The organism is Pseudomonadota bacterium (genome assembly GCA_037200975.1).
In the GTDB taxonomy this organism is placed as follows: Bacteria; Pseudomonadota; Gammaproteobacteria; order Steroidobacterales; family Steroidobacteraceae; genus CADEED01.
Genome location: JBBCGI010000001.1, coordinates 4220560 through 4278230, shown reverse-complemented (window position 1 = coordinate 4278230; position 57671 = coordinate 4220560). Strand labels below are relative to the sequence as shown.

Sequence of the window (57671 nt, the reverse complement as noted above, 5' to 3'; positions counted from 1 at the left end):
GAGATGTGCACCAGGCCATCGCGGCCCGGCAGGATGGTGACGAACGCGCCGAAGTCCATCAGGCGGGCGACCTTGCCTTCATAGATGCGGCCCACTTCGACATCGGCCGTGATCAGCTCGATACGCGCCAGCGCTTCGCGACCGGCGGCGCCCGAGACGCTCGCGATCTTGACCGTGCCGTCGTTCTCGATGTCGATCGTCGTGCCGGTCTCTTCGGTGATCTGGCGGATGACCGCGCCACCCTTGCCGATGACGTCGCGAATCTTTTCCGGATCGATCTTGATCGTGATGATCGAAGGCGCCCACTCGGACATCTTCTCGCGCGCACCGGTGATGACCTTGTTCATCTCGTCGAGGATGTGCAGGCGGCCTACTTTGGCCTGGGCCAGCGCGACCTTCATGATGTCGGCGGAGATGCCTTCGACCTTGATGTCCATCTGCAACGCGGTGACGCCGTCTTTGGAACCCGCGACCTTGAAGTCCATGTCGCCCAGGTGATCTTCGTCACCCAGGATGTCGGTGAGAACCTTGAACTTCGTGCCTTCCAGCACGAGGCCCATCGCGACGCCGGCGACCGGCGCCTTGATCGGCACGCCCGCGTCCATCAGCGACAGCGAAGCACCGCAGACAGAGGCCATCGACGACGAACCGTTCGACTCGAGAATTTCCGAGACGATGCGGATGACGTACGGGAATTTCTCCATGTCCGGCATCATCGCGGCGATACCGCGGCGCGCCAGGTTGCCGTGGCCGATTTCGCGGCGCTTCGGCGAACCCATCATGCCGGTTTCACCGACCGAGAACGGAGGGAAGTTGTAGTGGAACATGAACGGCTCGCGGCGTTCGCCTTCGAGCGCGTCGATGATCTGCGCATCGCGGCCGGTGCCGAGCGTGGTGACCACCAGCGACTGCGTTTCGCCGCGCGTGAAAAGCGCCGAACCGTGGGTACGCGGCAACACGCCGACCTTCACGGTGATCGGACGCACGGTGACCGCATCGCGGCCGTCGATGCGCGGCTCACCGTTGAGGATGCGCTGGCGGACGATGTTGCTCTCGAGCTTGAAGAGCGAGTCATCGACGTTGTCGGCGGTGAACTTGGCAGCCTCACCCTCCGACAGAGCGGCGATCGCCGCGGCCTTGATCTCCTTGACCTTGGCGGAGCGCGCCTGCTTCTCGGTGATGAGATAGGCGTCGGACAGGGCTTTGGTCGCGTTGGCAGCAACGGCGGCATCGAGCTCCGCGCTGGCGGCGTTCGGCTTCCAGTCCCACTTCGGCTTGCCGACGGCGGCAACCATTTCGTTGATCGTCTTGATGGCGATCTGCATCTGTTCGTGACCGAACACGACGGCGCCCAGCATGACTTCTTCGGACAGGCCCGAAGCTTCGGACTCGACCATCAGCACCGACTTCGCCGTGCCCGCGACGACCAGGTGCAGCTCCGATTCCTTGAGCTCCTTCTGCGTCGGGTTCAGCGTGTACTTGCCGCCCTTGAAACCGACGCGCGCGGCGCCGATGGGGCCCGCGAACGGCACGCCGGCCAGCGACAACGCGGCCGAGGCGCCGAGCAGTGCGGGGATGTCGGAGTCGATATCCGGGTCCATCGAGACGACCAGCGCGACCACCTGGACTTCATTGAAGAAGCCATCGGGGAACAGCGGGCGGATCGGGCGATCGATGAGGCGCGAGGTGAGCGTCTCTTTTTCAGTGGGGCGACCTTCACGCTTGAAGAAGCCGCCGGGAATGCGGCCCGCGGCGTAGGTCTTCTCGACGTAGTTGACGGTCAGGGGAAAGAAGTCCTTGCCGGGCACCGCTTTCTTGGCGGCCACCGCGGTGACGAGGACGACGGTGTCGCCCATCGTCACGACCACCGAGGCACTCGCCTGGCGGGCGACTTCGCCGGTTTCGATCGTTACTGAATGTTGGCCGTACTGAAATGATTTCTTGAGAACGCTCACGCTTTGATTCCTTCACGAGGCCCAAATGCCTCGAGTGCGTTATGTCGGGGAAAACGAAAAAGGCCGCGCCTGATGCGCGGCCTTGCGGTTCGGTAGTTAGCGCCGGAGGCCCAGACGCTCTACGACCTCCTGATACTTCGCGGGCTTCGTAGCCTTCAGGTAGTCGAGCAACTTGCGGCGCTGGTTCACGAGCTTGACCAGCCCGCGACGCGATGCGTGATCGCGCTTGTGCGCGCCGAAGTGATCGCCGAGTCCGTTGATGCGCTCGGAGAGCAGCGCAATTTGTACCTCGGGCGAACCAGTGTCGTTGGCAGCGCGACGGAAGTCGGCAACCACACCGGATTTCTTTTCAGTGGCGAGAGACATCGTAGATTTGGTCCTTGAAAACTCGAGTTTATTTGCCTGGATTTTGCGGGCGCGAATTCTACCGAAAAGGTTCCGGAAAGCATAGGTTTAGCGCGCGTCAGGCACCGAGCAGCCGGCGCGGCTGCAAACGACCGTCCGGAAGCACTTCGGCCATCCCCAGGAACACGCCATCAGGCCCGTAAATGCGCACTCGCCGCCCGGGCGGTGCCGTCGCGCCGGTATCGCCTGAGACCGCCTGTCCGTGCCGCAGTGCGACGACCTGCTCCGCGGTGATCCGGACCTCTGGCAGCGTCCGCAAGGCCACATCGGGCGCCAGCAGTCGCTGGTCGCCAGTCCCGGCGGCGGCGAGTGCCGCCTCGAGCGAGCACATGGGCAAGCCTTCGAACGGCTCGACCCAGGCGCGACGCAGGCGGGTCAGAAATCCGGCTGTCCCGAGGCCACGCGCCAGGTCTTCGCCGAGCACCCGCACGTAGGTGCCCTTCGTGCATTCACAGGTCAGATCGAGCGCGTCGGCCCGGAAGCCGGTCAGTTCGAGCCGTTTGATCTCGAGAGTGCGCGGAGCGCGTTCGACTTCGATGCCCTGCCGCGCGAGTTTGTACAGCGGCTGCCCGTCGCGCTTGAGCGCCGAATACATGGGCGGAATCTGCGTTTGCGCGCCGCGAAACCGCGCCAGTGCCTGTTCGATCTGCGCGGCGTCGAGTGTGGGCACGGGCAGCCGCTCGACGATGTCGCCTTCGGCATCCCCGGTATCGGTGCGCGCACCCAGCTGGACGGTGAATTCGTAACACTTCGCGCCCGATTCGATCTCGGCGATCACCTTGGTCGCCTCGTCGAGGCACAGCGGCAACATGCCGGTGGCCATCGGATCGAGCGTGCCGACGTGACCGGCGCTCTTTGCGCCAAACGCCTTGCGCACGCGCTGCAGCGCGCCGTTCGACGTGAGGCCCTTCGGCTTGTCGAGCAGGAGGATGCCGTTCGGCATGCGGGATCGGGAGGCTAGCTACTCGGGATCGTCCGACTTCGGATCGCCCGAATCGGGTTCACGATGATCGCCTTTGACGGCGCCGTTGATGAGGCGCGTGAGTTTGTCGGCGTTTTCGATCTGCTGGTCGTAGATGAACTCGAGCTTCGGCGCGTGCCGCAACTGCAGCGCCCGACCGAGCTCGCCGCGCAGGAAACCCGCGGCGCGATTGAGCCCTTCGGTCACCTCGTCCGGCGTGTGTTTGTCGCCGAACGGCACGAACCAGATGCGCGCGGTCGACATGTCGGGCGCGACGCTGACCGAGGTCAACGTGATGTTGCCCACGCGCGGATCGCGCACTTCGCGCGACACGAGCGTGGACAGAACGCGCTGCATCTCGCCTTCGATGCGGCCCAATCTCTGCGACTTGGCGCTCATTACTGGATGCTACGAGCAACCTCGACGCGCGAATAACACTCGATCTGGTCGCCCACGCGCACGTCCTGGTAGTTCTTCACGCCGATGCCGCACTCGGTACCCGCACGGACTTCCCCGGCTTCGTCCTTGAAGCGACGCAGCGATTCGAGCGCACCTTCGAAGATGACCACGCTGTCGCGCAGCACGCGGATCGGGTTGTTGCGCTTGACCACGCCTTCGGTGACCAGGCAGCCGGCCACGACGCCGAACTTGCTCGAGCGGAACACTTCGCGAACCTGGGCCGTACCGACGATCGTTTCCTTGATCTCGGGTGCCAGCAAGCCGCTCAGCAGATCCTTCACGTAGTCGATGGCCTCGTAAATGATGCTGAAGTACTGCACCTCGACTTCGTTGTCCTTGATCGAATCGCGCGCGGCGGCATCCGCCCGCACGTTGAACCCGATGATCCGGGCCTTCGAGGCCGCGGCCAGCTGCACGTCGGAGATGGTGATGCCGCCCACGCCGCTGGCGATGATCTTCACCTGCACTTCGGCGGTGGCGAGTTTGTTGAGCGCGTCGCGCAACGCCTCGGCGCTGCCCTGCACGTCGGTCTTGAGCAGGATCGGGATGACACCGATCTTCTGCTCTTCCATCTGCCCGAAGACGTCCTGCATCTTGGAGGCCTGTTTCGCGAGCTTGACGTCGCGGAACTTGCCCTGGCGATACAACGCGACTTCGCGCGCCTTGCGTTCGTTTTCCACCGCGAGGAATTCGTCGCCCGCGTTCGGCGAGCCCTGCAGGCCCAGCACCTGCACGGGAATCGACGGCGCCGCGCTATCTACCGGCTTGCCGTTCTCGTCGAACATGGCGCGGACGCGGCCGAATTCATTGCCGGCGATGATCGGGTCGCCGAGCTTCAGGGTGCCGCGTTTGACGAGCACTGTGGCCACCGCACCGCGGCCTTTCTCGACCGAGGATTCGATCACGATGCCGGTGGCAAGCCCGTCGGCCGCGGCCGTCAGCTCGAGCACTTCCGCCTGCAGCAGGATGGCATCGAGCAACGCATCGACGCCCTGGCCGGTTTTCGCGGAAACCTGCACGAACATGTTGGTGCCACCCCATTCTTCGGCGATGACTTCGTGCTTCGAAAGCTCGGTGCGCACGCGATCCGGCTCGGCATCCGGTTTGTCGATCTTGTTCACGGCCACGACTATCGGAACACCCGCAGCCTTCGCATGTTGGATTGCTTCTATTGTCTGCGGCATCACGCCGTCGTCAGCCGCGACCACCAGGACGACGACGTCCGTGGCTTTCGCACCGCGCGCACGCATGGCGGTGAACGCCGCGTGGCCCGGGGTATCGAGGAACGTGATCATGCCCTTCGGCGTTTCCACGTGGTACGCGCCGATGTGCTGGGTGATGCCACCGGCCTCGCCCGCCGCCACTTTCGTGGTGCGGATGTAGTCGAGCAGCGAGGTCTTGCCGTGATCGACGTGGCCCATGACGGTGACGACGGGCGGACGCGGCGATTCGGTCTCGGGCGCTTCTTCGCCCTGCAGATCCTCTTCGACCTGGTCGCCCTTGAGGACCTTGGCGATGTGACCCATCTCTTCGACCACGAGCGTCGCGGTGTCGCGATCGATCGGCTGGTTGATGGTGGCCATCACGCCCATGTTCATCATGGTCTTGATGACTTCGGTCGCCTTCACGGCCATCTTCTGCGCGATTTCCTGCGGCGTGATGGTCTCGCCGATGGTGACTTCGCGCTTCATCGGCGCGGTGGGCATTTCGAAGGCGTGTTTGGCCTCCATGTTCACGCCACCGCTGCTGCGTTCCTTCACGCGCTTCTTTTTCTTGTTGCGCGCGCCGGCACCGGCCGCGACGTGCAGCTCCTGGCGTCCGTAACGGGTGTCCTTGGCCGGATCCACGGCCGCAACAGCAGCAGGCGCCTTGTCGGTCTTGTGCCGCTCGGGACGCGCGGGTTGCGCGGTCGCTTCCGCGCTCGCGCGGCGCTGCGCTTCGCTTTCCTGTTTGACGCGCGCCTCTTCCTGCGCACGGCGCGCATCGTCGGCCTGCTTCTTGCGCGTGGCCTCGTCTTCGATGCGGCGGCGGTTCTCCGCCTCCATGCGCTCGCTTTCCTTGCGCGCGGCTTCCAGTTTTTCGCGCTCGGCGGCTTCCTGCGCTTCGATTTCCTTGCGCTTGCCGTCGGCCTCGTCCTGGTGCTGCTTGTTCTGCTCTTCCAGAACGTCGCGCTTGATGTAGGTTTTCTTGTGGCGAACTTCGACGTTCACCGTGCGGGCGCGGCCCTGCGTGCTGGCCTGCTTGAGCTCGCTCTGCGTCTTGCGCGCCAGCGTGATCTTGCGCGGCGCGGATACGCCGACCTGGCTCTTGCTGGTGGGCTCCGAGGCGCCATGTGAGCGGCGCAGGTGCGTCAGCAGCTCGAGCTTCGCCTCGTCGCTGATGAGCGCCTGGGGACCTTCGACCTGGATGCCGGCGGACTCCAGCTGCACGAGCAGCCGGTCGACCGGTACCTTCAGGACTTCGGCAAATTGTGCAACGGTGACATCGCTCATAAAACTCCTCAGGCGCGACCGGCTTCGAACCAGATCTCGCGTGCCTTCATGATGAGCTTGCCGGCCTCTTCGGACGTGAGCCCCTCGATGTCTAACAAGTCGTCCACGGCCTGGTCGGCCAGGTCTTCACGCGTCCGCACGCCGCGACGCGCCAGCGCCAGCGCGAGGTCCGGTTTCATGCCTTCGAGCAGCAGCAGGTCGTCGGCCGGCATGCCGGACTCGAGCGTCTCCTCGCTGGCGATGGCCTGCGTAAGTAATACGTCGCGCGCGCGGTTGCGCAGCTCCTTGACCATCTCGTCGTCGAACTCCTCGATGTTGGCGAGCTCGGACTGTGGTAGATAGGCCACTTCCTCGACGGTCGAGAAACCTTCCTGCACGAGGATGGTCGCAACGTCCTCGTCGACGTCCAGCGACTTCTTGAATGCCTCGACCAGCGCCTTCGCTTCGGTTTCGCTCTTGGCCTCGGCGTCCGTCTCGGTCATGACGTTCAGGTCCCAACCCGTGAGCTGGCTCGCGAGACGGATGTTCTGCCCGCCGCGGCCGATGGCCTGCGAGAGTTTGTCCTCGGCGACCGCGATATCCATGCTGTGGGAATCCTCGTCGACCACGATGGACAGCACTTCGGCCGGCGACATCGCATTGATGACGAACTGCGCGGGAGTGTCGTCGTGCGGAATGATATCGACGCGTTCGCCGGCGATTTCATTCGACACGGCCTGCACGCGCGAACCGCGCATGCCGACGCAGGCGCCGACCGGATCGACGCGCGGCTCGAGGCTCTTCACCGCGATCTTGGCGCGCACGCCCGGATCGCGCGCGGCGCCCAGGATCTGGATGAGGCCCTGGCCGACTTCCGGCACTTCCAGCTTGAAGAGCTCGATGAGGAATTCGCGCGCGGTGCGCGTGAGGAACAGCTGCGGGCCACGCGGCTCGGAGCGGACTTCCTTGAGGAACGCCTTGATGCGGTCCTGGCTCTTGACGATCTCGCGCGGAATCATGTCGGTGCGCGGCACGAAACCTTCGGCGTTGCCGCCGAGATCGACATAGATGCCGTTGCGGTCGACGCGTTTGACGACGCCCGAGACCAGCGTGCCGACGCGGTCTTTATAGGCATCCACGACCTGCGAGCGCTCGGCCTCGCGCACCTTCTGCACGATGACCTGCTTCGCCTGCTGCGCGGCGATACGGCCGAAGATCACCGATTCCATCGGCTCTTCGACGAAGCCGCCGATCTCGGCCTCCTTGTTCATGTCCAGGGCATCTTCCAGGCGCAGTTCGCGCTGGGGCACTTCCATTTCCCGGGAGTCGTCGGCGAAGACCTTCCAGCGGCGGAAGGTGTCGTAGTCGCCGGTCTTGCGGTTGATGGAGACGCGCACGTCCCACTCTTCGCCGTGTTTCTTGCGGGTAGCCGACGCCAGCGCCGCCTCGAGCGCGTCGAAAATGATCTCCTTGTCGACGCTTTTTTCGTTCGACACGGCATCGACGACCAGCAGAATTTCTTTGTTCATGAAAAAACTTCCTAACTAGAGCGGCGCTAACCGCGCTTTACCTATCTCCGCGAGCTTCAGGCTCACCGAGAAATTGTCCACATCCAGATCGATACCCTCTTCATCCGCGCGGCGTATGACGCCCGTGTACCGCTTGCGTCCGTCGCGCGCCACCTTCAATTCCACCTTCACTCGCTCGCCCACGAACTGCGCGAAGTGCGCGGCCGTCCGCAGCACCCGATCGAGCCCCGGCGAGGACACTTCGAGCGAATACGCACCGGGAAACGGATCGTCGGCGTCGAGCAGCTCCGACACCAGGTGGCTCACATCGCCGCAGTCGTCGACATCGATGCCTTCGGGGCTGTCGATATAGATGCGCAACGTTCCCCCACCCGCGCCAGCCACGAACTCGATTTCGATCAGTTCGTAGCCGCGCCCGGCCAGCACCGGCTCGAACTGGGCGATGAGACGGTCATGAAGTGCCGTATCCACCCGCCCTCCAACAAAAAAGGGCCCCAAAGGCCCTCCCGAACACCCCGGCTCATCGAGGTTCCCCTAAATGACGCCGGTCCAAAAAAAACAAAAGCCCCATCGGGGCTTCGAGATCGCTTGGGTCATCGTGCGAGGCTGCTCCGCCCCCACCCACCGAGGGCGCGGATTGTACGGCACGCATTCAGATGTTGACAGACCATGCCTGATGCAAGTACCTTGCGACTCCAAGGTAGCTGTCTGAACCCATGAACATCACTGAAAAACTCGCGCCGATCCGCAAGGGCCTGCTCGAATTCGTAATCCTCAAGATCGTGGCCGGCGACAAGGTCTATGTCGCCGACATGCTCAAGCTGCTGGGGCCCACCGAATTCGCGACGCAGGAAGGCACGTTGTATCCGCTGCTGTCGAAGCTGCGGCGCGAGGAGCTGGTGGACTACGAGTGGCAGGAGTCGGAAGCCGGCCCGCCGCGTAAGTACTACAAGCTCACCCAGAAGGGCCGGACGCAACTGTCGACGCTCAACGATTACTGGAAAGATCTCAACCGCACACTCGCCGATTTCGGGAATTAAAAGCCATGCAAACAGTGGTCAACATCAGTCTCAATGGAATTGCCTATCAACTCGAGGAGCCCGGCTACATCCAGCTGCGCACCTACCTGGAGCGTGCCGAGGCGCGCCTCAAGGACAGCCCGGATCGTGCCGAAGTCATGGCCGATCTCGAGCAGGCGATCGGCGAAAAATGCGCGCGCTTGTTAGGCGCCCACAAGACCGTGGTCAGCACCGCCGAGGTGGAACGCATCATCTCGGACATGGGTCCGGTCGAAGCGCCGGACGCCGCTCCAGGCACGACCGCGGAAGGTACGGCTGGCAGCCCCAGCGCCATGCCTCCGGGCGCCCTGCCCCGCAAGCGGCTGTTCCGCATCCGTGAAGGCCAGATGTGGGCCGGCGTCTGCAACGGCATCGCCGCCTACATGAACGTGGACGTGACCTGGGTACGCATCATTGTGGTGTTGCTCACGCTGTTCACGACCGGGCTGCTGATCGTTGCCTACTTCGTGCTCGCGTTCATCGTGCCGGAGGCGCAGACCGCGGAGGACCGCGCCGCCGCCTTCGGCATGCCGTTCAGCACCGAAGACCTGATCACGCGCGCAAAAAAAAACTCTGAGTTTCGCGAGAACTACCGCTGGCGCCGTGAATGGCGGCGGCAGCAGGCGCAGTGGAACCGGCAGTTTCACCAGATGAACGCACAGATCCGCATGACCGCCGCCAATGCCGCGAGCGCCATCCCGCACATGGGCCACACGGCGCGCGCATTGACGACCGTGTTCCTGCCGATCGCCGCGATCATCGGCGCCGTGCTGTTCGTCGGCTGGATTCTCGCGATGTTCTCGCTCTTGACCCAGCACAACATCTTCGGCTGGGGGCTGCCGCATGGCATGCCGATGTGGGTCGGTCTGCTGATCCTGGCAATTGCCTACTTCGTGATCACCGCTCCGCTCAAGATGATCCGCCACGGTGCCCATCGCGGCGCCGGCCATCACCCAGGCTGGGGTGCGTTGCACGGGCTCCTGTGGATTGGCTTCACGGTGCTGTTCTTCTGGATGGCCTATCACTGGTTTCCCGGCGTACGCGAACTGGTTGACAGCCTGATGTGGGCCGCGAATCTCACCGTCGAAACCATTTCGGAGACGATTGCTTGAACGCAGTAAAGACGCTCGAAACCGTCACCGTCGAAACCGGCCCCAACCCCACCGCCGCCATCATCTGGATGCACGGTCTCGGGGCCGATGGCCACGACTTCGAGCCGCTGGTGCCGGAGTTGTTAGACCAGGGACTGCCGGCGCTGCGTTTCATATTTCCACACGCGCCGGTGCGTCCCGTGACCATCAACAACGGTTATCAGATGCGTGCCTGGTACGACATCATCGGCATCGACCGGCGGTCGGCCGAGGACTTCAGCGGCATCCAGGCTTCCGCGGACGCCATCACCGCGCTGATCCGCGCGGAGAATGCGCGCGGCATTCCGAGCTCCCGCATCCTGCTGGCGGGGTTTTCGCAGGGCGGCGCCATGGCGCTGCACCTGGCCACGCGGTTCCCGAAAAAACTCGCCGGCGTGATTGCCCTCTCCTGCTATCTGCCGCTCGCGAAGGAATTTGCCAGCGAACGCTCGGCGGCCAATCTCGCGACCCCGATTTTCATGGCGCACGGGTCGCAAGACCCCGTGGTGCCATTTTCACTGGGCGATGAATCCCGCCGCGTGCTGGAAGGAACCGGCTACCGCGTGGAATGGCACGTGTACCCGATGCCGCACGCGCTCTGCGCGGAAGAAGTCGCGGATCTCAAGGGGTGGCTCGGCAAACGGGTCGTTCCGGTGGAGTAAACGCGCGGCGTGTTGCTCGTGACGAATATCTCGCCGATGCGAGCATGAGCCGGATGTTAGGATCGCCGCGTGAAATTCCCAGCAACTGGTTTCGCGGCTTTCAGCCGGATGCTGCCCGGCAGCCATCGATGAGCGCCCCGGGCGACATCGAATTTCGCGCACGCTGGCGCGAAGAGCTCGAGGCGATCACCCCCGAAGGCAAGCTCGTGTTCGAGCTCAGCATGGGCTCTGGAAAGCAGGTTTTTTTTCCGAACGAGCAGCGCTGGCGCGCCAAGGCCCCGGCATGGGCGCGCGAGCAGTGGCAGCGATACGCGGATGCCTGCCGCGCCTGGTGCAAGCAGAACAGCATCCGCTTCTCGCTGGAACACGACGCTTTCATCGAAGAAGAGCGTGTCTAACCCGCGGGTTGAACCGGCCGGTTGAGTTCGTACAGGCAGATGTTCACCGTCGCCGCGACGTTCAGCGATTCGATGACTCCCGTTCCCGCGATCGTGAACGGCTGAGCATTTACTTGCGCGGACGCGCCTTTCGGCAAACCGCGTGCTTCATTGCCGAATAGATAGCAGTCGAAGTTGCGGAATGGCGCGGACGCGACTGGTGCGCCCGCAAGATCGAGGGCTGCGATGCGTTTGAAGCGCGCCGGCAGCGAGTCCAGCGCCACGTCGAACTCCACTGGCACGTGAAAGATGGCGCCCATGCTCGCGCGCACCACCTTGCCGTTATGGATGTCCACGCTGTCCGGGCTCAGCAGGCAGCGGAAGTTTCCGAACCAGGCCAGCGTGCGCAGGATGGTGCCGAGATTGCCGGGGTCCTGGATCTCGTGCAGGTAGATCGCACGCTCGTTCGCACGCGGCACGGACGAACTGAACAATGGCACCACCGCAGCGATGCCCTGCGGTGAGCGCGTCTCGCTGATTTGAGCCATCTGTTTCGACTGGACCACGTGCATCGGTAGCGGGCTCGACCAATGCGCGAAGTCGCGCGTGAGATAGATTTCGCTGCCCTTCAGGCGCGCATCGTGCACTGCTGCCTTTTGCAGCTCCTGCACCAGGTGCTCGCCTTCCACCAGGAAGAATCCCAGCTCCTCGCGGAATTTCTTCTGGTGAAGTTTTTTTATGTCTTCGAATTTCACGCCAGCCCCCGCGCCACGGCTTCGGCCACTTTAATGCCATCCACGCCGGCCGAGAGGATTCCGCCCGCATAACCCGCACCCTCGCCGCAGGGGTACAGACCGCGCACGTTGAGACTTTGCAGCGAATCGGCGTCGCGTGTGATGCGCACGGGCGACGAGGTTCGGCTTTCGACACCCGTGAGCACGGCGTCGTCGCGGTCGAATCCCGGGATTTGCCTGCCGAACACCGGCAACGCCTCGCGGATCGCGTCGATGGCATACGCGGGCAGCGCCGTCGCGAGATCGCCCAGCCGCACACCCGGTGTGTACGACGGCGTAATCGTGCCCAGCTCCTTCGACGTGACGCCCTTCAGGAAATCTCCCACCAATTGCGCGGGCGCGCTGTAGTCGCCGCCGCCCAGCTCGAAAGCTTTCGATTCGAGCGCCTCCTGCAACGCCACACCCGCCAGCGGCCCGCCCGGGTAGTCAGGCTCGGGGTTGATCGCCACGACGATGCCCGCGTTCGCATTGCGTTCGTTGCGCGAGTACTGGCTCATGCCGTTGGTCACCACGCGGCCGGCCTCCGAAGTCGCCGCCACCACTGTGCCGCCCGGACACATGCAGAAGCTGTAAACCGAGCGGCCGTTGCTCGCGTGATGGACCAGTTTGTAATCGGCCGCGCCGAGCTCGGGGTGGCCGGCGAATTTTCCAAAGCGCGCGGTGTCGATCAGCGACTGCGGATGTTCGATACGGAATCCCAACGCGAACGGTTTGGCCTCCAGGAATACCTTGCGCTGCTCGAGCATACGCAAGGTGTCGCGCGAGCTGTGACCCAGCGCGAGCACTACGTGCCGGCTGCGCAGCGTTTCACCATTGGCGAGAGTCACGCCTTCGATCTGGCCGTTCTCTATCAATACGTCGGTGACCTTGCTCTCGAAGCGTACTTCGCCGCCGAGCGCGATGATCTCGGCACGCATCTTCTCGACCACGCCGGTGAGACGGAACGTACCGATGTGCGGCTTGCTTACGAACAGAATTTCTTCCGGCGCGCCCGCGCGCACGAACTCGTGCATCACCTTGCGGCCGTAGAACTTCGGGTCCTTGATCTGGCTGTAGAGCTTGCCGTCGGAGAAGAGGCCCGCCCCACCCTCACCGAACTGCACGTTGGATTCCGGCGTGAGGATGTGCTTGCGCCACAGTGCCCAGGTGTCCTGCGTGCGCTGGCGGACGTCGCGGCCGCGCTCGAGGACGATGGGTTTGAAGCCCATCTGGGCAAGCAGCAGCGCGGCGAACAAACCACCGGGGCCGAAACCCACGACCAGCGGGTGGTCCTCGAGAGTTGCCGGCGCCTGCGCCACGGGATGATACGAGGTGTCCGGCGCGGGCTTTACCTGCGCGTCGCGCGCGAAGCGCCTGAGCACCGCCGCCTCGTCATTCACGGCGACATCGACGATGCAGACGAACTTGATGTCGTGTTTCTTGCGCGCGTCGTAGCTGCGTTTGAAGAGGTTGACCGCGAGCAGGTCTGCTTCGCGCAGCTGCAGTCGTTTCAACAACGCCTTGCGCAGCGCGTCCGGCGGGTAGTCGAGCGGCAGTGCCAGCTCGGTGATGCGTATCACGGCAGACTTCCTGGCCGGTGTACCCGGCAGAGGTAAGGGTAGAATGCGCGCATTCTAGCGTGAGCCTTTCGCAAATGGCCCGAACCAAGAGCAGCAATGAATGGCTGCGCCGGCATGTCAACGATCCCTACGTCAAACAGGCGCAGATCGACGGTTATCGCTCGCGGTCTGCGTACAAGCTGATCGAACTCAATGAGAAGGACCGGCTGATCAAGCCGGGCATGCGGATCATGGACCTGGGCTCGGCGCCGGGTGGCTGGTCGCAGGTGGCTGGCAAGCTGGTTGGCAAGAAGGGCCGCGTTCTGGCGACGGACATCCTGCCGATGGACCCCGTGATCAACACGGATTTTATCCAGGGCGATTTCAACGACGAGAAAATCGTCGAGCAGCTGATCGCCTGGTTAGGCGGCGAGAAGTTCGATCTCATCGTGTCGGACATTGCGCCCAACATCACGGGCATCGATTCGGCCGACCAGGCAGGCTCGATGTATTTTCTCGAGCTGGCGCTCGACACGGTGCGCAAGACGCTGAAGCCCGGCGCCAATTTCGTGGCGAAGATGTTCCAGGGCTCGGGGTCGGATGACTACGTGAAGGACTTGCGCAAGTCGTTCGAGAAGGTCGTGATCCGCAAGCCTGGCGCGTCGCGCGCGCAGTCGCGCGAGGTTTATATCGTGGCGAAAGGTTTCAGGGGCTGATTGAAACCGATTCTTTCGTTGCGGCTACCCGCACGACGAACTCGCTGAACGACGGTGCCAGCAGGCGGTTCCCATATCCACTCACGTGATCGCCGTCGAAGAACAAGGGACGACCATCCCGATATGCACTGCAAGTCTGCTCCGGACACAGGATCGGAAAGGGGTCCCAGACGCTGACATCCGGTAAGGCGACGGCCACGGCCTTGAAGGCGTCAAGCACCGGTTTGCGCAACTGCTCCAGTTCTTCGCGACTCATGGCGCTGCCGTCCGCGCAAATCGGATTGCTGATGTTGTACGAAACGGCGCAGCGGAAGGTCGGCGAACGGAAGATCGGCTTTGGCGCTTCGAAAACTATGTGGACACCTTTTTCATGGATCGGCCGTAAGACTTCCAGCGCAATGCGCTGGGCCTCGGCACGCGCCTCCATCGCCTCCGGCGAAAACATGGCAGCGAGCACCGCCTCATCGGAATACCGCACCCACTGGTCCGAGTAGCGTGGCAGCCTTAACGAAGGCAGAAACAAGACATCCCCTGTCCGCAGCCGGCGAAGCACGTCGAGTGTAGCGACGCGCGATTTTTCGCGGCAATCGTCGCTCTCGTGGCTCAAGCCGAGAAACGGACAACCGCTGTTTCTGATGACCATGACGTTCGCCCCGGTGAGCATGACGTACTCGCGAAACAGGCCGTTGTATGCCATCGCGTGTGAGTCGCCGATCGCGATCACGTCAGGTCCATAGACCCGCTGCAAACAACCTTCGCGGCGGTACTCATGGACATTGCCCGTCTCAACGGTCCGGACGCTGCAGCCAGTTGCAATAGGCTTTGGATCGAAGCCCTCCGGATACCAGTCGTCCACGTAGCGAGCTACCGGGCTCAGAGACAAGGTTTGGTGCCGCCATGCGATCGCATTGGCCACACGCGCGGACAAGAACACCACAACCAGACCGACCGCGACGATTGCCAACCGTGGCAACCGTTTTAACAGCTGCGCCGTGCGGACCGGCCGTTCGATCAGATAGTAAGACGCGATGGCCAGCGCGAACGAGAGCCCGAATATCGACAGTCGATGCAACAGGCCTGTATCACCGACCGTCCACCGGAACAGCACGATGACCGGCCAGTGCCACAGGTACAAGGAGTAAGAAATGCGGCCGACAAACAGGGTCGGCCTGCTGGTGAGCCCACGGACCAGGAGATTCTCACGGCCGACACCGTGCAATAAGCCTAGCAAGCCCAGCGATCCGAGCACGACCGGGATCGAACCTGGAAATGGAAAAGTCTCCGGACGCGCAAACACCAGTCCGAACACCATCAGCGCTAGCGAGACATATCCGACGCCCACAGCCCACTGGGGCTGCGGCTGTGCCGCTGCGTCGAAACGGCGGCCTGACAACGTCATACACTGGTACAGCAACACGCCGGCCGCAAGCTGCCAGAAGCGGCTGGTGATCATGTAGAAAGCCGTCGTCGCGTCGGATTTGGCGATCGAGGCCGAGTAGGCGAAAGATGCCAGCAGCGCGATAACGAACAGGCTCACCGTCAAGCGCCTCGATTCGCGGAAAGTCCACGCGAAAAACAGGAACGGGAAGATGAAATAGAACTGCTCCTCGACACCGAGCGACCAGGTGTGCGTGAAAGGATTGAACTCTGCGGTCGGCGAGAAGTAGTCGTTGCTTGTTCTCGCCAGGATGAAGTTGCTGAGCCCGAAGAACGCGTACAGACCGGTTTGCTGGTGGGCATTACTCAACCAGGCCGGCGGGATGAACACCGTGGAGGCGATGGTCGTCGCGAGAAGACACGCGATCAATGCCGGCGCGATGCGCTGCAGCCGGCGCGCGTAGAAATATGGAATGAACTTCCACAAGGGCGTGCGTTCGAGCCCGCCAACCGATGCGCTGACGATGAACCCGGAGATTACGAAGAAGATGTCGACACCCGCAAAACCGCCTGGCATCCAGGCGGGATTCACGTGATAGATGAGCACCGCGAGAACGGCGATCGCGCGCAGTCCGTCGACGTGAGGAAGATAGATCGTCCTGCTCATCGCTCGTTATTTTTGTTGTTCGCTTCGGGGAACGGCGAAGTTAGCGCAATTCGCGGCGCGATTGGATGAATTGAGGCGGAGCTATGGGATTACTGTGAGCCAGCGCGCAGACGAATCGTTACGGTCATCGCGGACCGGTACGTCAGAGTCGGGGGTTTTCCATGCAACCGCCGAACCTCCGTGCATCTATCTATATAGGCGCGTCGCCGGGCGGTATGACCGGATTGAATGAGAGAGCGTGAGCCCTGCTCACAGGGCTTTCGAGAAACACTTCGGTCGCGCAGCGAACCGGCGCGCGGGCCGCGCGATTCATGGCCTATCGAAGTCGAAATGGTAGCGGGGGTAGGATTTGAACCTACGACCTTCGGGTTATGAGCCCGACGAGCTGCCAGACTGCTCCACCCCGCACCCGATCCGAACCCCTCTGGCGAGGGGGCGCGCATTCTTATCCAAGAACCGCGTCTTTGCAAACCCTATCGGCCTGATCCGGCGAATGCCTCAGCCGAGCACCCGTGCGCAGATTTGAATCAATGCGTTGGGCGCGATTCCGAGCGCCAGCACCGCGAATCCGTTGAGCGCGAGCACGGCTCGCACCGCCACCCCGCCCGACGCGCCGCTGGGCAGATCGCCGGGCGCGTCGAAGAACATCAGCTTCACGATGCGCAGGTAATAGAACACGCCGATCACCGACACCGCGGCGCCGATCAGGATGAGCCACATGTGCCCGCTCAACCACAGCGCCTGGAAGATCGCGAACTTCGCCCAGAACCCGACGAACGGCGGAACGCCGGCGGTCGAAAACATCAGCGCCATCATCACGTAGGCCAGCAACGGATCGCGTTTGTAGAGGCCCTTGAACTGATCGAGGTCCTCGGCTTCGAACCCGGCGCGGCTCGCGAGCACCAGCACGCCGAAGCTGCCCAGCGTCATGATCACGTAGACGACGGTGTAATACAGCGCAGCTTCGTAGCCCGCTTCGGTGCCGGTGACGAAACCGAGCAGGATGAAGCCGACGTTGCCGATGGCCGAATACGCCAGCATGCGTTTGAGATTCGTCTGCGCGATGGCGACGACGTTGCCGAACACCATCGACAGCACGGCCAGCGGCGCGAGCATGCTCTGCCACGCCTCGCCCACGCTGCCCATGCCATGAGCCAACAATCTGAACGCCAGAGAGAAATACGCGACGTGCGGCAGCGTCGAAAGAAACAGCGTCACGCCGGTCGGCGCGCCGGTGTACACGTCCGGCAGCCACATATGGAACGGCACGGCGCCGAATTTGAACGCGACGGCGACGACGAGGAACACGAGGCCGAGGATCATGCCGAGGCTCGGCGCGCCCATCGCCTTGTCGGCTAGATCGTCGAGACGCAATGTTCCGTTGAGGCCGTAGATGATCGACATGCCGTACAGCATCATTCCCGACGCGATGGCGCCGAGCACGAAGTACTTCATCGCCGATTCGGCCGCGATGCCGGATTCGCGATCGAATGCGACCATCGCGTACAGCGACAGCGACAGCAACTCGACGCCGATGTACACGGTCAGCAGGCTGTTGGCGGACGCCAGCACGAACACACCGAGCAGTGTCGTCAGCGCCAGCACGTAGTACTCGCCGCGCATCATGCCGCGACGTTCGAGGTATTCGCGCGAGTACAGCAGCGCCACCGCCATGCTCGCGAAACCGAATAGTTTGAGGAACACGGCCAGCGGATCGGCCACATAGCTGTCCGCGAACAGCAGCACGCGTTCGGTCACATTGGCGTACCGGGCCGTGAGCAATGCGCCGATGGCGAGGATTATCAACGTGAGCGTCGGGGCCAGCTTGCGGTGCCGGTCGCCAAAGAACACATCCGCCAGCAGCAGCACACACACCGCCGCGGCCAGGTAAATCTCCGGCAACGCAGGTTGCAGGCTCGCCCAGGTCATCGCGGGAAGATTGTTCATAAGGGCAGCTTGCTCAGCGCGATCTGCTGGACGAGATGCTGGACGGTGGCTTCCATCACATCTGTCAGCGGCGCGGGCCACAGGCCCACGGCCAGCACGGCGACCGCCAGCAGCGTGAGGATTGCGAATTCGCGGCGGTTGAGATCCTTGAGGTCCGCGACGTGGTGGTTAGCCACTTCGCCGAAGATCACGCGCTTGACCAGCCACAACGTGTACGCGGCGCCCAGGATCAATGTCAGGCCGGCGAGGAACGCGTACCAGAAGTTGGCCTTGAACGCGGCGATGATGACGAGGAACTCGCCCACGAATCCGGACGTGCCCGGCAGGCCGGAGTTCGCCAACGCGAACAGCACCATGAACGCGGCGAACTTCGGCATCGTGTTGACGACGCCGCCGTACGCACTGATCTCGCGCGAATGAACGCGGTCGTACATGACGCCCACGCACAGGAACAATGCGCCGGATATCAGGCCGTGCGACACCATCTGCACCATCGCGCCGGTGATTCCCATGCCGGCGCCCTGCACCGCTCCGGTGTTGGCAACGATGTCGTACACGAGAAACGAACCGAGCGTCACGAAACCCATGTGCGCGATCGATGAATAGGCGATCAGCTTCTTCATGTCGGTCTGCACCAGCGCGACGAAGCCGATGTACACGACGGCGACGAGCGACAGGCCGATCAACAACCAGTCGAATTCGCGGCTCGCATCCGGCGTGATGGGCAGGCTGAAACGCAGGAAGCCATATCCACCCATCTTCAACATGATCGCGGCCAGCACGACGGAGCCGCCCGTGGGCGCCTCGACGTGCGCGTCCGGCAACCATGTGTGCACCGGCACCATCGGAATCTTCACGGCGAAGGCCGCGAAGAACGCGAAGAAGATCCACATCTGCTCGGTCGCGGTCAGCGGCAGCGCCTGAAAGGACGCGATGCTGAAGTCGCCGGTCTTGATCACCATGTAGATGAGCGCGACCAGCATGAATACGGAACCGAGGAACGTGTACAGGAAGAACTTGAGCGTCGCGTACACGCGCCGCGGACCACCCCACACGCCGATGATGAGGAACATCGGGATGAGCATCGCTTCCCAGAAAAAGTAGAACAGCAGACCATCGAGCGCGGAGAACACGCCGATCATCAGGCCTTCCATGATGAGGAAGGCGGCGTAGTACTGCGCGGGGCGCGATTCGATCACGGTCCAGGCGGCGCCGATGACCGGAATGGTGATGAGCGTGGTCAGCAGGATCAGCGGCAGCGAGATGCCGTCGATGCCGAAGTAGTAAGACGAGTGCAGCGCCGGAATCCACGGCATCTGCTCGACGAACTGGAAGTCGAACTTCGAGATGTCGAAGCCGGTGTACAGCGGGATGGACGCGCCGAACACGACGACGGCGGTGGCGAGCGCGACCCAGCGGCCGGCCTTGATGCCGCGATCGCCGATGAACAGCACGACGAGGCCGCCCGCGATGGGCAACCAGGTCAGAAGCGATAACAAGCCAAACCCCTGCATGTGTTCTCTATTTCTTCTTTGATCAGGTACGCGTCAGGAACCAGCCGAGCATCACGGCGAGGCCGATCATCATCCAGAACGCATAGGAATACAGAAACCCGCTCTGCACGCGGCGCACCACGCTGGCAGTCCAGCCGATCAGGTTCGCCGAGCCGTTGATGATGGTGGTGTCGATGATGGCGGTGTCGCCGCCCTTCCAGAAGATCTTGCCCAACAGGCGGCTGCCAGCGGCGAGCACGTTCTCGTTGAACCAGTCGAACCAGTACTTGTTTTCGAGCACGACGCGCAGCGGCTTCAACTTCGAATCGATGACGCCCGGCAGGTGCGGCCACTTGATGTACAGCGCCCAGGCGCTGAACACGCCGGCGATCACCAAGTACACCACCGGATGATGGAACGCGTCGCCGACGAAGCTCAGCCAGTTGCCGAACGCCGCGCCGATCTCGTGCAGCATTTCTTCGTGCTCGGGGCTGAAGTAGATGGACTCGCCGAAGCCGTGCCCGAAGATCAGCGGCTGGACGGTGATCGCACCGATGATGATCGATGGAATCGCCAGCAGGATGAGCGGCAGCGTGACCACCCACGGGCTTTCGTGCGGCGGGCCGCCGTGGTGGCCATGATCGGGTTCGGCATGCGACTCGTGGGCGTGCGTGCCATGGCCGTCGCCCTCGGCATGTGCAGCAACATGCTCATCGTGGCCATGGCTGGCATGCGCGGCCTCGCTCGTATCGAAGCGCGGCTTGCCGTGGAAAGTCATGAACAACAAGCGGAACGAATAGAACGCCGTGACGAACACGCCGATCATCACGCACCAGTAGGCGTACGCCGCGATGCCGTTGTCAGGATGCAGCAGATGCTGTTCCTTCACCGCATCGATGATCAGGTCTTTCGAGTAGAAGCCCGAGAAGAACGGCGTGCCGATCAGCGCGAGCGAACCGATCCAGCACGTGATGGCCGTGATGGGCATGTACTTGGCGAGTCCGCCCATCTTCCGCATGTCCTGCTCATGGTGCATGCCCATGATCACGGAACCGGCGGCGAGGAACAGCAGCGCCTTGAAGAACGCGTGCGTCATCAGGTGGAAGATCGCGACGTTGTAGACGGAGGCGCCGAGCGCGACCGTCATGTAGCCGAGCTGCGAAAGCGTCGAATACGCCACGACCCGTTTGATGTCGTTGTTGATGATGCCGAGAAAGCCCATGAACAGCGCCGTGGTCGCGCCAATGAACAGCACGAAGTTGAGTGCGTATTCGGAATGCTCGAACAGCGGCGACATACGCGCCACCATGAAGATGCCCGCGGTGACCATCGTGGCGGCATGGATCAACGCGGAGATCGGCGTCGGACCTTCCATCGAATCCGGGAGCCAGACGTGTAACGGTACCTGCGCCGACTTGCCCATCGCGCCGATGAACAGACAGATGCAGATGAACGTCATGGCGTTCGCGCCGTCCGTGCCCGCGAGCGGAAACGTCTGGCCGGCAATCTGCGGCGCGGCCTTGAAGGCATCGACATAGTCGAGCGACGCCCCGCCGAACTGGGCGGTGTAATAAACGACGCCCGCGATGCCGAGCACGAAGCCGAAGTCGCCCACGCGATTCACTAGGAACGCCTTCATGTTCGCGAAGATCGCGGTCGGCCGCTTGTACCAGAAGCCGATGAGCAGATAGCTGACGACGCCCACCGCTTCCCAGCCGAAGAACAGCTGCATGAAGTTGTTGGCCATAACCAGCATGAGCATCGAGAACGTGAACAGCGAGATGTAGCTGAAGAAGCGGTTGTAGCCGTCGTCTTCGGCCATGTAGCCGATGGTGTAGACGTGTACACACAGCGACACGAACGTGACGACGACCATCATCAGCGCGGTCAGCTGGTCGACCAGGAAGCCGACCTGCATGCCGACGCCGTCGCTGACCAGCCACGTGTAGACGGTGCCGTTATAAGGTTCCGCGCCGTGCAGAAAGATCGAGCCCGCGACGTGCAGCGACAGACCGCAGGCGATGGCGACGCCGGCGATCGTCACGGTATGCGCGACCCAGCGTGGGATCACGCTGCAGAAAATGCCCGCGATGATCGCGGCCACGAGCGGCGCGAGTGGAATGGCGAGCAGCAGGTTGGGGTTCAGGGATTCCACGCGCTCAACCCTTCAAGGTGCTCAGGTCTTCGACGTTGATGCTGCGGCGTTCGCGGAACAGCACTACCAGGATCGCGAGGCCAATGGCGGATTCCGCCGCGGCGACAGTCAACACAAAGAACACGAAGATCTGCCCGTTGATGTCGCCGTTGAAACGCGAGAACGCGACGAAGTTGAAATTCACCGCGAGCAGCAACAGCTCCACGCACATCAGCAGCAGGATCAGGTTCTTGCGATTGATGAACATGCCCGCGACCGAAATCGCGAACAGCACGCCCGAAATGACCAGCAGCCAGTTCAGTTGGATCACGGGCCAGTCCCCTTCGAAGTCTGCTCCGGCGCGGGGGCGTCCGCCCTCACGGGCGCGACCTTGACGATGCGCACGCGATCTTCCGCGCGCGCGGCGATCTGCCGCGCAATGTTCTGCTGCTTGAGCCCGGTGCGTTTGCGCATCGTGAGCGAGATCGCGGCGACGATGGCAATCAGCAGGATCATCGCGGCGAGTTCGAACGGATAGACGTATTCGGTGTACAGCAATTTGCCGAGCTCGGCGGTGTTGCTGTAGGTCGCAGGCTGGGCGGCGGCGCCCTCCGTCACCTCGACGCCGAGGCTGCGCGTCCACACCACGCTCACGATCTCGAACACCACTGCGCCGGCAACGATGCCGCCGAGCAGTGCGTAGCGCGTGACGCGCGCTTTCACTTCCTCGACGTTGATGTCGAGCATCATCACGACAAAAAGGAACAGCACCATGACGGCGCCGACGTAGACGAGGATCAGCACGACGGCGAGGAACTCCGCTTCGATCAGCAGCCAGATGGCGGCGCTCGTAAAGAAGCACAGCACCAGCAGCAACGCCGAGTGCACGGGATTGCGCACCGTGATCATGCCGAGCGCGGACAGCGTCAGGATCGACGCAAACACCCAGAAGAGAATCTCGACTAACACCCTGTTCCCCTGACCCTTGTTCTTATCTATACGCCGCGTCAGCGGCCTTGTCGGCGCTGATCAACGCGTCGTACCGCTCGCCCACGGCGAGCAGTTTGTCTTTCGTCATGATGTTCTCGCCGCGATGCTCCATGTGGTACTCGTGGATGCGCGTTTCAACGATCGCGTCCACCGGGCAGGCCTCTTCGCAGAAGCCGCAGTAGATGCACTTGAACAGATCGATGTCGTAACGCGTCGTGCGGCGCGTGCCGTCGTTGGCGACATCGGACTCGATGGTGATGGCGAGCGCGGGGCACACGGCCTCGCACAACTTGCAGGCGATGCAGCGCTCTTCGCCGTTCGGATAACGCCGCAGCGCATGCAGACCGCGGAACCGCGCCGACTGCGGGGTCTTCTCTTCCGGGTAGTTGATGGTGAATTTGCGGCGGAAGAAGGTCTTCGCCGTCACCGACAGGCCCTTGAGCAATTCCCACAGGGCGAAAGTTTTAATGACGTTGCGCATGTTGAGTCCGCCTTAGGAGGCAACGCTCCACGGTCCGACCTTGAAATACACCATCACGCCTTCAACCGCGATCCAGACGATGGTCACTGGAATCAGGATCTTCCAGCCGAGACGCATGATCTGGTCGTAGCGGTAGCGCGGGAACGTGGCCCGGAACCAGAGGAACAGAAACAGGAAGCAGAAGAGTTTGAAGAACAGCCAGTGGAAGCCGTCGCTCAGGAACCAGCCCACGACGGGCCAGGTGCGGATGGCGGCGTCGGCCGGGATGTAACCATCGAACGGGCTCAACCAGCCGCCCACGAAGAAGATCGCGGTCAGCGCCGAGATCAGGATCATGTTGGCGTATTCGGCCAGGAAGAACAGCGCGAAGGCGATGCCGGAATATTCCACGTGGAAGCCGGCGACGATTTCGGATTCGCCTTCGGCAACGTCGAACGGTGCGCGATTGGTTTCGGCGACGCCCGAGATGAAATACACGACGAACAGCGGGAACAGCCAGGACCAGTTCCAGGCGAGGAATGCACCCTGCTGATGTCGCACGATGTCGCCCAGGTTCAAACTACCGGCCGCCATGATCACGCCGACCAGCGCGAAGCCCATGGCGATTTCGTACGCGACGATCTGCGCGGCGGAGCGCATGGCGCCCAGGAACGCGTACTTCGAGTTCGACGCCCAGCCCGCCATGATGACGCCGTACACACCGACCGAGGTGAGCGCGAGCACGTAGAGTAGACCGGCGTTGACGTCGGCGATCACGAGATTGGGATCGAGCGGAATGACCGCCCAGATCGCGAAGGCGGGAACGAGCGTGATGATCGGGGCGAGCCGGAACAGGATCTTGTTCGACTTCGCCGGAATGACGACTTCCTTGACCAGCAGCTTGATGACGTCCGCGAACGGCTGAAAGATGCCGGGCAGGAAACCGAAAATGCTGCCGACGCGGTTCGGGCCGCGGCGCAGCTGCATCCAGCCGATCACCTTGCGCTCGAGCAGCGTCGTGAACGCGACAGACAGGATCAGCGCAACGGTCACGAGCAGAATCCACGCGGTGGAACGCACGTAGCTCGGCAGGCTCTGCCAGAGGTTCAGCCCGTTTTCGAGCAGGCCACTCACGTGCCCTGGCTCCCGTACACCACGGCGGCGAGTTTGCCTTCCTTCGTACGTTGCAACGAGGGCGCGCGGCGCAGCACGGCATCGATCGAATACATGGGCACGTCGATCACGCGCGCATCGACGTCGCTCACCTTCGACTCATGCGAGCCCTGGTACGAAGCCGCGACGACTCCACCGCACAAGGCGCGCGCTTCCTCGCGTATTTCTTCGGACGATTGGTAGTCGAAATCCGCAACGGCGGCGAGATTGCCGAGCACCCGCAGCACCTTCCAGCCCGGGCGCGCCTCGCCCAACGGCTTCGCCGCACCGGTGAAGCTCTGCCACAAGCCTTCGAGGTTCACGTAGGTGCCCGAAGTTTCGACAAACGTGGAAATCGGCAGCAACACGTGGGCGACAGACTTGAGCGTCTCGTCGGCATACGGCGTGGCGGCCACGACGAAACCCGCGCCGCCCAGCGCCTTGATGGCATCCGGACCCAGGCCGTCGGCCCAGGGCTCGGCGCCACCGAACAGTAGATAGGCTTTCTGTGGCTGCGCAAACATCTCGCGCGCATTTTTGCCGGCGCTGGCGGCGGCGACGCCGCCCGGCTCGCGATGCGGCACGGCGCCCGCGAGATACGCACCTGCGGAATTGCCGCCTTCGGCCAAGGTGCCAAGCGTCGCGCCGGTCGCCACGGCGATGGCGGCCGCGACGGCGCGCAGATCCGCATAGGCCGGATGGCGCAGCGCCAGCGCGCCGAGCCAGATCGCGCGCTTCTGTCCGGACTTGAGCGCGGCCGCAATGGCGCGATGGCCCACATTGGCCTGCGCACCGGCAACCAGTGTCGCCAGGTGTTTCGGCGCCGCGGCGCCATCGAGGCAGGCCGTGTAGATAGCCGCGAGGTCCGCGATCTGCTTGGCCGGGGAAGACTCGAGATACGCGGCAACCGGGAACAGGTAATCGAACCGGGTCGGGTTCAGGAAGGAAATTTTCGCGCCACGCTTCGCGGCCTTGCGCACGCGATGCGCGAGCACCGGCGCTTCACGCCGCAGGTTGGAGCCGACGACCAGCAACGCATCGAGCTGGTCGATGGCGGCGATGGCCAAGCCGCCGAGACCTGGCGCCGCGGGATCAGCGGACTGGTCGCGGAAATCTGCCTGGCGCAGGCGATGATCGATGTTGGCCGAGCCCAGCGCGCGCGTGAGCTTGCCGAGCAGGTAGAGCTCCTCGACCGTCGCCGAGCTGCTGGCCAGTGTCGCGAGCTCCGCGCCCGCGCCCTTCAGCGCCTTGGCAGCCGTCTCGAGGGCGACTTCCCAGCTGACGCGTTTCCATTCGCCGTCTTCGCGCACCATCGGACCATCAAGCCGATCGGCAGAATAAATGCCTTCGTAGCTGTAGCGATCGCGATCGGCGATCCAGGTCTCGTTGATGGCGTCATTCGGACGCGGCACCACGCGCATCAACTTGCCGCGCAACACGTGACCGAAGAGGTTCGTACCCACGCCGTCATGCGGCGAAATCAGCGCAGCCTGGGTCATTTCCCAGGAACGCGCGCGATACCGGAACGGCTTGGAGTTGAGCGCGCCGACCGGGCACAGGTCGATGATGTTGCCCGACAGTTCGTGTTCGACGGCGCGTTCCACGTACGTGCCGATCTCCATGTGCTCGCCGCGGCCGGTGGTGCCGAGCTCCTGGATGCCCGCGATGTCCTGGCCGAAACGCACGCAGCGCGTGCAATGAATGCAGCGCGTCATGTCGGTGGAAACCAGCGGGCCGATGTCCTTGTCCTTCACCACGCGTTTGCGTTCGTTGAACCGCGCCATGTCACGGCCGAAACCCATGGCGAGGTCCTGCAGCTCGCACTCACCGCCCTGGTCGCAGATCGGGCAGTCGAGCGGATGATTGATGAGCAGGAATTCCATGGTCGCTTTCTGGGCCCCGATGGCCTTCGGCGACTTGGTGAAGATCTTCATGCCTTCGCCGATGGGCGTGGCGCAGGCCGGCAGCGGCTTCGGCGCCTTCTCGACTTCGACCAGGCACATGCGGCAATTGGCCGCGATGGGTAGTTTGTCGTGGTAGCAGAAGCGCGGCACGTACGCGTTCTGCGCGTCCGTGACGTGGATGATCATCTGGCCTTTCTTGCCCTGGCAGGACTTGCCATCGACTTCGACGTTGACGACGTCGGAAGGCGGCGCTGCCGGCGGAGTGACGGGAGGGACTGCGCTCATGCGGCCCTCTTGGCCGGATCGTCGACGATGCTGCGACCGCCGTTGTCGATCATGTATTCGAATTCATGACGGAAGTGCTTCATGAAGCTCTGCACCGGCCACGCGGCGGCGTCGCCGAGCGCGCAGATGGTGTGGCCTTCGATGCGGCCCGCGACGTCCACCAGCAACTGCAGATCTTTCTTCTCGCCCTGTCCGGCCATGATCCGGCGGATCAGACGGTTCATCCAGCCCGTACCTTCGCGGCACGGCGTGCACTGGCCGCAGGATTCACTTTGATAAAAACGCGACAGGCGCTCGAGCACCTTCACCATGCAGGTGGTCTCGTCCATCACGATGACCGCGGCGGAGCCTACCGATGATCCCGCAGCCTTGAGCGAGTCATAGTCCATGTTCGCGGCCATGATCTTTTCGGCCGGCAATACGTACACCGACGAGCCACCGGGGATACAGGCCTTGAGCTTGCGCCCGCCTTTCATGCCGCCGGCGATCTCCAACAGCTCGGCGAACGGAATACCCATCGGCAATTCGTAATTGCCCGGTTTTTCGACGTGGCCCGACACCGAGAAGATGGCTGTGCCGCCCGCATTCGTGACGCCGAGCTTCGCAAACCACTCCGGGCCCTTGCGCAGGATGGTCGGCACCGCCGCGTAACTCTGCGTGTTGTTGATCGTGGTCGGCGCGCCGTACAAACCGTAGGCGGCGGGGAACGGCGGTTTGAAGCGCGGCTTGCCCTGCTTGCCTTCGAGCGAATCGAGCAGCGCGGTTTCTTCGCCGCAGATGTACGCGCCCGCGCCTACCGCGGTGTACAGATCGAAATCGACGCCCGAGCCGAGAATGTTCTTGCCTAACAATCCGGCCGCATAGGCTTCCTTCAGCGCCGCTTCGAAACGCGGCACGGGTTCGCCGAGGAACTCGCCGCGGATGTAGTTGTAACCCACCGTGGCGTTCATGCAGTAGCCGCCGATGGCCATGCCTTCGATCAACGAATGCGGATTGAAACGCAGGATGTCGCGATCGTGGCAGGTGCCGGGCTCGGATTCGTCGGAGTTGCACACGGCGTACTTCTGCATCGTGGCCTCGCGCGGCATGAAGCTCCACTTCGTGCCGGTCGGGAAACCCGCGCCGCCGCGGCCGCGCAGACCCGAAGCCTTCACCTGGTCGACGACGGCGAGCCGCGCCGGCTTCTCGGCGAGGATTTTTTTCCACGCGTCGTAGCCGCCGATCTTGAGGTAATTCTCGAGCCTCCAGGATTCCTTGAACTTCAACGGCTCGAACACCGTGAGGTTCATCTTGTCAGCCCATTTTTCCGCGGCGCCTGCCATCGAGCTACCCTTACTTGAGGTCGTCGAGAACCTTGTCCACCTTTTCGGGTGTCAGGTACTCGTGGAATTCGTGATCGACCATCATCATCGGCGCGCCGGTGCAGGCGGCGAGGCATTCCTCTTCTTTCTTGAGGAAGATGCGGCCGTCCTTCGTGCTCTCGCCGAGCTTGATGCCCAGTTTCTTCTCGCAATGCGCAACCAGGTCTTCGGCGCCGTTCAGCATGCAACTGATGTTCGTGCAGATGCTGACGTGATGCCGGCCGCACGGATGCGTCTCGAACATCGAATAGAAGGTCGCGACCTCGTAGACCTGGATGCTGGGCAGGCGCAGGTATTCCGCGACGCCGTCCATCAATTCCGGCGTGAGAAAGCCGTTGTTCTGCTCCTGCGTGAATCGCAGCGCGGACAACACCGCCGAACGCTGGCGCCCGGCGGGGAAGCGCGCAATCCACTCGTCGATCTCGTGCCGGGTATGTTCGTTGAGCACGCGCGCCTTCTCGCCGTACACCGGCTCGAAGCTGCCACCATCCGCAGTCTTCACGACGTGCGTCATCGATCCACCTCTCCGAAGACGATGTCCTGTGTACCGATCACCGCGACCACGTCGGCCAGCATGTGACCCTTGCTCATTTCCTCGAGTGCCGACAGGTGCGCGAATCCGGGCGCGCGGCACTTGAGACGATAAGGCTTGTTAGCCCCGTCCGAGATCAGGTAGATGCCGAACTCGCCCTTCGGCGCTTCGACGGCGGCGTAGGTTTCGCCGGCCGGCACGGAATACCCTTCCGTGAACAGCTTGAAGTGGTGAATGAGCGATTCCATGTCGCCCTTCATCTCTTCGCGGCGCGGCGGCCGAACCTTGCGGTCGTCGATCATCACCGGGCCCGGGTTCTTGCGCAGCCAGTCGACGCATTGCTTGATGAGGCGCGTGCTCTGGCGCAGCTCTTCGATGCGCACGAGATAGCGGTCATAGCAGTCGCCATTCACGCCTACCGGGATGTCGAAATCGAGATCGGCGTAGATCTCATAGGGCTGGTGTTTGCGCAGGTCCCAGACGATGCCGGAGCCGCGCAGCATGGGGCCGGTGAACCCGAGCGCCATCGCGCGTTCGGGCGTGACCACACCGATGTTGACCGTGCGCTGCTTCCAGATGCGATTGTCGGTGAGCAGCGTTTCGTATTCGTCGATGGCCGCGGGAAACCGGCCGACGAAAGCGTCGATGAAATCGAGCAGCGAACCCTGGCGCGCCTCGTTCATCGCGTCCGCGTTCTTCTGCGTGCGCCACTTCGAAGCCTGGTACTTCGGCATGGAATCCGGCAGGTCGCGATACACGCCACCCGGGCGGTAGTACGTGGCATGCATACGCGTGCCCGACACCGCCTCATAACAATCCATGAGGTCCTCGCGTTCCTTGAACGCCAGCAGGAAAACCGTCATCGCACCGATATCGAGCGCGTGGGCGCCGAGCCACATCAGATGATTCAGCACGCGCGTGACTTCGTCGAACATCACGCGGACGTACTGCGCGCGCACCGGCACCGTCACGCCCAACAGGCGCTCGATCGCCAGAACATACGCGTGCTCGTTGCACATCATCGAAACGTAGTCGAGCCGGTCCATGTAGCCGATCGATTGGTTGAACGGCTTCGACTCGGCGAGTTTCTCCGTACCCCGGTGCAACAGCCCGATGTGCGGATCAGCTTTCTGGATGACCTCGCCGTCCATCTCGAGCACCAGGCGCAACACGCCGTGCGCCGCCGGATGCTGCGGACCGAAGTTCATCGTGTAATTGCGGATCTCGTTCATCGGTTACTTCGGAGACTTGATGGCTGCGTCGTAACGGTTGTCGTTGCGGATCACTTTCGGGACCAGCGTGCGGTTTTCGATCGACACGGGCTCATACACCACGCGCTGCTTGTCGGCGTCGTAGCGCACTTCGACGTTGCCGATGAGCGGGAAATCCTTGCGGAACGGATGACCGATGAAACCGTAGTCGGTGAGGATGCGGCGCAGATCCGGATGACCCGTGAACAGGATGCCGAACAGGTCGAACGCTTCGCGCTCGAACCAGTTGGCGCCGGCCCAGATCTCGACCACGGAATCGATGATCGGGTCTTCGGCGTCTTCGCAACGCGCGCGCAGGCGCAGCCGCTGGTTGTTGGTGACCGACAGCAGTTGATAGGCCACCGCGAAGCGCGCGCCATCGTGCGGGACGCGTGCGGCACCGCGATTCACGCCGCGGCTGAATCCCGAAGCGGTGGCGGAATTGGTCTTCCACTCCGTGGTTCCGTAGTCGAGGTAATCGATGCCGGCGAGATCGATGAGGATCTCGAACTTGAGCTCCGGCGTGTCGCGCAACGCGACACAGACTTCGCGTAATTTGTCCGGCTGCACTTCGTAACACAGCTCGTCCGGCAACGACGGCGCACGCAGCAGCAGGCCTGGCAGCCGGGCTTCGACTTTCTCGGCGAGCGTTGCAATCTTGGGCGTCGACGTCTGGGTCATGGCATCAGGGCCGGGCAATCGTGCTGGTGCGCTCGATTTTCTTCTGCAGCTGGATGATGCCGTACAGCAGCGCCTCGGCCGTGGGCGGACAACCCGGCACGTAAACGTCCACTGGAACGATGCGATCGCAGCCGCGCACCACCGCATAAGAGTAGTGGTAGTAGCCGCCGCCATTCGCACACGAACCCATCGAGATGACCCAGCGCGGCTCGGGCATCTGGTCGTAGACCTTGCGCAGGGCCGGCGCCATCTTGTTCACCAGCGTGCCGGCGACGATCATGCAATCCGATTGGCGCGGACTCGGACGGAACACGACGCCGAAACGGTCGAGGTCGTAGCGCGACGCGCCTGCATGCATCATCTCGACCGCGCAGCAGGCGAGACCGAAGGTCATCGGCCACAGCGACCCGGTGCGCGCCCAGTTGAAAACGGTGTCGACGCTCGTGGTGAGAAAGCCGCGTTCTGCGAAACCTTCCGCCGCCGCTTCCGCGCTCGTTTCTTCTAATCCCACTCGAGCGCTCCTTTCTTCCACTCGTAGATGAAACCCACCACGAGGATGAACAGAAAGATCCCCATGGAGACGAGCCCGAAGGTGCCGATGCTGTCGAGCACCACGGCCCACGGAAACAGGAACGCGATTTCGAGATCGAACACGATGAACAGGATGGCGACGAGGTAATAACGCACGTCGAATTTCATGCGGCTGTCTTCGAAGGCTTCGAAACCACATTCATAAGGAGAGAGTTTCTGGACGTCGTCCTTGGCGCGGGCCTGCCAACGGCCGATGACGAGCCCAAGCGTCATCAACAGGAGCGCGAGCCCCGTGGCGACGGTGAGAAAAATCAGTACGGGCAGGTAATTCGCAAGCATTTTTGGACGTTCTGCGCCATCACGAACCATCACGAAAAGGGGCAGCAACCTCTCGCACGAAGAGAGACAACCGCCCCCGCAAATTCGGGCGCGATTGTATCAGGGAAAGGAAAGTGATGGTGCCGACGGGGAGACTCGAACTCCCACGGATCGCTCCGCTAGCCCCTCAAGCTAGTGTGTCTACCAATTCCACCACGTCGGCGTTGCGCGAAAAATCTTCAGGGCTTCTCGGGAGCCTGTTCAGCGGGTGCGGCCGGCACGGGCACGGCGTTCGCATCGATCGGCGCCGCGGGCGCAGGGGCCGGCGCAGTAGTGGTCACCGGAACCTTGTCGAGCAGCGATTCCGGCTGGGCACGGGCATCACGCTGAAACAAATACGTCAGGCACAGACTGTTGATCATGAAAATCGCGGCAAAAACCGCGGTCATGCGCGAGAGGCCGGTGGTCGCGCCGCGCGCGCCGAATACTGTTCCGGAAGCGCCCGCGCCGAAACCGGCGCCCGCCTCCGCGCCTTTGCCACGCTGCAACAGCACGAGTCCGATGATGGCGAAAGCCGACAGGACCTGCAGGATTGTGAGAATCGTTCGCAACATCTCTTAAGTACCTATTTCAGGCGCGCGCTGCCGCGATGATGGCAAGAAATTCTTCCGCCTTGAGCGACGCGCCGCCGATGAGTCCGCCGTCGACGTTCGGCATGGAGAGGAGTTCTGCAGCGTTCGCGGCCTTGCAGCTGCCGCCGTAGAGGACGCGCACAACGGCCGCGATCTTAGCATCGCGATTGGCGATACGCCCACGGATGTGCTCGTGCACTTCTTCGGCCTGTTGCGGACTCGCGGTCTTGCCGGTACCGATGGCCCAAACGGGCTCATAAGCAATGATCGCGCGCGAAAATACTGCGACACCCGAAAGATCGAGCACCGCATCGAGCTGGCGGTCCACCACTTCGAACGTGCGGCCGGATTCGCGTTCGGCGAGTTGTTCGCCTACACACAGGATCGGCGTGAGTCCGGCGGCCAGCAACGCGGCGAACTTGCGCGCGACGAGCTGATCGGTCTCACCGTACAGCGCGCGGCGCTCGGAATGTCCGACCAGAGAACCGGTGCAACCGACGTCGCGCAACATCGCCGCGGAGACTTCGCCCGTAAATGCGCCCTGCGTCTCCGCGCAAACATCCTGCGCCCCGAGACTGATGCGCGATCCGGCCAGCGCCCGGCTGAGTTCGGCCAGATACACGAACGGCGGACACACCCAGACTTCCGCCGAGGAATTCGGCAGCTTATGGACGATGGCATCGACCAGCGTCGCGTTTTCCGCGCGCGAGCCGTGCATTTTCCAGTTGCCTGCGATGATTTGCCGACGCATAGGGACTGCTCAAAAAAGGGGCGCGATCATAACGATGCGCCCCTCAGGACGCAACGCGACGCACTACGGCCGCAATCTCCTCGGCGCAGCGTACGGTGTCGGTCTCGTCGCGAGCTTCAACCATCACGCGAATGACCGGTTCGGTGCCCGACGGCCGCAATACGACCCGGCCGTCCTCCCCCAACCGCAGCGACACTCTTTGTACAGTGTCTTCGACCTCCGGGACGGATTGGGGGTCGAAGCGCTTCGAGACCTTCACATTGATCATGGTTTGCGGGAAGCGTGGCATTCCGGCCGCGAGCTCCGCCAGGCCCTGCTTCGTTTCACGCATGACCGCGAGCACCTGCAATGCGGCCATCAGCGCGTCGCCGGTGGTGGTCTTGTCGAGCAGCAGGATGTGGCCGGACGTTTCGCCGCCCACTTCACCGCCCGTCTCGCGCAGCATCGCCAGCACATATCGATCGCCGACCTGCGCGCGCTTGAATTCTATGCCCTGTTTGCGCAGCGCCACTTCGAGCCCGAGGTTACTCATGACCGTGCCGACGACGGGGCCCTTGAGGATGCCGGCGCGCTTGCGCGCGGTGGCGATGATGTAGACGAGTTGATCGCCATCGATGATCCGGCCGAGTCCGTCGATCATGACAAGCCGATCGCCGTCGCCATCGAGCGCGATGCCCGCATCCGCACGCACTCCAGGCACCGTCAACTGAATGAGCCCCGGGCTGGTCGAGCCGCAGCCGTCGTTGATGTTGCGGCCGTTCGGCGAACAACCGATCGGGATGATCTCGGCGCCGAGATCGGCGAACGTGCGCGGCACCACCTTGTAGCCGGCGCCGTTGGCACAGTCGACCACGAGCTTCAGACCTTCGAGTGTCATGCCTTTCGGCAGGGACCCGGAACAGAAATCCTGGTACATGCGACGCGATTTATCGACGCGCGACGCACGCCCGAGGTTCATCGACGACAACGTGATCGGGCCACGCTCGAGTTCGGCTTCGATGGCCAGCTCGACTTCATCGGATAGTTTGCCGCCCTCGCTGTCGAAGAACTTGATGCCGTTGTCGTCGTAAAGATTGTGAGAGGCGCTGATGACGATGCCGAAGTCGCAGCCGAACTTGCGCGTCAGATAGGCGATGCCCGGGGTCGGCAGCGGGCCGATCAGGTTGACGTTGACGCCCGCGGCCACGAACCCCGCTTCGAGCGCCGCTTCGAACATGTAACCGGACAGGCGCGTGTCCTTGCCAATGAGCACGGTGCCGCCTTTCGGCGCGAGCACGCGCGCCGCGGCGCTCGCCAGGCGCAGTGCGAAATCCACGGTGAGCGGATGTTCGCCGACCCGGCCGCGCACGCCATCGGTGCCGAAGTACTTACGTGCCATCGAATTGCTCTCCCAGAGTCACCGCCGCCGCAACGCGCACCGCATCGACGGTGGCAGCCACGTCGTGGGCGCGCACGATACGCGCTCCATTCAGAACCGCAATGGCGGCCAGCGCGACGCTGCCCGCGGTTCGATCGTCGACCGCCCGGCCCGTGAGCTTGACCAGCATCGACTTGCGCGACAGCCCCACTGCGAGAGGTACACCCAACTTCTGCAAGTCGGCCAGATGTTTGAGCAACACGAGATTGTGCGACACGCGTTTGCCGAAACCGAACCCGGGGTCGATGACGAGACGGGCCAGATCGATACCCGCGGCGCGGCACGCCGCGATACGCTGAGTGAGAAATCCCGCCACCTCGGCGACCACGTCGTCGTAGTGCGGCGCATCCTGCATCGTGCGTGGCTCCCCGCGCATGTGCATGAGGCAGATGCCCGCGCGAGTTTCCGCGGCGGCTGCCAACGCGCCGGGCTCCGAGAGCGCCCGCACGTCATTGATGATGTCGGCGCCCGCGGCGCAAGCCGCGCGCATCACCTCGGGCTTGCTGCTGTCGACGGAAATGAACACGGCGGAATCGCGCCGCAACGACTCGATGACGGGGATGACACGCGACAGCTCTTCATCGAGCCCGGCCGGCGCGGCGCCGGGCCGCGTGGATTCTCCCCCGATATCGATGATTCGCGCGCCCTCCTCGACCATGACGCGCGCCCGCGCGAGCGCCGCATGGCGCTCGTTGAAGCGGCCGCCATCGGAGAAGGAATCGGGAGTGACATTGAGGACGCCCATTACCACGGGCGCGCCGAGATCGAGGATTCGATCCCGGCAGAGCCAGCTGGCGGTGCTCATGGCGAACGACCGCCGGCCTGCAAACTAACTACTCTTAATGCTGGCCCGCGGGGGAGCCAATCTTCGAGCCGCCGTCCGCCTCGCCCTCGGGGCGCTTCGGCGGCGGACTGCCGACAGAGTCATCCCAATCCGCGGGCGGTTTGGGCGCCTTGCCGTTCATGATGTCCTTGATCTGGTTCTCGTCGATCGTTTCGTACTTCACCAGCGCGTCGGCCATGATGTGCAGCTTCTCGAGGTTCGATTCGAGAATCTCCTTGGCGCGCTTGTAGTTCAGGTCGATCACGCGGCGGATTTCTTCGTCGATCGCATGAGCGGTGTCGTCGGACACCTGCTTGTGCTGCGTGACCTGGCGGCCAAGGAACACTTCGCCGTCCTCTTCCGAGTACGTGAGCGGGCCCAGCTTGGTAGACAGACCCCACTTCGTGACCATGCTGCGCGCAAGATCGGTGGCGCGTTCGATGTCGTTCGACGCACCCGTGGTGACGCCATCGACACCAAAGATGAGCTCTTCGGCCACGCGGCCGCCGAACAGCGAGGCAATGCGGCTCTCGAGCTGACGCTTGCTGGTGCTGTAGCGATCGCCTTCCGGCAGATACCACGTGAGACCCAGCGCGCGGCCACGCGGGATGATCGTCACCTTGTACACAGGATCGTGCTCAGGCACGGCGTAACCCACGATGGCGTGACCCGCCTCGTGATACGCGGTCATCTTCTTTTCCTGGTCGGACATGACCATGGAACGCCGTTCGGCACCCATGTAGATCTTGTCCTTCGCACGCTCGAATTCGTCCATGCCGACGATGCGTTTGTTCGCGCGCGCGGCAAACAACGCCGCTTCGTTGACGAGATTCGCCAGGTCGGCGCCAGAGAACCCAGGCGTACCGCGGGCGATGTAACCCGGCTTCACGTCTTCGCCCAGCGGGACCTTGCGCATATGAACGCGCAGGATCTGCTCGCGGCCGCGCACGTCGGGCAGCGGCACGACCACCTGGCGATCGAAGCGGCCCGGACGCAGCAGCGCCGGATCGAGCACGTCGGGACGGTTGGTGGCGGCGATGACGATGATGCCTTCGTTGCCCTCGAAACCGTCCATCTCGACCAGCAACTGGTTCAGCGTCTGCTCACGCTCGTCGTGACCGCCGCCCATGCCGGCGCCGCGATGGCGGCCGACCGCATCGATTTCGTCGATGAAGATGATGCAGGGAGCGTGCTTCTTCGCCTGCTCGAACATGTCGCGCACGCGCGAGGCGCCGACGCCGACGAACATTTCGACGAAGTCGGAACCGGAAATCGTGAAGAACGGCACCTTGGCTTCGCCCGCAATGGCACGCGCCAGCAGCGTCTTGCCGGTACCCGGCGAGCCCACCATGAGCACGCCCTTCGGAATCTTGCCGCCTAACTTCTGGAATTTGGAGGGGTCCTTGAGGAAGTCGACGATCTCGCCCACTTCCTGCTTGGCCTCGTCGACACCCGCGACATCCGCAAACGTGACGTTGACCTGGTCTTCACCCAGCAGGCGCGCGCGGCTCTTGCCGAACGACATGGCGCCACGGCCACCGGCCGAGCCCTGCATCTGGCGCAACATGTAGACGAATACGAGGATGAGCAGCAGCGCAGGCGCCAGCTGCAGCAGCAGTTGCATGAGGAAGTTGGGCTGCTTCGGCGGTTCGCCGCCGAAATCGACATTGGCCTTGACCAGCGCGGAGATGAGCGCGGTGTTCTCGGTCTCGGGGTTGAAGGCCTTGAACCGGGAATTGTCCTTGCGGACGCCGAGCACTTCGTCGCCGCGCAGAACGACCGATTCGATCCGGTTGTTGCGCAGGTCTTCGAGCACGGTCGAATACTTGACCTGAGTCGGTTCGCTGCCGGTGGGCACGTAGCGGCTGAAAACCACCACCATGACCATCACGATTACGACCCATAACAGGATATTTTTCGTCAGATCGTTCAAAGGTTTACCCCTAGCTCGGGAAGCGACCCGTCATGCAGGATTGCGGCCACGCTACACCATCCTAAAACCACTCGCCAGCAGGCAAAGCTCAGAACTGCTACCTGGGATGTGGCGGGTTCGGCGGACCGTACTTTGGTGAATGCCGGGCGCAACGCGCGCCCTGGGCGGTTTGATGGGCGCTATGCGAGTTGGTTTCAATGGCGGGCCGATGAAATCGCGCGCACACCTATTCCGCCGGCAGCTTTTCGACCTGCGCGTAGCCCGCAATCCTTACAATGCGGCCCCATGGAACTCTCAGAACGGCAGCGCAAGTATTTACGGGGTCTGGGCCACGCATTGAATCCCGTGCTGCTCATCGGCAACGCGGGTGTGAGCCCGGCGGTCATCGCGGAAGCCACCCGCGCGCTGCACGACCACGAACTCATCAAGGTGAAGTTTCGTGGGACCGAGCGTGAAGCGCGGGATGCCGGGCTCGCCGAGCTGGCCACCGCCACCCAGGCCGTCATGGTGCACCGGATCGGGCATACAGCCCTTTACTACAAACGCCGAATCGATCGACCCGGAATTGTGATCCCGGACGCATAAAGAGTCATTCGCGCTGGCCGATTCCTATCACAGGGGCGAGGATCGCCCGACGGGAGTTATTGCCGAACTTCCAGTGGCAGGCCGCTGGAATAAGTCGTATATCAATCAAACATGGCGGCTCAACACATTCGTTCGTTTGGGCGCGAAGCCGTGGCGGTCTATCTAGCCGCCGCGCTCATCGTGCTTGGAACCTGGGCCGCGTCCCGCTACCTCATCCTGCGCAAGTTCGAGAACATCGAACAGAACGAGGTCTCGCGCAGCATCGAAGTAATGCGCAAGGCGCTGGTCACCAAGAACACCGAGATCGAAACCGTCTCGCGTGACTTCGCGCGCTGGGACGACATGTATTCGTACGTGTCGACTCTCGACCCGAACTTCGAATACCAGAATTTCTCCGAAGCGGGCCTCGACGAGATGAACGTCGACCTCGTCTGGCTGCTCGATCCGAAGGAAAAACTGTTGTCTTCCTTCGAGAACGACACCGACGATGCGCGTTACCGCCATCCGGCCAGTCCCCCGATCATCGCGGAGATCGGACGGCTCACACCCATCGTGCGCACCGTGCTCGACCAGGAAGGCACGCTGCGGCTGGTGCAGATCAACGGCGTGCCGCACGTCATCGCTGCGCACACGGTCCTGCGCAGCGATCGCAGCGGCCCCGCGGGCGGCACGCTGGTATTCGCGCGCCGGATCGCCGCACCCGAGATCGCCAGCATCGGCGCCGATACGCAGCTCAACGTACATTTCGCGTTGCTCGACGATCGCTCGGTCGTGGCCGAAAAGCCCGAACTGCTCGTCGCGGCCGATGGCCGCCGCATCATCCGGCGCTCGGACAACATCATCGAAGGCCAGCTGCGCCTCGACACCATCGGCAACCATCCGCTGGCGGTGATGTACACGACGCTGCCGCGCTCGGTGATGCTGAGTGGCCAGCAGGGTGTGCGCTACCTGGTTGGCTGGGTGGCGCTACTCATCAGCATCGTCATTGCCGCCTGGCACGCTTACAGCGGCCGGCTCAAACGCACCTCTCAGCTCGCCGCCATCAACGAAACGCGGTACCGCGCGATCTTCGACCGCGCGGCTTCGGGCATCCTGCTGTTCGACCCCTCCTCGCGGCGTGTTCTCGACGCAAACCCCCAGGCGCAACGCCTCGTGGGGTCGTCGCTCGATGAGCTACGGCGCCGCGACCTCGCCACCATCTTCGATACGCCGGTGTCGCTGGCACCGGGCAAGGATCTCGACGACCCGGGCGAGACTCGCGCCGCGCAGGTGATCCGCGGTGACGAGGAACGCCGCGACGTGGAATTCACGATCGCGGATCTCGAACCGGGCACCGGCCGCGTGCATGCGATGCTGCTGCAGGACATCTCGCATCGGCGCGAAGCCGAGCGCCGCGCGCAGGAACACCAGCTTTCGCTGCAGCACCTGGCCACGCACGATGCATTGACCGGGCTGCCGAACCGCACGTATCTCAACGAAGAGCTGCCGCGCCTGATCGACGAAGCGGCGCGCCGCGGCGATTCGCTCTCGATCCTGTACATCGACTGCGACAATTTCAAGAACATCAACGATTCGCGCGGCCACTCCATCGGCGACGACTATCTACGCAGCGTTGCGCGCCGCCTGCGCGATTCCATCGCGAGCCCCGACCTCGTGGTGCGCATGGGTGGAGACGAATTCCTGGTGGTCACTCGCCACTACGGCCTCGAGCCCGACTGCGCGGCGATTGCGGAACGCGTGGCGGCGGCGCTGAAGAAGCCGGTTCGTCTCGGCGAAGCCACCTACTCGGCCACGACCAGCATCGGCCTGTCGGTTTATCCGCGCGATGCCACGACGATGAGCGAGCTGCTGCGTTCGGCCGATATCGCGCTGTACGAAGCGAAGGCGCGCGGCCGCGACAACGTGCAGATGTTCGACTCGGCCATGAACAAACGCGTGCACACGCGCCTGGCGCTCGAGCAGGATCTGCGCAGCGCCGTCAATCGCGAAGCCATCGAGATCCACCTGCAGCCGATCGTCGACATCCGCAGCGGCCGCCTCGTGTCGTTCGAAGCGCTCGCGCGCTGGAACGATCCGCGCCATGGATCGGTGCCGCCACTACAATTCATCGAAGTTGCCGAGGCATCCGACCTGATCGTGGAGCTGGGCGAATGCGTGTTCCGCAACGTGGCGCGGCAGATCGCGGCCTGGCAACGCGCCGGTCTCAAGCCCGTGCCGGTGGCCGTGAACGTCTCGGCCAAGCAGCTGAAACGCTCCAACCTGCCCGAGCGCCTCGTGGCGATCGCGCATGAATTCGACATCGCCCCGCACCAGATGGAAGTCGAGCTCACCGAAAGCGTCGCGATGCAGGATTCCGAGCAGCACGTGACCAAGCTGCATGCGTTGCGCGATCTCGGCGTGCGCGTGTCGGTCGACGACTTCGGCACCGGTTATTCGAGCCTCGCCTATCTACGCAACCTGCCGATCGACTACCTCAAGATCGACCGCACCTTCGTGCGCGACATGAACGTCGACCGCAACGATGCCGCCATCGTGCGCGCGATCATCAGCATGGCGCAGAGCCTGCACCTGGGCACCGTCGCGGAAGGCATCGAGACGCGCGAACACGCGTCGCAGCTGCTCGCGCTCGGATGCTCGACCGGCCAGGGTTATTACTTCGCCAAACCCATGCCGTCGCATGAAACCAATGAGCTGCTGCGCACGATGCGCGGTGGCACGCCGATGACGGCAAACCCGACGCTCGAGATCGTGCGCGTTTCCTAGTTGCCAGACTTCCCGGGCACCCAGAAATCCTTCCAGCCCAGGCCCGCGGCCTTGATCGCCTGCAGACGCGCCTTGAAGTGCGCCTCATCGACGCGGGTGGCGGCGCCCGCGCTGAATGCCACTTTCACTCCCGCGGCCTTCGCAGCCTGGAGCAGCGCGACGTCCGGCGCTTTGTCCTTGTCGACGACCACGAGGACGCTGCCCGGGATACGCAGGTAGTCTTCCGTCCTGAAGCTGCTGCCTGGTGTGATGCCGAGCCGGTGTACCTGGCTCCAGAATTCCGCGGCCTCGCCCACCGGCGGCGCAAGACCGAAATCGATGAGCGGAATATTGTCGTTCGATGCCTGCGTGACGAGTTCATCGAACTCGCGATCGGCCAACGGCACGAGGCCCGCCGGCGGCACCGCGTCGTTCGGCAGGATCTTAACCTTGATGTCCTTGTACTTCACGACGCTGCCCGGATCGTGCGCCTGCAGCGCGAACGTGCCCGAGCCTAACAATCTGCCCTTCTTGTCGGCCGGCCGGAAGGCATTCTCCGGTTCGGCGTATTCGCAGATCAGCTTGTCGTTGATGAAGGTCTGGATGGTTTTGCCGACCACGCGGATGCGGTAGTTGAACCACTCGTTGTCCGCGACCGGCGCCTGCCAGGTGTTGCGCACGGCATAAACGCTGCCGGTCATCTTGTGTTCGATGTAACCGTTCATCTTCTCGGCGGGCGGATTCGAGTTGATGACCTGCAACTCGTAACCTGCCTCGGGCCAGCCTGGCCCCTGCCACTTCGTGTGCACGTAGATGCCGCTGTTGGCTCCGGGCGAGGTCATCACCTCGGCCGAGAACTCGAAGTTCTTGAAGTCGTGTTTGCCGACCTTGCCGACGTAGAACAGATGTGCGCGCTCGCCATGCGAGACGAAGGCGCCGTCTTCAACCACCCAGGCTTCGGGGCGTTCCGCCGCTTTCCAGCCGGCGAGACTCTTGCCGTCCTGCAGCGCAATCCAGTCCTGCGCGAGCACCAGAGGACCGGCGGCAAGCGCCGCCACCGTGAACGACCATAACGCGAAACGCTTCATGCCCCACCCCTCTGCTGACGCTGACTAGACGTATCTGACTTCGATCACTTCGTAACTGTGTTTGCCGCCCGGCGCGACCACGTCGACGACGTCACCCACGCTCTTGCCGACGATGGCGCGCGCGATCGGCGAGGTGATCGAAATGCGGCCCGTCTTGATGTTGGCTTCGTCTTCGCCAACGATCTGATAGGAAATGCGCTTGCCGTCATCCTGGTCTTCGAGGTCGACGGTGGCGCCGAAGATGACCTTGCCCGTATTGGTGAGCGAGGCCGTGTCGATGACTTCGGCGGTCGAGAGCTTGGCTTCGATCTCGCCGATACGCCCCTCGATAAAACCCTGTTGCTCGCGCGCCGCGTGATACTCGGCGTTCTCCGAGAGGTCCCCGTGACTGCGCGCCTCCGCGATCGCCTTGATGACGCGCGGACGATCCTCGCCCTTCAGGCGTTTGAGCTCGTTGCGCAGCGCTTCGGCGCCGCGCAGCGTCATGGGAGTGCGTTTCATGACCGCGCCTCTTTGTGCAGGTCCTGGAGTTTGTTCACTTCGACCGAATCGAGATGGTCCAGAGCTTCGCAGGTTGCGAGCGCCCCGGCGAGCGTCGTGTAGTACGTCACCCGCTTGTGCACCGCCTCACGGCGGATGGAATTCGACTCCTTGATCGCCGTCTTGCCTTCCGTCGTATTCACGATCATCACGAATTCGTCGTTCTTGATCATGTCCACGATGTGCGGCCGGCCCTCGCGCACCTTGTTAGCGCGCCTGCAGGCGTACCCCGCATCGGTGATCGCCTTCGCGGTTCCGTCGGTGGCCGCCAGCTCGAAACCGTGTTCGATGAGCTTCCTGGCCAGCGTCACCGCGCCGGACTTGTCGCGCTCTCGCACGCTGATCAGAACCAGGCCGGAACGCGGCAGGGTGACCCCTGAACCGGCCTGGGCTTTGGCATAGGCTTCACCGAAGGTTCGGCCGGTGCCCATGACTTCGCCCGTGCTCTTCATTTCCGGACCCAGGATCGGATCGGCTTCCGGGAACTTGGTGAACGGGAAGACGGCTTCCTTGACGGAGAAGTAAGGCGGCACGATCTCGGTCGCGTTATCCATCGATTTCAGCTTGCGGCCGGTCATCACGCGCGCGCCGATCTTGGCGAGCGGAACGCCGGTCGCCTTGGAGACGAACGGCGCCGTGCGCGACGCGCGCGGATTCACTTCGAGCACGTAAATGATGCCGTTCTGGATGGCGAACTGGATGTTCATGAGACCGATGACCGACAGCGCCTTGGCGAGCTTGCGCGTCTGTTCGCGCAGCTCGGCCTGGATCTCCGCGGACAAACTATTCGGCGGCAGGGAGCAACCCGAGTCGCCCGAATGGACACCGGCCTGTTCGACGTGCTCCATGATGCCGCCGATCAACACGTCTTCGCCGTCGCAGCAGGCGTCCACGTCGACTTCGATGGCCACGTCGAGGAAGCGATCGAGCAATACCGGGCTGTCATTGGACACCTTGACGGCGGTCGTCATGTAGGTGCGCAGATCTTCTTCGTTGAAGACCACTTCCATGGCGCGGCCGCCGAGCACGTACGAGGGCCGCACAACCAGCGGGAACCCGACCGTGCGCGCCAACGCGACTGCCTGGTCTTCCGTGCGCGCCGTGGCGTTGGCGGGCTGTTTGAGCCCCAGGTTCTTCACCAGCACCTGGAAACGCTCGCGGTCTTCGGCCATGTCTATGGAATCGGGCGACGTGCCGATGATGGGCGCCCCCGCCGCTTCGAGCGCACGCGATAGTTTCAGCGGCGTCTGGCCGCCGTATTGCACGATGACGCCCTCGGGCTTTTCCTTCGCGATGACCTCGAGAACGTCCTCGAGCGTCAACGGTTCGAAGTACAGGCGATCCGAGGTGTCGTAATCGGTGGACACCGTTTCCGGATTGCAATTGACCATGATGGTTTCGAAACCATCCTCGCGCAGCTGCAACGCGGCGTGGACGCAGCAGTAGTCGAATTCGATGCCCTGCCCGATGCGATTGGGCCCGCCACCCAGGATCATGATCTTGCGCCGGTTGGTGGGCGCGGCCTCGCACTCTTCTTCGTACGTCGAATATAGATAGGCCGTCGACGTGGCGAACTCCGCGGCGCAGGTGTCGACCCGTTTGAAGACCGGGCGGATGTTGAGCGCATGCCGCTTGGCGCGGATGGCTTCTTCGCCAGTGCCGGTGAGCGTGCCCAGACGGCTGTCCGAGAAGCCCTTGCGCTTGAGGTCGCGCAAGCGATCGGAGTCGAGCGACGCGACGCCGCCGCTGCGCACCTGCGATTCCTCGTTGATCAACTCTTCGATCTGCGCCAGGAACCAGGGATCGATGTACGAAAGCTCTTCGATGCGCTCGCGCGACCAGCCCGCGCGGAATGCATCCGCCACGTACAGCAGCCGGTTCGGACCGGGCGCGCGCAGCTCGTAGGCAAGCTTGTCGCGCAACTCCTCGCTCAGCGGTTCCGTCACCGGTCCCGGCAGAATTTCGTTGAGACCGTCGAGGCCAGTCTCCAGACCGCGCAGCGCCTTCTGCAGCGACTCCTGGAACGTGCGGCCGATGGCCATGACCTCGCCAACCGATTTCATCTGCGTCGTCAAACGCGAGTTCGCCGCCGGGAATTTTTCGAACGTGAAGCGCGGGATCTTGGTGACGACGTAGTCGATGCTGGGCTCGAACGAGGCCGGCGTCGCGCCGCCCGTGATGTCGTTCTTGAGCTCATCGAGCGTGTAACCCACCGCCAGTTTCGCGGCGATCTTGGCGATCGGGAAGCCCGTCGCCTTGGAGGCGAGCGCGGACGAGCGCGACACGCGCGGGTTCATCTCGATGACCAGCAGGCGCCCGTCCTTCGGGTTCACGGCGAACTGCACGTTCGACCCGCCGGTCTCGACGCCGATCTTGCGCAGCACCGCGATCGACGCGTTGCGCATGCGCTGATATTCCTTGTCGGTCAGCGTCTGCGCGGGCGCGACGGTGATCGAATCGCCCGTGTGCACGCCCATCGGATCGAGATTCTCGATCGCGCACACGATGATGCAGTTGTCGTTCTTGTCGCGCACGACCTCCATCTCGAATTCCTTCCAGCCGATCACCGATTCCTCGATGAGCACTTCGGAGGTCGGCGATGCATCGAGCCCGCGCTCGACGATCTGTTCGAATTCCTCGCGGTTGTAGGCGATGCCGCCGCCCGAGCCGCCCATCGTGAACGACGGACGGATGACGCACGGAAAGCCGAGTGTCTGCTGGATCTCCTGCGCCTGCGGCAGCGTGTGCGCCACGGCCGCACGCGGGCACTCGAGCCCGATTTCCTTCATCGCGTTCTTGAACAGCTCGCGGTCTTCGGCCATGTCGATGGCTTCGCGGCTGGCTGCGATCAGTTCGACGCCATGCCGTGCGAGCACGCCTTCGCGCACCAGGTCGAGCGCCGTGTTGAGCGCCGTCTGGCCGCCCATCGTCGGCAACAAAGCATCGGGCTGTTCCTTCTCGATGATGCGCGCCACGGTGCGCCAGTTGATCGGCTCGATGTAGATGGCGTCGGCCATCTCAGGGTCGGTCATGATGGTCGCGGGGTTGGAGTTCACCAGGATGACCCGGTAGCCCTCTTCGCGCAGCGCCTTGCAGGCCTGCGCTCCGGAGTAATCGAACTCGCAGGCCTGGCCGATGATGATCGGGCCGGCGCCAATGATCAGGATGCTTTTTATGTCGGTACGTTTTGGCATGACTGGTTAGTTACTCGGCCTTCGCCCTGCGGGGGCCACGCAGCTTCTGCTGGAGCCGCCGCAACATGAGATGGACGAAGCGGTCGAACATCGCGCCCATTTCCTGCGGACCGGGGCTCGCCTCCGGGTGTCCCTGGAAGCTGAAGGCCGGCTTGTCGATGCGCGCGATGCCCTGCAGCGAACCGTCGAACAGCGAGCGATGGGTCGCCTTGAGCGTGGACGGCAGATCGCTTTCGTCGACCGCGAAACCGTGGTTCTGGCTGGTGATGAAGACGCGGCCGGTTTCGAGTTCCTGCACCGGATGATTCGCGCCGTGATGGCCGAATTTCATCTTCATGGTGCGTGCGCCGCTCGCGAGGCCGAGTAACTGGTGGCCGAGGCAGATGCCGAAGGTCGGCAGATCCGCCACCACCAGCGCGCGGATCGCCTCGATGGCGTAATCGCAGGGCTCGGGGTCGCCCGGGCCGTTCGACAGGAACACACCATCCGGGTCGAGCGAGAGAACTTCCTCGGCCGACGTCTGCGCGGGCACCACCGTCATGCGGCACCCGCGGTCCGACAACATGCGCAGGATGTTGCGCTTCACGCCGTAGTCGTAGGCAACGACATGCAGGCGCTGATGCGCGCGCATCACCGGACGATTCTCGGGCTGCCACAGGCTGCCCTCGTTCCACTGGTATTGCCGCTTGGTGGTCACGACCTTGGCGAGGTCCATGCCCTTGAGACCGGGGAATTTCTTCGCCAGGCGCACCGCCGCCGCGGGGTCCATCTTGTCGCCGGTCATGATGCACCCGGCCTGGGCGCCCTTCTCGCGCAGGATGCGCGTGAGCTTGCGCGTGTCGATGCCGGAGATGGCGACGACCTTGTGACGGCTGAGGAATTCGCGCAGGTCTTCGCTCTTGCGCCAATTGCTCGCGAGCGGCGGAACGTCCCTAACTACCAGCCCGGCCGCGTAGGCGGTCGGCGCCTCGAGATCTTCGGGCGTCGTGCCCGTGTTGCCGATGTGCGGATAGGTCAGCGTTACGATCTGTCGGGAATAGGAAGGATCGGAAAGAATTTCCTGGTAACCGGTCAGTGCGGTATTGAAAACAACTTCGCCAGTCGTGTTGCCCTTGGCGCCGATAGACTGGCCGCTGAAGATGGTTCCATCTTCCAGAGCCAGAACCGCGGTTATCGTCACGCGGAAACTCCCCTCGAGCCTGCTCGGACCCGATAAAAATGCGTCAAATGTGTGTTTGCTCTCCGCGCGGAGCGTACATGCACAAAGCGGGAGGAGTTCTCTCGAACATCCTCCCGCCCTGCGTTGGACTAACCCGTTTCGGATTAGGCGGCAATTTTACGAAGCGCGCCCCGGGGTGTCCACGAAACTTCTTGTTCGTTTCGCGGAAAAATTGCCCTGAAAGTTCTAATGACGAGCCTTGAAAAGTCGCTTAAGCGATTGTTTTTAATCCAAGTACGTTGGCCATTGAGTATCGGCCGGGCTTTTGTGCCGAAAGCCAGGCGGCCGCGCGGATAGCCCCCAGGGCGAAGATCGACCGATCCGTCGCCTCGTGACCCACGGTCAGGCGCTCCCCGGAACCGGCAAAAAGGACGGTATGGCTGCCCACGATGTCCCCGGCCCGGATCGAGGCAATACCGATTTCTCCACTGCGCCGCGCTCCCTGCCCGACGCGCCCCGACAAGGTGTCGGCATTGGGATCGAGTCCACGCGCCTTGGCGGCGCTGTCCGCCAGAGCGAGCGCCGTACCCGAGGGGGCGTCCAGTTTGTGTTTGTGATGTGCCTCGGAAATCTCGATGTCGAACTCCGGTGGCAATACGCTTGCCGCGATGCGCACGAGTTCCTGCGCGACCGCGACACCGATGGAGGTGTTAGGCGCGACCAGCACCGCGATGTCGCGCGCCGCCCCGGCAATCCGCGCTTCGAATTCGGCGCCATGACCGGTCGTGCCGATCACGATGGGAACCCGCGCGGCGCGGCAGACATTCAACGCGCGCAGGCTCAACTCCGGTCGCGAGAAATCGATCGCCACCTCGGCCTTGCCGAGATCGGGCGGCAGATCACCGAGCACGTGCACGCCGATCGCCTGCCCGCCGGCCACCTCGCCGATGTCAAAACCCGCCGACTTGCTACCGGGCGAGGCGATGGCGGCCACCACCTGCAGCGTTTTACTGGCGACGTTGGCGCGCACGATCGCGAGGCCCATCCGTCCCGTAGCACCGATCAACGCGGCTCTCGTCACACTTGCTCCCGTTCTCACTCTTGCGGCGACAGTGTGCCGCAGCGCGCGCAGTCGTGCGAGACTGCCGGCCCATGATACGCATCGGCATCCTCGGAGCGGCGCGAATTGCGCCGCGCGGAATCGTGACACCCGCCAACGCGCTGCTCGGCGCGGAAGTCGTCGCCATCGGTGCGCGCACTCTCGAACGCGCGCAGAATTTCGCCGCGCAACATTCGATACCCATCGCGTGCGGTAGTTATGAAGAACTGGTCGCCCGCGACGATATCGACCTCGTGTACGTGGCCTTGCCACCGTCGGCGCATCTCGAGTGGTGCACGGCAGCGCTGGCCAACGGCAAACACGTGCTCGTGGAAAAACCGTTCGCGAGCAATGCGCATGACGCGGCGCAAATGGTCGCGGCCGCGCGGGCCGCCGATCGCCATCTGCTCGAGGCCTTTCACTATCGCTTTCACCCGCTGTTCGAACGCGCCTTGTCGGCGCTGCGCGGCGGCAGCATCGGAAAAATCCGCCACATCGAAGCCATCTTCAACGCCTTGTTGCCCGACACGCCGGGCGAACTGCGCTACATCGAAGAACTCGGCGGCGGCGCGATGATGGATCTCGGTTGTTATTGCATGCACTGGATCCGCACGGTTGCTAACGATGAACCGACGGTCGTCAGCACGCAGGCGCGTTGCGGTACGCCGGGTGTCGATCTCGATATCTCGGCCGAGCTGGCATTCACCAGCGGCCCGACCGCCACACTCAAGTGTTCCATGCAACCGGAAGACGGCGTCCTGTTGCGCCGCCTGCGCGTGTTGGGTGACAAGGGCGTGCTCGAATTCGACAATCCTGTGTCCCCCCATGCGGGCGCAACCCTGTCGATAGAGACCGACGCGCCTTCGTTGCCACAGATCGTCTCCGGCGGCGACACCACGTTTCATTTCCAGCTGCGCCACGTCATCGAGGTGATCGAAGGGCGCGCCCAACCGCTGACCGGCGGCGACGATGCCATCGGCAACATGCGCGCGATCGACGCCGTCTACCGCGCAGCGGGCATGCGGCCGCGCGGCCTGGCCGCTTGATCGGCTGATCAATGAGGGCCGCGCGATACATTCTCGCGCTCGATCAGGGCACTACCAGCTCGCGCTCGCTGTTGTTCGACACCAGCGGTCAGGTTGTGGCGCAGGCCCAGCGGGAATTTACGCAGTACTTTCCGAAGCCCGGTTGGGTCGAGCACGACCCGATCGAGATACTCGATTCACAACTGATCACGGTCGCCGCGGTGTTGGAGCAGGCGCACCTCACGCCGCGCGACATCGTGGCGGTCGGCATCACGAACCAGCGCGAAACCACGGTGCTGTGGGACCGCGGCACGGGGCTGCCGGTGGCGCCTGCGATCGTCTGGCAGGATCGCCGGACTGCCGATACCTGCGCGGCGCTGCGCGCGTCGGGCATCGCCGGTGAGATCAGCGCGCGCACCGGCCTCCTGCTCGATCCGTATTTCTCGGGTACCAAACTCGCCTGGCTGCTCGATTCGGTACCGCATGTCCGGGCGCGCGCGGAACGCGGCGAGCTTGCGTTCGGGACGATCGACAGCTGGCTCATCTACCACCTGAGCGGCCGGCGTCACCACATCACTGACGCCACCAACGCGAGCCGCACGCTGCTGTTCAACCTCGAACAAGGCGATTGGGATGATCGGCTGCTCGAGCTACTGCGAGTGCCGCGCGCCTGCCTGCCGCGCATCGTCGATTCGAGCTTGCCCCTGGCCGTCGCACCACGGATCCACCTCGACGGCTACGAGTTGCCGGTGACGGGAATTGCCGGCGACCAGCACGCCGCGCTGTTCGGACAGGCTTGCTTCTCGCCCGGCATGGCCAAGAACACTTACGGCACGGGTTGTTTCGCGCTGATGAACACCGGCGATCGCCCGATGCGCTCGCGCAATCAGCTGGTGAGCACCGTGGCCTGGCGATGCGCGCGCACGCAATACGCGCTCGAAGGCAGCGTGTTCATGGCCGGCGCCATCGTGCAGTGGCTGCGCGACGGCCTCGGCATCATCGACCGCTCCGACGATGTCGAAGCCCTGGCGGCAAGCGTGCCAGACACCGGCGATGTGTACCTCATCCCCGCCTTCACTGGCCTCGGCGCGCCTCACTGGGATCCCCAGGCGCGCGGAACGCTGGTGGGCCTCACGCGCGGCAGTTCACGCGCGCATATCGCTCGCGCTGCGCTCGAGGCCATCGCATTCCAGACCGCGGACCTCATCACCGCCATGCAGGCCGATGCCGGGCAGCCCCTCACCGAGCTGCGCGTCGACGGCGGGGCCGCCCGCAATTCGTTGCTCATGCAGTTCCAGGCCGACTTGTTAGGCGTGCCGGTGCTGCGGCCGCGCAATACGGAGACGACGGCATTCGGCGCCGCGGCACTGGCGGGGCTTGGTTGCGGCTTCTGGTCTTCACAACAGGAACTCGCTTCGCTGTGGCAACTCGAGCGGAGATTCGAGCCGCGGATGAGCGCGACTGAAGCCGGCGCGCGGCGCGCGCGCTGGACTCAGGCGCTGGAACGCTCGCGACGCTGGGCGCAGGAGCCGACACCCTGACCTCTCGCACGACGAAGATTGCCGCTATCTCGCTCGCACTCATCGCCGCCTGCGGCGTGGGTTACTGGCAGTGGTGGGCGGACCGGACGCCGCATTTTCTGCCGGAAGACTCGAGCGCGTTCGTCGCCCTGTTTGCGCCGCCGGGCGCCAGCGATTCGCGGCAGACGCGGGCGGAACTCGACGAACTACTGGCGCTGCAGGCCGCGCGCACACCCGCCACCTTCGAAGCAGCGCGCGCCGATCGCAAGAAGGATATCCGGCAGTTCTATGGCGCCCTCGGAATCGATTCGTCGAACGATTCGTCGCTGGACGTATTGCGCGATTTCGTGGAGCGCGTCGAAACCGATGTCAGCATTTACGTGCGCGCCGCGAAGCTGCGCTTTGCGCGGCAGCGGCCCTATGTCATCGAGTCGCGGCTGAAACCCTGCACGGCCGGACTGGCCGACGATCAGTCGTACCCGAGCGGGCATGCGAGTTATGGGTACGTGGCCGCATTGGTGCTGGCCGACATGGCGCCTGAACGCCGCCAGGCGCTGCTGGCGAGGGCCGACGATTTCGCCCACCAGCGGATGGTGTGCGGCGTGCACTACGCCAGCGATATCGCCGCGGGCCGCCTGGCGGCCGAATGGCTGGTGCGGGAGTTCGCGAAAGACGCGGACTATCGCGCTGCCGAAACCCGGGCGGCCGCAGTGCTCCGCGCGGCGCTGAAACTGCCGCCGGCCTCGCCGCGGTAGCTAGGTAGGCTCGCTCGAGAAGAAACGCTTCACGCCCTCGAAGAAACTTTCGCCGCGCGGCGCGTGTTTGCTGGCGTCCTTCTTGAGGGTCTCCTCGAACTTGCGCAACATTTCGCGCTGTTCGCCACTCAAGTTGACCGGCGTTTCGACCACCACGGTGCAGAACAGGTCCCCGTGAGCGCCGCCGCGCACCGGCTTCACGCCTTTGCCGCGCAGGCGGAACTGCGTGCCGGACTGGGTTTCCGTCGGCACCTTGAGCGACACGTGTCCGTCCAGCGTCGGCACATCGATGCTGCCGCCGAGCACGGCGGTCGCGAAACTCACCGGCACCTCGCACAACAGATCGGCGCCTTCCCGATCGAAGATCTCATGGTCGCGTACGTGGACTTCGACATACAGATCGCCGGGTGGACCACCATTGCGTCCGGATTCGCCCTCGCCGCTCAGGCGAATACGATCGCCGGTATCGACGCCAGCGGGGATCTTCACGGCCAGCCGTTTACTGCGGCGCACGCGGCCCTGGCCGAGACAGCTGTCGCAGGGATTCTTGATGATGGTGCCGCTGCCACGGCACTTCGGGCACGGCTGCTGCAACTGGAAGAAGCCCTGCGAAATACGCACCTGCCCGACACCGTTGCAGGTTTCGCAGGTGACGGGTTTGTGCCCCTTGGCCGCGCCGCTGCCGCCGCAGGTCTCGCATTCGCTGAGCTTGGCTACGTCGATCTCGGCGGCGTAGCCGAACACCGCCTGGTTCAGGTCGAGCTCGAGTTCGTACTTGAGATCGGCACCGCGAAATACCTGCCGGCCGCCGCCGCGGCGCCCGCCACCGAAGATGTCGCCGAACATCTCGCCAAACATCTCGCCAAACGCGTCGCCGCCCTGGAAGCCGCTGCGGCCGCCGCCCTGGCGGTTCGCATCGATGCCCGCGTGGCCGTGCTGGTCGTAGATGGCGCGTTTGTCGGCCTCGGAGAGCACTTCATAAGCCTCTTTGGCTTCCTTGAAGTTCTCTTCGGCTTCCTTGTCCCCGGGATTGCGGTCCGGGTGATATTTCATGGCAAGACGGCGGTAGGCCTTCTTGACGTCGGCCTCGGTCGCGGTGCGCGGCAGATCCAGCACCTTGTAGTAATCGCGTTTCGACATTCTCCGCCCTTAAAGAAACAGGCTCCGCGCCCGGGGGCGCGGAGCCTAGCCAGCCGTAATGATCAGGCTTTCTTCTTGTCTTTCACTTCTTCGAACTCGGCATCGACGGCATCGTCGTTGGACTTTGCCTGCGCGCCAGCGCCAGCTTCGGCGCCACCGCCCGCTTCCGGACCCGCGCCACCTTGCGCGGCCGCCGCCTGACTCGCGATGTTCGAGGCCGCGGCCATGAGGGCCTCCGCCTTCTTGTCGATCGCAGCCTTGTCGTCGCCCTTGAGCACGCCGCGCAGATCCGACAGCGCGGACTCGACCTTGGCGCGTTCGCCGCCGTCGACCTTGTCGCCGAGATCCTTGAGCGATTTCTCCACCGCGTGCACCAGCTGATCGGCGCGGTTGCGGGAATCCACCAACTCGCGGAATTTCTTGTCTTCTTCCGCGTGCGCCTCGGCGTCGTTCACCATGCGCTTGATTTCATCCTCGGTCAGGCCCGAAGACGCCTTGATGGCGATCTTCTGTTCCTTGCCCGTGGCCTTGTCCTTCGCGCCGACGTGCATGATGCCGTTCGCATCGATGTCGAAGCTCACTTCGATCTGCGGCGTGCCGCGCGGCTGCGGCGGGATGTCGGTGAGATCGAACTTGCCCAGCGACTTGTTGTCCTGCGCGCGATCGCGCTCGCCCTGCAACACGTGGATGGTCACGGCCGACTGGCCGTCATCCGCGGTCGAGAACGTCTGCGACGTCTTCGTCGGGATGGTGGTGTTCTTCTCGATGAGCTTCGTCATCACGCCACCGAGCGTCTCGATGCCGAGCGACAGCGGCGTCACGTCGAGCAGCAACACGTCTTTGACTTCGCCCGCGAGCACGCCGCCCTGGATGGCCGCGCCGACCGCGACCGCTTCGTCAGGGTTCACGTCCTTGCGCGGCTCCTTGCCGAAGAAGTCCTTCACGTACTTCTGCACCAGCGGCATACGCGTCTGACCACCGACGAGGATGACCTCGGAGATATCCTGGGTGCCGACGCCCGCATCCTTCAATGCCGTGCGGCAGGGTTCGATCGTGCGCTTGACCAGGTCTTCGACCAGGCTTTCCAGCTTCGCGCGAGTCAGCTTGATATTGAGATGCTTGGGGCCCGACGCATCGGCCGTGATGTACGGCAGGTTCACGTCGGTCTGCTGGCTGGAAGACAACTCGATCTTGGTCTTCTCGGCCGCCTCTTTCAGACGCTGCACGGCCAGCGGATCCTTGCGCACGTCAACGCCCGATTCCTTGAGGAATTCGTCAGCCAGAAAATTGATGATCTTCATGTCGAAGTCTTCGCCACCGAGGAACGTGTCGCCGTTGGTAGACAGGACTTCGAACTGGCGCTCGCCGTCGATCTCGGCGATCTCGATGACCGACACGTCGAACGTGCCGCCGCCCAGGTCATACACCGCGATCTTGCGGTCCTTGCCGGATTTATCGAGGCCATAGGCCAACGCCGCCGCGGTCGGCTCGTTGATGATGCGTTTCACGTCGAGACCGGCGATGCGGCCGGCGTCCTTGGTGGCCTGGCGCTGCTGGTCGTTGAAGTACGCCGGCACCGTGATGACGGCCTCGGTCACTTCCTCACCGAGGTAGTCCTCGGCGGTCTTCTTCATCTTCATGAGCACGCGCGCGGAAATTTCCGGCGGCGCCTTCTTTTCGCCCTGGGCTTCGACCCAGGCGTCGCCGTTGTCGGCCTTGACGATCTTGTAGGACACCATGTTGATGTCTTTCTGCACGACGCCGTCGTCGAACTTGCGGCCGATGAGGCGCTTCACCGCGAACAAGGTGTTCTGCGGGTTCGTGACCGCCTGGCGCTTCGCCGACTGGCCCACGAGGACTTCGTTGTCCTTGGTGAACGCGACGATGGACGGCGTGGTGCGGTCACCTTCGCTGTTCTCGATGACGCGCGGCTTGCCGCTTTCCATGATGGCGACGCAGGAATTGGTGGTTCCCAGATCGATGCCGATTACCTTGCCCATATCGAATCTCCACTCACTCTTTTTGGGTATTGACCCAGTGCCCCCTTTCTGGAGGCCAGGGTTCTTCTTTCAAGAAGTTTTTTAAGCGTTGCCCTTGGCTGCGGACACCACCACACGGGCGGGGCGCAGCAATCTGCCATTCAACTGGTAGCCGCGCTGGATCACCGCCAGCACGGTATTTGGCGCGGCATCGCTGGGCTGCGCCAGCATCGCTTCGTGTTGTTCCGGATTGAAGGCCCCGCCCTCGGGATTGATCTCTTCGATCTGTGCCTTCTCGAAAGCCTTCGCCAAAAGACGCAACGTCGCGTTCTGTCCTTCAACCAGACTCGCGACGTCGGCCCTGGCGGCACCTTCCTTCTGGAAGGTGGCGATGCCGAGTTCCAGCGAATCCTTCACCGCGATCAGGTCCTGCGCGAATTTCTCGACCGCGTACTGGCGCGCGCTCTCGAGATCTTTCACGGCGCGCTTGCGCACGTTGTCCACGTCGGCCAGCGCGCGCAGGTATTGCTCCCAATGATTCTTGGCGCGCTCTTCGGAGGCGGCCAGGTCCTGTCGCAGCCGCTCCATTTCGACCAGCGCGACCGCCGTCTCGGGCAGCACCGTCGTCTTGTCCTCGGGACCAGCACCCAGTTGGTCGGCATTCGGATCCATCATCAAAAGACCTCGATGAAACAGTTAGTTACGTGCGGCCCAAAGCCTGCGCGGCTTTGTGGCTCCGCTTTCGGGTATTTCAAGGCAACCGGGGAAAAGAAACTATCGGAGCCCGCCGTTATCGCCGTGCGAGGGCCGCCCCAAGGATCTTGGCGGTGACATCGACGATGGGGATCACACGCTCATAGGCCATACGGGTCGGGCCGATGACACCGATCACGCCTACGACTTCATTGTCGGCGCTGTAGGGCGCGGTGATCACACTGCAGTCGTCGAGGATGCGAAAGCCCGATTCCTGCCCGATGAAGATCTGCACGCCATCCGCGCGCAGGCTGTGATCGAGCAGGTTGAGGATGTCGCGCTTCTCGTTGAAAGCCTCGAACAGGCGCCGCAGTTTGTCGACCGACGACAACTCACCGGCGCCCATCAGATTGGTTTCGCCGGCCATGACGAATTCCATGCCACGCGCTTCGTCACCTTTGAAGACGTGTTCGGCCACGTTGATCGCGTCCTTCATCGCGAGGTTCATCGTCTCCCGCGTTTCCTGCATCTCGCGCAGGATGTCCTGCCGCACCTGCGACAGCGTCTTGCCACGGCAGCGCTCGGTCAGGAAATTCGCGGCGCGGCGCAACTCATCGGCGGAGTGATAACGCTCGAGCTGGATGATGCGGTTCTGCACTTCGCGGTCGTTGAACACGAGCACGACCAGCGCGCGATTGTCCGAGAGCCCGACGAATTCGATCTGCGAAATGGAAGCCTGCTGCGTGCGCGGCAAAGTCACGACCCCGGCCAGGTGCGTGACGTTGGACAACAATTGCGAGGCGGCCGCGACCAGCGCCTTGGAATCGCCGCGCGAGGCGTCGAGCTGGCGACGGAATTCCGCGAACGCAGGATCGTCTTCGACGGGTGTGCGCGCCTTGAGCAGGGAATCGACGAAAAAGCGATAACCCTTGTCGGTAGGTACGCGACCTGCGGACGTGTGAGGAGAGCTCACGAAGCCGAGCTGTTCGAGGTCCGCGACGATGTTGCGAATGGTGGCCGAGGACAGCGCCAGGCCCGATTCGCGGGACAGGGAACGCGATCCCACGGGCTGCCCGTCCCGGATGTAGCTGCCGACGAGAACCCGGAGCAGTAGCTGTTCGCGCTCGGACAATGCGTCGTCGGAAGGTTCATTCACGGCGTCGAAGCTACTGAGCGGGCATCTGCACGTCAAGAAACTCGAGTCCGCGCGATTCGGCAGTTTTCGATGTGATTCAGTGCATTGGCCGCCCGTGTGGCCCGTGCTACAAAGCAACATGCCTTTACCAGTGCAGGCTTGCGCGCTCATAGGCCGGTTCAGCGATGCACGCGTCGCCGAATCCGCATTGACGTTGCTACCGCATCTGAAAAAGCGCGGGGTCACGGCACTGTTGCCCGTCGATGACCCACTCCAGGCGTCGGCCGATCTGGTGACACGACTTCCGGAGGAAGAAATCGCCGCGCGCGCCGATCTGGTCATCGCCATCGGCGGCGACGGCACGCTTCTTTATGCCGCTCGCCTGGTCGCCCATCGCGGCGTACCACTCATCGGCATCAATCGCGGCAGACTGGGATTTCTCACCGACGTGCTGCCGCAGGACATGCTCGAGTCGGTAGACGCCGCGCTCGAAGGCCGGTGTGAGCGCGACGAGCGGGCGTTGCTCGAAGCACGAATCGTCGGGCCGCGTGGAATCATCACCAGCGCTCTCGCGCTCAACGATGTCGTGCTGCAGAAATGGGAAACCGGGCGCATGCTCGATTTCGAAACCTGGATCGACGGTGTTTACGTGAACACCCATGGCGGCGACGGCCTGGTCGTGGCGAGCTCCACCGGCTCGACGGCTTATGCCCTTTCCTGCGGCGGCCCGATCGTCGCGCCCCATCTCGATGTGCTGGTCGTCGCGCCGATCTGCCCGCATACGCTGTCCGACCGCCCGATCGTGGTTTCCGGCCGCTCGACCATCTCCATCAAACTGATCGACCGCCCGGATACCCGGGCCCAGGTGACCGCCGATGGCGTCGCGCTCGGCGAACTGGTGCCCGGCGACAGGCTGGAAGTTCATCCGACTGCGCAGAAGATCACGCTGCTGCATCCAGACAAGTTCGAGTATTACCGCCTGCTGCGTTCCAAGCTCCATTGGGGACGGGGCGGATTCAACAAATCCGAGTGAGCCATGCTGACCCATCTGCAGATTCGTGACTTCGCCATCATCGACTCCCTCGAGCTCGAATTGCGTGCCGGACTGACCGTGCTCACGGGCGAAACCGGGGCCGGCAAATCCATCGTCGTCGATGCGTTGGCATTGCTGGCCGGCGGCAAGGGCGGCGCGGAAGTAGTCAGGGCTGGCGCTGAGCGCGCCGAGCTATCGGCCACCTTCGACATCGGCGGCAGCGCGGCGGAGCTGCGCGAAATCCTCGCCGAACAATCGGTGGAAATCACCGACGATGAACTCACCGTCCGCCGCGTCATCGCGAATGACGGGCGTTCGCGCGGCTATCTGAATGGCGTGTCGGTGCCGCTGCAGCTGTTGCGCGACGTCGGCGGCCTCATCGTCGATATCCATGGCCAGCACGAATTCCAGTCGCTGACACGCGCCAGCGCGCAGCGTGAGCTGCTCGACGATTTCGGCGAAAACATCGAGCTCGCGGGCAAGGTGCGTGAGGCGCACAAGACCTGGCTCGCACTCGTGAACCGCACGGCTGAGCTCGAAGGCAAGGCGCGTGACCGCGATTCGCGCAGCGAGCTGCTGCGATTCCAGGTGGGAGAACTCAAGGCGCTCGATCTCAAGGAAGGCGAAGTCGGCCCGCTGACCGAAGAACGCGCGCGGCATTCCAACCGCGGGCGCCTCGCCGAAGCCGCACAGGCTGCGGTGGCCCTGCTCTACGATTCCGATGACGGCAGTTCGCACGCCACGGCGTCCCGCGCGCTGGCGGGCATCAAGACCTTGTCGAGCGTTGATCCGCGCCTCGCCAAGGTCGTGCCCATGGTCGACGAGGCCACCATCCAGATTCGCGAAGCGGCGCGTGAGCTTTCGCGGTATCTCGAAACGCTGGACATCGACCCCGCCCGGCAGGAAGAAGTCGAGCGGCGGCTCGCGGCGGTCGAAGAACTCAGCCGCAAACATCGGGTGCCGGCAGGCGAACTCAGCGCGCTCGGCACCAAGCTCGAGAAAGATCTCGCCGAACTCGAAAGCGCCGACAACAACCTCAACCTGCTCAAGAAGCAGCAGGCCGAGTCGCTCGAATCCTATCGAAAGCTCGCCACGCAGCTCACCGCGGGCCGCCAAACCGCGGCGCGCGCGCTTTCGAAAGACATCACCGCGCGTATGCAGACATTGGGAATGGCCGGCGGGCGTTTCCTCATCGACATCAGCCAACCGACCGGTGAGCCGGCTGCGCAAGGCTTCGATGCCGTCGAATTTCGCGTCACCGCGAATCCCGGCCAGCCGCTGCGCCCACTCG

50 protein-coding genes and 2 tRNA genes (2 of these 52 only partly in view) are annotated in these 57671 nt (G+C 63.4%); 12 read left to right on the top strand and 40 right to left on the bottom strand.

Features of this window, described 5'->3' with window-relative positions:
• The 7 genes from pnp to rimP all read right to left on the bottom strand — a co-directional run.
• A protein-coding gene (pnp, locus tag WDO72_19180; GenBank protein MEJ0087797.1) for a polyribonucleotide nucleotidyltransferase crosses the window boundary here: on the bottom strand, window positions 1–1955 show its 5' portion. The gene continues 136 nt to the left of window position 1, outside the view; the window shows 1955 of its 2091 coding nt (coding positions 1–1955); the start codon lies at window positions 1953–1955; the stop codon falls past the left edge of the window.
• 96 nt (window positions 1956–2051) lie between these two features.
• Window positions 2052–2321 (bottom strand): 30S ribosomal protein S15, encoded by a 270-nt coding sequence (rpsO, locus tag WDO72_19175; GenBank protein ID MEJ0087796.1) that lies wholly within the window; start codon window positions 2319–2321, stop codon window positions 2052–2054.
• A gap of 97 nt (window positions 2322–2418) precedes the next feature.
• Window positions 2419–3303, bottom strand: coding sequence for a tRNA pseudouridine(55) synthase TruB (gene truB / locus WDO72_19170; GenBank protein ID MEJ0087795.1), 885 nt, complete (start codon window positions 3301–3303; stop codon window positions 2419–2421).
• 18 nt (window positions 3304–3321) lie between these two features.
• Window positions 3322–3720, bottom strand: coding sequence for a 30S ribosome-binding factor RbfA (gene rbfA, locus WDO72_19165; GenBank protein MEJ0087794.1), 399 nt, complete (start codon window positions 3718–3720; stop codon window positions 3322–3324).
• Window positions 3720–6272 (bottom strand): translation initiation factor IF-2, encoded by a 2553-nt coding sequence (gene infB / locus WDO72_19160; GenBank protein ID MEJ0087793.1) that lies wholly within the window; start codon window positions 6270–6272, stop codon window positions 3720–3722. Before infB ends, rbfA begins: the two co-directional genes overlap by 1 nt.
• Before the next feature lie 8 nt (window positions 6273–6280).
• Entirely contained in the window at window positions 6281–7780 is a 1500-nt protein-coding gene (gene nusA / locus WDO72_19155) for a transcription termination factor NusA (protein ID MEJ0087792.1), read from the bottom strand.
• A 15-nt stretch (window positions 7781–7795) separates the two neighbouring features.
• Entirely contained in the window at window positions 7796–8251 is a 456-nt protein-coding gene (gene rimP, locus WDO72_19150) for a ribosome maturation factor RimP (protein ID MEJ0087791.1), read from the bottom strand.
• Between the two features lie 245 nt (window positions 8252–8496).
• Here rimP and WDO72_19145 point away from each other — a divergent pair, with 245 nt between their 5' ends.
• The 4 genes from WDO72_19145 to WDO72_19130 all read left to right on the top strand — a co-directional run bounded on the left by WDO72_19145 (window position 8497) and on the right by WDO72_19130 (window position 11028).
• The gene (locus WDO72_19145; GenBank protein ID MEJ0087790.1) at window positions 8497–8820 is read left to right on the top strand and encodes a PadR family transcriptional regulator; all 324 of its coding nucleotides are present in this window, start codon (window positions 8497–8499) and stop codon (window positions 8818–8820) included.
• A 5-nt stretch (window positions 8821–8825) separates the two neighbouring features.
• The gene (locus WDO72_19140; protein ID MEJ0087789.1) at window positions 8826–9950 is read left to right on the top strand and encodes a PspC domain-containing protein; all 1125 of its coding nucleotides are present in this window, start codon (window positions 8826–8828) and stop codon (window positions 9948–9950) included.
• The gene (locus WDO72_19135; protein MEJ0087788.1) at window positions 9947–10630 is read left to right on the top strand and encodes an alpha/beta fold hydrolase; all 684 of its coding nucleotides are present in this window, start codon (window positions 9947–9949) and stop codon (window positions 10628–10630) included. Before WDO72_19140 ends, WDO72_19135 begins: the two co-directional genes overlap by 4 nt.
• A gap of 128 nt (window positions 10631–10758) precedes the next feature.
• Window positions 10759–11028 (top strand): hypothetical protein, encoded by a 270-nt coding sequence (locus tag WDO72_19130; GenBank protein MEJ0087787.1) that lies wholly within the window; start codon window positions 10759–10761, stop codon window positions 11026–11028.
• On the opposite strand, the gene WDO72_19125 is transcribed toward WDO72_19130, so the two are convergent.
• Window positions 11025–11762, bottom strand: a complete 738-nt coding sequence (locus tag WDO72_19125) for an RNA methyltransferase (GenBank protein MEJ0087786.1) — start codon at window positions 11760–11762, stop codon at window positions 11025–11027. The two genes, WDO72_19130 and WDO72_19125, sit on opposite strands and share 4 nt — an antisense overlap.
• Window positions 11759–13360 carry an NAD(P)/FAD-dependent oxidoreductase gene (locus WDO72_19120; GenBank protein ID MEJ0087785.1) on the bottom strand — a complete coding sequence of 534 codons (1602 nt, stop codon included), beginning with the start codon at window positions 13358–13360 and terminating at the stop codon, window positions 11759–11761. Before WDO72_19120 ends, WDO72_19125 begins: the two co-directional genes overlap by 4 nt.
• Window positions 13361–13434: 74 nt before the next feature.
• On the opposite strand from WDO72_19120, the gene WDO72_19115 reads away from it, so the two are divergent.
• Window positions 13435–14055, top strand: a complete 621-nt coding sequence (locus WDO72_19115; protein ID MEJ0087784.1) for an SAM-dependent methyltransferase — start codon at window positions 13435–13437, stop codon at window positions 14053–14055.
• Here WDO72_19115 and WDO72_19110 read toward each other — a convergent pair.
• The 22 genes from WDO72_19110 to ftsH all read right to left on the bottom strand — a co-directional run bounded on the left by WDO72_19110 (window position 14045) and on the right by ftsH (window position 36693).
• Window positions 14045–16099, bottom strand: a complete 2055-nt coding sequence (locus tag WDO72_19110; protein MEJ0087783.1) for an acyltransferase family protein — start codon at window positions 16097–16099, stop codon at window positions 14045–14047. The two genes, WDO72_19115 and WDO72_19110, sit on opposite strands and share 11 nt — an antisense overlap.
• A 331-nt stretch (window positions 16100–16430) precedes the next feature.
• Window positions 16431–16507, bottom strand: a tRNA-Met gene (locus tag WDO72_19105).
• Window positions 16508–16597: 90 nt separating this feature from the next.
• Complete coding sequence (nuoN, locus tag WDO72_19100; protein ID MEJ0087782.1) at window positions 16598–18028, bottom strand: NADH-quinone oxidoreductase subunit NuoN; 1431 nt, start codon at window positions 18026–18028, stop codon at window positions 16598–16600.
• Between the two features lie 14 nt (window positions 18029–18042).
• The gene (locus WDO72_19095) at window positions 18043–19560 is read right to left on the bottom strand and encodes an NADH-quinone oxidoreductase subunit M (GenBank protein ID MEJ0087781.1); all 1518 of its coding nucleotides are present in this window, start codon (window positions 19558–19560) and stop codon (window positions 18043–18045) included.
• Window positions 19561–19582: 22 nt separating this feature from the next.
• A complete protein-coding gene (gene nuoL, locus WDO72_19090; GenBank protein ID MEJ0087780.1) occupies window positions 19583–21694 on the bottom strand; it encodes an NADH-quinone oxidoreductase subunit L in 2112 nt (703 codons plus the stop codon).
• Between the two features lie 4 nt (window positions 21695–21698).
• Window positions 21699–22004, bottom strand: coding sequence for an NADH-quinone oxidoreductase subunit NuoK (gene nuoK, locus WDO72_19085; GenBank protein MEJ0087779.1), 306 nt, complete (start codon window positions 22002–22004; stop codon window positions 21699–21701).
• The gene (locus tag WDO72_19080) at window positions 22001–22642 is read right to left on the bottom strand and encodes an NADH-quinone oxidoreductase subunit J (protein ID MEJ0087778.1); all 642 of its coding nucleotides are present in this window, start codon (window positions 22640–22642) and stop codon (window positions 22001–22003) included. Before WDO72_19080 ends, nuoK begins: the two co-directional genes overlap by 4 nt.
• A 22-nt stretch (window positions 22643–22664) precedes the next feature.
• The gene (nuoI, locus tag WDO72_19075; protein ID MEJ0087777.1) at window positions 22665–23144 is read right to left on the bottom strand and encodes an NADH-quinone oxidoreductase subunit NuoI; all 480 of its coding nucleotides are present in this window, start codon (window positions 23142–23144) and stop codon (window positions 22665–22667) included.
• A 12-nt stretch (window positions 23145–23156) separates the two neighbouring features.
• Entirely contained in the window at window positions 23157–24248 is a 1092-nt protein-coding gene (nuoH, locus tag WDO72_19070; protein ID MEJ0087776.1) for an NADH-quinone oxidoreductase subunit NuoH, read from the bottom strand.
• Between the two features lie 5 nt (window positions 24249–24253).
• Window positions 24254–26464, bottom strand: a complete 2211-nt coding sequence (gene nuoG, locus WDO72_19065) for an NADH-quinone oxidoreductase subunit NuoG (GenBank protein MEJ0087775.1) — start codon at window positions 26462–26464, stop codon at window positions 24254–24256.
• On the bottom strand, window positions 26461–27753 hold the full coding sequence (nuoF, locus tag WDO72_19060) for an NADH-quinone oxidoreductase subunit NuoF (protein ID MEJ0087774.1): 1293 nt from the start codon (window positions 27751–27753) through the stop codon (window positions 26461–26463). The genes nuoG and nuoF overlap by 4 nt, the downstream gene beginning before the upstream one ends.
• A 43-nt stretch (window positions 27754–27796) precedes the next feature.
• A complete protein-coding gene (locus WDO72_19055; GenBank protein ID MEJ0087773.1) occupies window positions 27797–28339 on the bottom strand; it encodes an NAD(P)H-dependent oxidoreductase subunit E in 543 nt (180 codons plus the stop codon).
• Window positions 28336–29589 carry an NADH-quinone oxidoreductase subunit D gene (locus WDO72_19050; protein MEJ0087772.1) on the bottom strand — a complete coding sequence of 418 codons (1254 nt, stop codon included), beginning with the start codon at window positions 29587–29589 and terminating at the stop codon, window positions 28336–28338. The genes WDO72_19055 and WDO72_19050 overlap by 4 nt, the downstream gene beginning before the upstream one ends.
• Window positions 29590–29592: 3 nt before the next feature.
• Window positions 29593–30288, bottom strand: a complete 696-nt coding sequence (locus WDO72_19045; protein MEJ0087771.1) for an NADH-quinone oxidoreductase subunit C — start codon at window positions 30286–30288, stop codon at window positions 29593–29595.
• Between the two features lie 4 nt (window positions 30289–30292).
• Window positions 30293–30799 carry an NADH-quinone oxidoreductase subunit B family protein gene (locus tag WDO72_19040; GenBank protein MEJ0087770.1) on the bottom strand — a complete coding sequence of 169 codons (507 nt, stop codon included), beginning with the start codon at window positions 30797–30799 and terminating at the stop codon, window positions 30293–30295.
• Window positions 30790–31158, bottom strand: a complete 369-nt coding sequence (gene ndhC / locus WDO72_19035; GenBank protein ID MEJ0087769.1) for an NADH-quinone oxidoreductase subunit A — start codon at window positions 31156–31158, stop codon at window positions 30790–30792. The genes WDO72_19040 and ndhC overlap by 10 nt, the downstream gene beginning before the upstream one ends.
• A 117-nt stretch (window positions 31159–31275) precedes the next feature.
• Window positions 31276–31360 (bottom strand) — tRNA-Leu (locus WDO72_19030).
• A 16-nt stretch (window positions 31361–31376) separates the two neighbouring features.
• Window positions 31377–31751, bottom strand: a complete 375-nt coding sequence (gene secG, locus WDO72_19025) for a preprotein translocase subunit SecG (protein ID MEJ0087768.1) — start codon at window positions 31749–31751, stop codon at window positions 31377–31379.
• Window positions 31752–31767: 16 nt separating this feature from the next.
• A complete protein-coding gene (gene tpiA / locus WDO72_19020; protein ID MEJ0087767.1) occupies window positions 31768–32520 on the bottom strand; it encodes a triose-phosphate isomerase in 753 nt (250 codons plus the stop codon).
• A 43-nt stretch (window positions 32521–32563) separates the two neighbouring features.
• Window positions 32564–33898, bottom strand: coding sequence for a phosphoglucosamine mutase (gene glmM / locus WDO72_19015; protein ID MEJ0087766.1), 1335 nt, complete (start codon window positions 33896–33898; stop codon window positions 32564–32566).
• The gene (folP, locus tag WDO72_19010; protein ID MEJ0087765.1) at window positions 33888–34742 is read right to left on the bottom strand and encodes a dihydropteroate synthase; all 855 of its coding nucleotides are present in this window, start codon (window positions 34740–34742) and stop codon (window positions 33888–33890) included. The genes glmM and folP overlap by 11 nt, the downstream gene beginning before the upstream one ends.
• Before the next feature lie 34 nt (window positions 34743–34776).
• A complete protein-coding gene (gene ftsH, locus WDO72_19005) occupies window positions 34777–36693 on the bottom strand; it encodes an ATP-dependent zinc metalloprotease FtsH (GenBank protein ID MEJ0087764.1) in 1917 nt (638 codons plus the stop codon).
• A 285-nt stretch (window positions 36694–36978) separates the two neighbouring features.
• Between ftsH and WDO72_19000 the strand changes: the two genes are divergently transcribed.
• The gene (locus tag WDO72_19000) at window positions 36979–37278 is read left to right on the top strand and encodes a YhbY family RNA-binding protein (GenBank protein ID MEJ0087763.1); all 300 of its coding nucleotides are present in this window, start codon (window positions 36979–36981) and stop codon (window positions 37276–37278) included.
• A 111-nt stretch (window positions 37279–37389) separates the two neighbouring features.
• Window positions 37390–40041, top strand: a complete 2652-nt coding sequence (locus WDO72_18995) for an EAL domain-containing protein (protein MEJ0087762.1) — start codon at window positions 37390–37392, stop codon at window positions 40039–40041.
• On the opposite strand, the gene WDO72_18990 is transcribed toward WDO72_18995, so the two are convergent.
• The 5 genes from WDO72_18990 to dapB form a co-directional block, all read right to left on the bottom strand.
• Window positions 40038–41108: a DUF1080 domain-containing protein gene (locus WDO72_18990; protein ID MEJ0087761.1), complete on the bottom strand. Its 1071-nt coding sequence runs from the start codon at window positions 41106–41108 to the stop codon at window positions 40038–40040. The two genes, WDO72_18995 and WDO72_18990, sit on opposite strands and share 4 nt — an antisense overlap.
• Window positions 41109–41132: 24 nt before the next feature.
• Window positions 41133–41609, bottom strand: a complete 477-nt coding sequence (gene greA, locus WDO72_18985; GenBank protein MEJ0087760.1) for a transcription elongation factor GreA — start codon at window positions 41607–41609, stop codon at window positions 41133–41135.
• Window positions 41606–44842, bottom strand: a complete 3237-nt coding sequence (gene carB, locus WDO72_18980; protein MEJ0087759.1) for a carbamoyl-phosphate synthase large subunit — start codon at window positions 44840–44842, stop codon at window positions 41606–41608. Before carB ends, greA begins: the two co-directional genes overlap by 4 nt.
• Window positions 44843–44852: 10 nt before the next feature.
• Window positions 44853–46022 (bottom strand): glutamine-hydrolyzing carbamoyl-phosphate synthase small subunit, encoded by a 1170-nt coding sequence (gene carA / locus WDO72_18975; protein MEJ0087758.1) that lies wholly within the window; start codon window positions 46020–46022, stop codon window positions 44853–44855.
• Window positions 46023–46272: 250 nt separating this feature from the next.
• Entirely contained in the window at window positions 46273–47082 is an 810-nt protein-coding gene (gene dapB, locus WDO72_18970; GenBank protein MEJ0087757.1) for a 4-hydroxy-tetrahydrodipicolinate reductase, read from the bottom strand.
• A gap of 71 nt (window positions 47083–47153) precedes the next feature.
• Between dapB and WDO72_18965 the strand changes: the two genes are divergently transcribed.
• The 3 genes from WDO72_18965 to WDO72_18955 are packed head-to-tail and all read left to right on the top strand — an operon-like array spanning window position 47154 to window position 50400.
• Window positions 47154–48146: a Gfo/Idh/MocA family oxidoreductase gene (locus WDO72_18965; GenBank protein ID MEJ0087756.1), complete on the top strand. Its 993-nt coding sequence runs from the start codon at window positions 47154–47156 to the stop codon at window positions 48144–48146.
• 11 nt (window positions 48147–48157) lie between these two features.
• On the top strand, window positions 48158–49666 hold the full coding sequence (gene glpK / locus WDO72_18960; GenBank protein MEJ0087755.1) for a glycerol kinase GlpK: 1509 nt from the start codon (window positions 48158–48160) through the stop codon (window positions 49664–49666).
• Window positions 49667–49722: 56 nt separating this feature from the next.
• Window positions 49723–50400: a phosphatase PAP2 family protein gene (locus WDO72_18955; protein ID MEJ0087754.1), complete on the top strand. Its 678-nt coding sequence runs from the start codon at window positions 49723–49725 to the stop codon at window positions 50398–50400.
• Here the strand turns inward: WDO72_18955 and dnaJ are convergent, their stop codons facing one another.
• The 4 genes from dnaJ to hrcA all read right to left on the bottom strand — a co-directional run bounded on the left by dnaJ (window position 50401) and on the right by hrcA (window position 55368).
• Window positions 50401–51540, bottom strand: coding sequence for a molecular chaperone DnaJ (dnaJ, locus tag WDO72_18950; GenBank protein MEJ0087753.1), 1140 nt, complete (start codon window positions 51538–51540; stop codon window positions 50401–50403).
• A gap of 62 nt (window positions 51541–51602) precedes the next feature.
• Entirely contained in the window at window positions 51603–53540 is a 1938-nt protein-coding gene (gene dnaK, locus WDO72_18945; GenBank protein MEJ0087752.1) for a molecular chaperone DnaK, read from the bottom strand.
• A gap of 81 nt (window positions 53541–53621) precedes the next feature.
• Window positions 53622–54194 carry a nucleotide exchange factor GrpE gene (gene grpE / locus WDO72_18940; GenBank protein ID MEJ0087751.1) on the bottom strand — a complete coding sequence of 191 codons (573 nt, stop codon included), beginning with the start codon at window positions 54192–54194 and terminating at the stop codon, window positions 53622–53624.
• A 115-nt stretch (window positions 54195–54309) separates the two neighbouring features.
• A complete protein-coding gene (hrcA, locus tag WDO72_18935) occupies window positions 54310–55368 on the bottom strand; it encodes a heat-inducible transcriptional repressor HrcA (protein ID MEJ0087750.1) in 1059 nt (352 codons plus the stop codon).
• A gap of 118 nt (window positions 55369–55486) precedes the next feature.
• Here hrcA and WDO72_18930 point away from each other — a divergent pair, with 118 nt between their 5' ends.
• Together WDO72_18930 and recN are read left to right on the top strand one after the other, a co-directional pair.
• Window positions 55487–56380, top strand: a complete 894-nt coding sequence (locus WDO72_18930; protein MEJ0087749.1) for an NAD(+)/NADH kinase — start codon at window positions 55487–55489, stop codon at window positions 56378–56380.
• Window positions 56381–56383: 3 nt separating this feature from the next.
• Window positions 56384–57671, top strand: partial view of a DNA repair protein RecN gene (recN, locus tag WDO72_18925; GenBank protein MEJ0087748.1) — the 5' portion only. It continues 422 nt past the right edge of the window; the window shows 1288 of its 1710 coding nt (coding positions 1–1288); it begins with the start codon at window positions 56384–56386; the stop codon falls past the right edge of the window.

Coding starts and splice junctions, on each gene's coding strand:
- WDO72_18990 (MEJ0087761.1), bottom strand. CDS start 41,108: ATGAAGCGTTTCGCGTTATGGTCGTTCACGGTGGCGGCGCTTGCCGCC.
- glmM (MEJ0087766.1), bottom strand. CDS start 33,898: ATGGCACGTAAGTACTTCGGCACCGATGGCGTGCGCGGCCGGGTCGGC.
- rpsO (MEJ0087796.1), bottom strand. CDS start 2,321: ATGTCTCTCGCCACTGAAAAGAAATCCGGTGTGGTTGCCGACTTCCGT.
- greA (MEJ0087760.1), bottom strand. CDS start 41,609: ATGAAACGCACTCCCATGACGCTGCGCGGCGCCGAAGCGCTGCGCAAC.
- WDO72_19095 (MEJ0087781.1), bottom strand. CDS start 19,560: ATGCAGGGGTTTGGCTTGTTATCGCTTCTGACCTGGTTGCCCATCGCG.
- secG (MEJ0087768.1), bottom strand. CDS start 31,751: ATGTTGCGAACGATTCTCACAATCCTGCAGGTCCTGTCGGCTTTCGCC.
- WDO72_19045 (MEJ0087771.1), bottom strand. CDS start 30,288: ATGACCCAGACGTCGACGCCCAAGATTGCAACGCTCGCCGAGAAAGTC.
- nuoN (MEJ0087782.1), bottom strand. CDS start 18,028: ATGACCTGGGCGAGCCTGCAACCTGCGTTGCCGGAGATTTACCTGGCC.
- WDO72_18930 (MEJ0087749.1), top strand. CDS start 55,487: ATGCCTTTACCAGTGCAGGCTTGCGCGCTCATAGGCCGGTTCAGCGAT.
- ndhC (MEJ0087769.1), bottom strand. CDS start 31,158: ATGCTTGCGAATTACCTGCCCGTACTGATTTTTCTCACCGTCGCCACG.
- WDO72_19130 (MEJ0087787.1), top strand. CDS start 10,759: ATGAGCGCCCCGGGCGACATCGAATTTCGCGCACGCTGGCGCGAAGAG.
- WDO72_18995 (MEJ0087762.1), top strand. CDS start 37,390: ATGGCGGCTCAACACATTCGTTCGTTTGGGCGCGAAGCCGTGGCGGTC.
- grpE (MEJ0087751.1), bottom strand. CDS start 54,194: ATGATGGATCCGAATGCCGACCAACTGGGTGCTGGTCCCGAGGACAAG.
- WDO72_19000 (MEJ0087763.1), top strand. CDS start 36,979: ATGGAACTCTCAGAACGGCAGCGCAAGTATTTACGGGGTCTGGGCCAC.
- carB (MEJ0087759.1), bottom strand. CDS start 44,842: ATGCCAAAACGTACCGACATAAAAAGCATCCTGATCATTGGCGCCGGC.
- dnaJ (MEJ0087753.1), bottom strand. CDS start 51,540: ATGTCGAAACGCGATTACTACAAGGTGCTGGATCTGCCGCGCACCGCG.
- infB (MEJ0087793.1), bottom strand. CDS start 6,272: ATGAGCGATGTCACCGTTGCACAATTTGCCGAAGTCCTGAAGGTACCG.
- glpK (MEJ0087755.1), top strand. CDS start 48,158: ATGAGGGCCGCGCGATACATTCTCGCGCTCGATCAGGGCACTACCAGC.
- nuoI (MEJ0087777.1), bottom strand. CDS start 23,144: ATGCGCAACGTCATTAAAACTTTCGCCCTGTGGGAATTGCTCAAGGGC.
- tpiA (MEJ0087767.1), bottom strand. CDS start 32,520: ATGCGTCGGCAAATCATCGCAGGCAACTGGAAAATGCACGGCTCGCGC.
- dnaK (MEJ0087752.1), bottom strand. CDS start 53,540: ATGGGCAAGGTAATCGGCATCGATCTGGGAACCACCAATTCCTGCGTC.
- folP (MEJ0087765.1), bottom strand. CDS start 34,742: ATGAGCACCGCCAGCTGGCTCTGCCGGGATCGAATCCTCGATCTCGGC.
- WDO72_18965 (MEJ0087756.1), top strand. CDS start 47,154: ATGATACGCATCGGCATCCTCGGAGCGGCGCGAATTGCGCCGCGCGGA.
- WDO72_19050 (MEJ0087772.1), bottom strand. CDS start 29,589: ATGAACGAGATCCGCAATTACACGATGAACTTCGGTCCGCAGCATCCG.
- nusA (MEJ0087792.1), bottom strand. CDS start 7,780: ATGAACAAAGAAATTCTGCTGGTCGTCGATGCCGTGTCGAACGAAAAA.
- rbfA (MEJ0087794.1), bottom strand. CDS start 3,720: ATGAGCGCCAAGTCGCAGAGATTGGGCCGCATCGAAGGCGAGATGCAG.
- WDO72_19055 (MEJ0087773.1), bottom strand. CDS start 28,339: ATGACGCACGTCGTGAAGACTGCGGATGGTGGCAGCTTCGAGCCGGTG.
- nuoG (MEJ0087775.1), bottom strand. CDS start 26,464: ATGAGCGCAGTCCCTCCCGTCACTCCGCCGGCAGCGCCGCCTTCCGAC.
- nuoF (MEJ0087774.1), bottom strand. CDS start 27,753: ATGAACCTCACGGTGTTCGAGCCGTTGAAGTTCAAGGAATCCTGGAGG.
- WDO72_19145 (MEJ0087790.1), top strand. CDS start 8,497: ATGAACATCACTGAAAAACTCGCGCCGATCCGCAAGGGCCTGCTCGAA.
- truB (MEJ0087795.1), bottom strand. CDS start 3,303: ATGCCGAACGGCATCCTCCTGCTCGACAAGCCGAAGGGCCTCACGTCG.
- WDO72_19115 (MEJ0087784.1), top strand. CDS start 13,435: ATGGCCCGAACCAAGAGCAGCAATGAATGGCTGCGCCGGCATGTCAAC.
- WDO72_19110 (MEJ0087783.1), bottom strand. CDS start 16,099: ATGAGCAGGACGATCTATCTTCCTCACGTCGACGGACTGCGCGCGATC.
- WDO72_19140 (MEJ0087789.1), top strand. CDS start 8,826: ATGCAAACAGTGGTCAACATCAGTCTCAATGGAATTGCCTATCAACTC.